Below are 57,671 nucleotides of genomic sequence, written 5' to 3'. Positions count from 1 at the left end.
ACATCTTGTTGCCGCCTTATTCGATGATCCTGGGATCCTTTGCCGAAATACCGAGCCGCTTCATTTTCGAGAGCAGGGTGGTGCGCTTCATGCCAAGACGCTGGGCCGCCCCCCGGGCACCGGCGACGATGCCGTTGCTCTCCTTGAGCGCCGCGATGATCGCCTCGCGCTCATCCTCCGGCCCCTGCCGGAACAGGGGGGCATCGGGCTCGTCATAAACCAGGGTCTCAATCTTGTGATAGCCCTTGAGGGGCAGCAGCTCGTCGGGGGAGAGATTGAGCACCTGACCGCGGGTCATCACCACGGCCCGCTCGATGATGTTCTCCAGCTCACGGATATTGCCGTACCAGGGGAGCGACACCAGCATCTTCATGGCATCTGCCGGAATAGCGGTGATGGTACGGCGCATCCGCTTGGCGATCTTCTTGATAAAGAAGTTGACCAGCAGCGGTATGTCTTCGCGCCGCTCGCGCAGGGGCGGCAGCTCGATGGGAAAGACGTTGAGCCGGTAGTAGAGATCGCTGCGAAAGCGCTTGTTCTTGACCATGGAGAGCAGATCGCAGTTGGTGGCCGCCACCAGTCGCACGTCCACGGCGATGGGGTTGCTGTTGCCCACCCGCTCCAGCTCGTGCTCCTGCAACACCCGCAACAGCTTGGGTTGCAGATCGATGGGCATGTCCCCCACCTCGTCGAGGAACAGGGTGCCCTTGTGGGCCCGCTCGAAGCGGCCGATGCGCTGGGTCAGGGCGCCGGTGAAGGCCCCCTTCTCGTGGCCGAACAGATCACTCTCGATAAGGCCGGTGGGAATGGCGGCGCAGTTCACCTTCACCATCTCCCGGCTGCTGCGGGCACTGAGTTGATGAATAGCCTGGGCGATCAGCTCCTTGCCGGTGCCCGTCTCCCCCAAAATCAACACGGTGCAGTCGCTCTCGGCCACCAGCCGCACCTTCTCCATTACGCTCGCCATCACGGGGCTCTGGTAGATGATGTGGGAGAACTCTCCCCGCACGGTGGGCTCGCCAATGCGAAGGGTCTTCTCTTTCGCGCCGTTGGTGTTGGAGATCTCCTGCTGCGCCTGCACGTTGTTCATGGCGATCGCCGTGCGCGCCGCCACCTGTTCGAGCAGGGAGATGTCGATATCGACGAAGAAATCCACCTCCGGGTGGGAGAGGATCAGCACCCCCAGCAGATTGCCCCGGTAACGCAGCGGCAAGATGCAGGAGCTGTTGGCCTCGGGGGGCAGGATCTGGGTGGCGAAGCGGCAGTGGGCGTTGCAGCCGTGGCCATGCTCGCGGTAGATGAAATAGGGTTCGCTGTGACCAAGGGCCCCCTGCAGGCAGTTCTTTTCGAAACAGGAGTGGTCGATGATGCCGGGCTGCTCGCTCTGGCTTTCGTTCACCAGATAGCTCTTGAAGCTGTCGGAGGTGGCGTTGTATTCGGCAAGACAGAGGCTGCTGATGGCAAAATGGTGCTGCAGGATGGCAAACAGGCTTCTTGGCAGCTCGGCGATGCGCACCAGTTTGATCACCGCATTGGTCACGTCCACCAAAATCTTGCAGCTGTCGCGCTCAAGGCGCAGGGAGTGGGCCTGCTCCAGGGTGCGCTCCTTGTCCTGCACGTTCTCCAGCGCGATGGCGATGATGGCCGCCAGCTGGGTCAGTTTGGCCAGCACCTCCATGTGAAAGGCGCGAGCCTCGCGGCTGATGAACTCCACCCCGCCCAGGTGGCTGCGAGCGGTGGTGATGGGCAGTTGGCAGTAGGATTGCAGGTCATCATAGACGGGGGTGCTCGCCAACAGGGCGCAGCGGTTTTCAAAGCGGGCGGCGGGCAGGATGATCGCCTGCTCCCTGGAAAAGTGAAGGTCGGCCTTGCGGCAGACGAGGTGCCTTGGGCCCCTCTCCCCCATATAGCAGAAGATGGCCTCCTCCCCCGTCCCCTGGTTGAGGATCAGGTTGACCCGGATCACGTCGTCGAAACAGACGTCTATCTTGTTGAGTTTCTTGATGAAGTCATCGAGCGTCACGGCCGACAGCAGGCTTTTTGAGAGCAGGAGGAAACCGTCATCCCAGATGGGGGAGATCTCGTCCAGCGGGATGGCACTCACATTCAGCATTACGGCCTCACATTGGATCAGTGTCAGTCACAGAGCCGGCCTGCCATGCCGTGGCATACTGATTCGCCATAGCGACCGGATATAACAACAAGGGGTCGCCCTCATGCTGCTGACAAATATTGAATGGCATGATGCTTTATCAAATGTTGCAATTCAAAACGGGCACGTAACGAACAATAACAAAAGATAACATCGTCAGCGTCGATATATTCAAAGCTGGCGTGCCATCATAATGAAGCGGCGGGTTCATTACAAATCAGGCTGAATATTTTCTCGCGCATTTGTGCACATTTAATCAAGCTCGCGATTAAATAACTAATAATTAATTCAAGAGTGCCGCCCGAATTATTTGACGCTGAGCAATCTGGCTCACTGGCACTGATCACCCTGGCCCTGCTGCCACTGCAGATGTCCACTTTTCAGCCCACCCAGGATAAAGAGCGCCGAACAGCCCTGAAAGGCCATCAGCAGCCAGCTGGCGTTGTCGGCCAGCTCCTGCGCCACCGTCCGATGAGTGAGGTAGACCAGCAAAGTGATCAGCCCCAACAACAGGGCGTTGATCAAGGTGGTCGAGACGAAGGCGATCAGCCAGGCGATGGTGGTACTCAGCGCGGAAAATACCCCGTGCATGGCCAGCCGCGCCGCCATGAAACAGCCGAAAAAACCAAAGCCCAACAGAAATATCATCTCGTCTTGCCAGATATAACAGCCAATACCCAGCAATATTGCGACGAAATAGCCACAAATATAAAAGATACCGAATAACCGGTTGATATCATGTTGCATGATCTCACCCATATCGAAATTGAACCAAGACAAGGGTGACCGACTCACAAGATGAGTCGGTCCCTTATTTTTTATCTCCCCAAAGAGAGTGGTTGCCAATTACCCTTTGGCGGCGCTGCGCAATTTTGCCTTGAGCGCGCTGTACTCGGTCTGGACGTAGACTTCTGCCTCGGCCTGATCCGCGATGCGCTCAATTTTTACCGCGCAGTATTTGTACTCAGGGGTGTAGGAGACGGGGTCCACGTGCTCGATGGTGAGCTCGTTGCAGGCCCCGATCCACCACTGGTAGGTCATGTAGACCACCCCGGCGTTGACCCGGTCGTTGTAGTTGGCCCGGGTGATCACCTTGCCGCGGCGCGACGAGATCCAGACCAGCGCCTGATCCTTGACCCCGAGTTTTTGGGCATCGCTCGGGTGGATCTGCACATAGCCGGGCTCGTCGGCCAGGGTCTGCAGCGCCGAGCAGTTGCCGGTCATGGAGCGGCAGGAGTAGTGGCCGACTTCGCGCACGGTGGAGAGCACCAACGGGTACTCGGCGCAGGGCTGCTCCCGCGGCGCGCGCCACTCGGCGGCAATCAGCTGACCCTTGCCGCTCGGGGTGCTGAACACATTGCCCTCGAACAGGGTGCTGGTACCCGGGTGATCCTCGGTTGGGCAGGGCCACTGCACACACTTGAGATCCGCCATCTTGTCGTAGCTGACCCCGGCGTAGAGCGGGCAGAGTCCGCGCAGCTCATCCCAGATCTGCTCGGTGTCGCGATACTCCATGGGATACCCCATGGCGGTGGCCATCAGCGAGAAGATCGCCCAGTCCGGCTTCACGTTGTCCGGCGGCGTCACCGCCTTGTAGAAGCGCTGGAAGCCGCGATCCGCCGAGCTGTAGACCCCCTCGTGCTCGCCCCAACTGGTGGCGGGCAGAATGACGTCCGCCATCTCGGCGGTCTGGGTCATGAAGATATCCTGCACGATCACCAGCTCCATCCCCGCCAGGGTACGGCGGAACTGACCGAGATCTGCCTCGGTCTGGGCCGGGTCTTCCCCAAAGATGTAGAAGGCCTTGCACTTGCCCTCCTCCACCTTGTGGCCCAGCTCCGTCAGGCGATAGCCGGGCTTCTGGGAGAGCGCATCAACCCCCCACGCCCTGGCGAACTTGGCGCTGATCTCGGGATCGCTCACCGACTGATAACCCGGGAACTGGTGCGGCAGCATCCCCATGTCACAGGTGCCCTGCACGTTGTTCTGACCGCGTACCGGCCCGCAGCCGGTGCCACGGCGACCGAAGTTGCCAGTCAGCAGCGCAATACCCGCGAGCCCCTTGACCACGTCCACCGCCTGACCGTACTGGGTCACTCCCATGCCCCACAGGATCATGGAAGCAGGCGATGCGGCATAGGTGCGAATGGCGGCGCGGATATCCGCTGCCTTGAGGCCGGTGATCCCCTCCACGTATTCCGGGGTGTACTTGGCCACCGTGGCCTTGAAGGTGTCGAACCCTTCGGTGTAGTTGGCGACGAACTCTTTGTTGTAGAGCCCTTCGTTAATCAACACGTTGGCGAAGGCGTTGACCAGCGCCATGTTGGAACCGTTTTTGAGCGGCAGCCACTGATCGGCGATGCGGGCGGTCTCCACCATGCGGGGATCACACACAATCACCTTGGCCCCGTTTGCCTTCGCCTTGAGGATATGGCGGGCGACGATGGGGTGAGAGTCAGCAGCATTGTAACCAAACACCAGCAGGCATTGGGTCTCTTGAATTTCGGGAATGGCGTTGCTCATGGCGCCGTTACCTACAGTTGTCTCCAGACCGGAGACTGAGGGTGCGTGTCACACCCTCGCGCAGTGATCGACGTTGTTCGTCCCAAGCACTGCGCGGGCAAATTTCTGCATCACATAGTTGGCTTCATTGCCGGGGCCACGGGCAGAGCCTGTGGTCATGATGGCGTCCGGGCCATATTTCGCCTTGATGGCAGAGAGGCGGCTGCTGGCGAACTCGATCGCTTCATCCCAGGAGACGGCTTCGAGCTTGCCACCGCGCTCGCGGCGGATCATCGGGCTCTTGAGACGGGGGGTCAGCAGGTTGGTGTCGTTCAAGAAATCCCAACCGTAATAGCCCTTGAGGCAGAGTTGCCCCTCGTTGGTTCGGCCGTTGGCGCCTTCGGCACCCACCACCTTGTCGTTTTCAACCAGCAGGTTGATTTTGCAACCGGTGCCGCAATAGGGGCACACGGTAATGACTTTTTTCATGACTCACACTCTTTTATTAACGAAAAATGTTCGATAAAGCCCGCTCAGACCTGCGCCGGGATATGGCCTGCCAGCAGGGCCTCGGCACTGGCCAGCTGCTTCTGCCGGTTCAGGGTGTCAAGATGCGCCGGCGTAACCAGCCGCAGCGCCTGGGTCGGGCACACCTCGACACAGGCCGGGCCCGCCTCGCGGTGCTGGCAGAGATCGCACTTGAGCGCCTGTGCCTTGGTCTGCGGCCGCTTGAAGAGCGAATCGGCTGCGGGGGCCACCTCTTTCACCACCACCGCCATGGCGCCGTAAGGACAGGCCACCACGCAGGACTTGCAGCCGATGCAGCGCGCTTGCAGCACCTTGACGCAGCCATCCTCGGTCACGATGGCGTTGTTCGGGCAGGCCTGGGCACAGGGCTTGTCTTCACACTGGCGGCAGAGCACCGGCGTGGTCACCTTGCTGCCCACGATGACTTTGAGGCGCGGCTGAAAGTAGTTGTCTTTCGAGACCAGATGTCCATCCTCGATGGCAAGATGCAGGCCGCCCTCCCGCGCAAGGGTCCCGCTGCAAGACCCTGACTGGTGTGAAACGGCGCACGCCACCTCACAGGTACGACACCCAATACAGAGACCGGGATCGGCAATCACGAAGCTGTTCATAGAGAGGGATCCTAAATGGTTCGTTACACCCGACCGCCCTCACCCACCAGGCAGGCAAAATGCGGCCAGCCCCCCACTAGGCATTTATCAGGCCAACACGGGCCAAGGGTGCGATAAAAAATCACAAGAAACTGAAAATAAAGGAATAATCAGAAAGATAAGCGTGCTGAATGCCACTACTGACGAGGGTGACGACGGGGTGGGAAGTGTGATCGACACGACAAAAGTGACGAGCTCGACACCGGCTGACTAACCCCTGCCCGCGTGATGAACGGAGGAATAAACAACACCAGCAGAAAGGATGCCGAGGCCGCTAGTTGTTTGGTTTTACTATCGCCCCAGTCCAGCTGCATCAAGCCAAGTCGAATAATAAACCAGCGCATATTGATAAATTTATTGAGCCAGCGCGGGTTTTCAGTTCCTGCTCCTTCAGTTTCTCACCTGTCAGGTTACTATGTGCCACTTGGAGACTGGTTCCGAAGGGACACCTCAGGGAATCACGAGTTCAGTCAACATAAGTTCAATACCGCAAACTAAATATAAAAATCTAGGTTGCAGTATTAGAAGATGCAGGGATATATAATGAAAACAATGCATGAATGTGAGCAATCTTTAATAAAGCTAATTGAAGAAAACTCAGATATTGAAAAAATAAGAAATGAGGCACAAACAAGACATCATATTATAAACAAGATAATTACAGATGTTTTTGCATGGCCAGATGAGCAAATTGAAGTTGAAGACTATGAACAAAATACGTTTACAGACTATGAACTAGGATCTCCAAGGCAAGTAATTATTGAAGCAAAACGAGAGGGCCGAACGTTTGAAGTCCCTGCTGGATTATCAACGAAAAATATTATTGACCTACCATCATTATTAAAGCCTCAAGGAGATTTAAGTAATGCAATTAAGCAGGTTCAACATTACTGTGCTTCTCGAGGAACACCGATTGCTGTTGCTACGAATGGGCACCAATATATTTCTTTCATAGCAAGCAATCAAAATGGTTGTTCTCCTCTTGATGGAAAAGCACTAGTTTTTGATAGTCTATCTAATATGCTTGATAATTTTACTCTAGCATGGAATATGCTGTCATATTTTGGAGTTAAAGAGCACCGCTTAATAAAATATTTAGCTTCTGATGTGAAAGGAATACCTAATAAGCTCTCATCATATCTCACCATGTATCCCAAGGTGAGATATGCAAGTGAAATTCAAACATCACTACGTCAAATATCAGAGTTGATAATCCAAGATGCTCTAGAAAGCACAGAAACCGAGGAGATTTTTTATAAAAAATGTTACTGCGAGAGTGGTGCACTTTCAAAATATGCGCTATTAAGCAAAGAAATGATCCAAGCTCGTTATGCTGCTTTATTTAGCGATAATGAAACCTCACCTAAAATCACTTCCGTAAAGCCAGACAAAAAAGAACATGGATTAGACCCTAGCATAATGGCAGAAGCTCTATCCAAAAGACCAATTGTACTGATCGGTGATGTGGGCGTTGGCAAAACATCTTTTGTAAAAAATCTTATTTACTCTAGTGCTTTTAAAGAATTCAATGAAGCTATATACATTTATATTGATTTAGGTGCAAAAGCCACGTTAGCTAAAAACCTTCAGCAATTTATTTTAAATGAAATTGAAGAGCAATTGCTTTGCAAATATAAAACCGACACTTCAGAATTAAAGTTTGTAAGAGGCGTCTACTCAAGAGACATACAGAGATTTGCTAGCGGCATTTGGGGTGGACTCCGAGATACAAATAGAGAAAAATATGAAGAAAAGCAATTAGAAATGCTATCAGCAAAAATAGATAATAAAGATGAGCATTTAAAAAACTCTATTGCACATTTATCCAAGCAAAGTAAAAAGCAAGTAATCATTTGTATAGATAATGCAGACCAAAGGGACTTTGACACACAACAACAAGCCTTTGTCATTTCTCAAGAGTTGGCTAAAGAGTGGTGTTCACTGGTCTTCATATCTGTGAGACCACAAACTTTCTTTAAATCAAAATCCTCAGGAGCGCTAACAGCTTATCCTCATAAAGTATTTACTATTTCCCCACCAAGAATTGATCAAGTTTTAGATAAAAGGCTTCAATTTGCCCTTGAAATGTCCGAAGGTAAAATTCCATTGGAAAAAGCTGAGTTCGTAAGAATTAATATCGACAATTTATCCATTTTCATAAAAATTTTACTCGAATCATTGAGAAGAAACAGGTCACTTGGTGAATTTATAGAAAACATCACGGGGGGAAATGTAAGACAAGCCCTTACTTTCATAACTGGGTTTATTGGAAGTCCTAATGTGGAAGCAGAAAAAATCATTAGAACATATGAGAAAGAGGGTAGATATATCATTCCTGTACATGAGTTTTCAAAACAAGCTCTATTAGGTGAATTTTCTCATTTTGATCCCAACACCTCTTTAGCAATGAACATTTTTGATATATCAATAGCCGATGAGTCTGAGCATTTCCTTGTCCCATTTATTCTTGCCATTTTATCAGATAAAAGTGAGCTACAAGACCGCGATGGCTTTTGTAACACAAGAGAAATAATTTCAGAAATGCAAGCTACTGGGTACATACCAACACAAACAGAACACGCTTTAAGAAGAGCGACGAACAAAAAACTAATTGAAACATCACAACGTTTCACATTTGATGAAGATGAAACAGGCTTGATTGGTGAAATGCCCGCAAAGTTTAGAATTACATCAACAGGGCAATATCATCTTAAACGTTGGATAAGTGACTTTGCATATTTAGATGCAATGCTGTTTGATACACCTATATTCAATCCTGAAATAGTAAATAACATGCGTGCAGCATGCGAATCATTCAACATTGAAGATCGGTATAATAGAACTGTAGCGTTTAGAGAATACTTATTGAGTGCTTGGAATAGGCTTGTCATAAAGCCTAGTTACTTCGATCTTGTTGAAGCTTTAAAAATGGGGGAGTCATCGTTTGATAGTGTAGAACGAGTAGTGGAAACAAACGTTTTTAAATCTCATGATTATCCATTAAAAGCATAATACCGTAGGGTGCAATAAGCGCAGCGCATTGCACCGCTTGAAGAACTTTTGAGAAAGGGTGCAATTCACTTCGTTCATTGCACCCTACCCTTATCTCCCGTTTCGCTATCAGTCCCACGCGCAGACCCTTCCTATTGAGACGCCCTGTGTCGATCACGGCTCTTTCCCTTCGTCACTAGTGACGAACGTCACAGTTCGACATCTACCAACCTTCTTGCTGCGCTCCTATCTAAAAAATAAATTCATTTAAAAACATAAACTTATAGTAATAGTTCATGCCAAATCCATATTGGCCCGCATTTTGCCATCCAGCGCCTACTCCATTCCTTCGCGACACGACAAGGTAGGCTATGAACCGCTTCGTTATCGCTGACCCCAAGCTTTGTATCGGCTGTGGCACCTGTATGGCTGCCTGTAGCGAGGTACACAAGGCGCAAGGTTTGCAACAAGCCCCCCGTTTAACCGTTATGCGACACGAGCAGGCGACCATGCCGATTCAGTGCCGTCACTGTGACGATGCCCCCTGCAGCAAGGTGTGCCCGGTCGAGGCAATTCGCCAGACCGGCGATTGCGTGCAACTCAACGAGTCGCTCTGCATCGGCTGCAACCTCTGCGCAGTGGCCTGCCCCTTTGGCGCCATCCAGAGCGGCGGCAGCCGTCCGGTGGCCGTGGCCACCAGTTACGACACCTATATCCCCTGCTCCATCCGCTCCAGCAACCCCTCCACCTCCGCGGGCCTGCGCTGCTTTGGCGAGGATCTGCTGAGCTGGGAGCCGGGCGTGCGCAGCATCGCGGTCAAGTGCGACCTGTGCGAATTTCGCGCCGATGGCCCGGCCTGTGTCGGTGCCTGCCCCTCCCAGGCGCTGAAGCTGGTCAATGACGGTGACACCGAACGCGCCGCCCGTATCCGTCGCCAGCAAGCGGCCGACACCAACCCGCAAGGGGCCTCTGCCTTCTCGGCGCCTGCCACGGCGATCCCTGCATCCGATTTATCCACCACAGAGGGAGTTCGCTGATGTTGTCCCCCCTTGTTATGGCCACACTCCTGCTCTTTTTGCTGGGCGCTGCCGCCAGTTTGCTGCTGCAAAAGCTTCCCGCACTGGCCAACCGTCTCAACAGCGGCTTTGCCCTGTTGGGCTCGCTCGCGGGCCTGGTCGCCGCCATCCAGATCTTTGCTCAAGGCACCCCCGTCGACGGCCAACTCTGGCTGCTGGGCTCGGTGCACCTCGACATGCTGGCCGCGCTGATGCTGCTGGTGATCAGCACAGTCGGCGTCGCCGTCGCCCTCTACTCCTTTGCCTATATCCGCGAATATCAGGGCAAGGGGGATGTGGCCATCGGCGCGCTGATGAACCTCTTCCTCTTTGCCATGGTGGGCATGGTGCTGGCCGACAACGCACTCGGTTTCTTGCTCTGCTACGAGCTGGTGACCCTCACCACCTACTGGCTGGTCAAGACCAACCCGGAAGCCGCCAAACAGAGCCGGCTTTACTTGGTGATGAATCATATCGGCATGGCGCTGGTATTGGTCGCCTTCTGGCTGCTCTGCCGCGAAAGCGGTTCGCTGGAGTTCGCTGCGCTGCGCGAACAGCACCTGGCGGGAACGCTCGCCTCGCTGGTGTTCCTGCTCAGCTTCTGCGGCTTTGGTCTGCGCGCCGGTTTCGTGCCGCTGCACGGCTGGCTGCCGGTGACCGAGCCCGTCGCCCCCTCCCATATCTCGGCGCTGATGTCCGGCGTGATGGTGAAGCTGGGTCTCTTTGGCATCTTGCGGGTCAGCATCGATTTTCTCGGCGCCAGCCAGCTCTGGTGGGGCTATGTGGTGCTGATCTTCGGTGCCTGCTCGGCAGTGCTCGGGGTGCTGTTCGCGCTGGCCGAGCACGATCTCAAGCGGCTGCTCGCCTACCACACGGTGGAGAACATCGGCATCATCCTGATGGGGATGGGGATCGGCATGATCGGCATCGCCAACCAGCAGCCGGCGCTGGTGGTGCTGGGGCTGCTTGGCGCCCTCTATCACCTGCTCAACCACGCCATCTTCAAGAGCCTGCTCTTTATGGGCACCGGCTCTGTGATGTTCCGCCTGCACACCCGCGACATGGACAAGATGGGGGGGCTGGCCAAGCTGATGCCCTGGACCGCGCTGGCGTTCCTCATCGGTGCCATGGCCATCTCGGCGCTGCCGCCGCTCAACGGCTTTGTCAGCGAGTGGTTTATCTATCAGTCGCTCCTTTCCATGACCAAACTCGGCACCTCTGTCGTCGCGCCGCTGGCGGTGGTGATGCTGGCGGTAACCGGCGCCATGGCGGTGATGTGTTTCGTCAAGGTGTATGGCATCTGCTTCTGCGGCGCCCCGCGCAGCGAGAAAGCGAGCCACGCCCGCGAAGTGCCGGGCGCCATGGTGGCAGGCACCCTGCTGCTGGCCGCGGTCTGTCTGGTGCTGGGTCTGGGCGCCCCCTGGATTGCCCCCCATATCGCCAGCTATGGCCAAGCCTTGGTTGCCAGCCAGATGAGTATCGCCACCGGCGCCACCCTGCTGCCGCTGGATAGCAGCCAGGCGATCCTCTCCCCGCCCGTTATCGCCATCACCCTGCTGGGTCTGTTCCTCATCCCGTTGCTGGTACTGGCCATCTTCAAGGGGCCCAAGCTCGGTCGTCGTCACGCCGGCACCCCGTGGGCCTGTGGTTACGCCTATGAGGAGCGCATGAGCCTCACCTCCGGTGGTGTCACCCACACCTTGCGCCAACTCTGCGCACCGCTCTATCGCAAACAGCCGCAGCTCGATCTGGCCAGCGCCCTGCACGGGGTGAGCGATGCCAGCGGGACGACCGGCTGGCTGCTGCTCTCTTTAATAAATGGTGTTGTGCTGGCGCTCTTTATCCTGATGGCTGTAGGAGTCTGATATGCCTGTTCTTGAAATGCCGAGCTGGGGCATGGTCGCCCTCGCCCTGACCCAGGCCATCGCCATGCTGGCGCTGGCGCCGCTCGCCACCGGTTTCAACCGGGTGCTGCGGGCCAAGATGCACTCCCGTCAGGGGCCGGGTCTGCTGCAGGATTACCGGGATATCGCCAAGCTCCTGCGCCGTCAGGAGGTGACCCCCGAGCCTGCAGGCATCATCTTCAACCTGATGCCTACACTGCTCATCGCCGCCTTGCTGCTGGTAGCGATGGCGCTGCCGACCCTGACTCACGAGTCCCCCTTCCCTATCGCCGGGGATCTCATCACCGACATCTATCTGTTCGCCATCTTCCGTTTCTTCTTCTCCCTCTCCGGGCTCGACAGCGGCAGCATGTTTGCAGGGATCGGTGCCCGCCGCGAGCTGACTCTCGGCATTCTGGTGGAGCCCATTCTGGTGCTCGCCTGCTTCATCATGGCGATGATGGTGGGCAGCTCGGATCTGGGCAATATCAGCAGTTATGTGGCGACCCAGCCGCTGGCCGCGCCCATCGCTACCCTGCTGGCTGGCGCCGCCTGCGCCTTCGCGGTGTTTGTCGAGATGGGCAAACTGCCCTTTGACTGCGCCGAAGCCGAGCAGGAGCTGCAAGAGGGGCCGCTCACCGAGTACTCCGGTGCGGGCCTCGCCCTGCTCAAGCTCTCCATCGGCCTCAAGCAGCTGGTGGTGGTGCAGCTCTTTCTGGTCATTTTCCTGCCCTTCGGCAAGGCGGCCAACTGGAGTCTGCCCGCGCTCATCGGCGCTGCGCTGATCCTCGCCTGCAAGCTGCTGGTGGCCTTTGGGCTTGCCGGCATCATCGAAAACGCCATGGCCCGTACCCAGTTCGTGCGCACCCACAAGCTCACCCGCTACGGGTTGGGGCTGGCCCTGCTGGCGCTGCTCGCCTATCTGGTCGGGGTCTGAATCATGCCCGCCAGCACAGCAACTTTTTCCGATTTCATCATTTTCGAATGCTCATTCCCGAACATTAAAGTGAGAACTGCATGACCATCGCCATTTCGGATCGCATCGGCTGCGACTACATCCAGCAGGTGCGAGCACAACTACCCCACGCCATCGTCGACGAGGAGTGGCAAACCGCCGATCAGGCCACCATCACCGTCAAGCCCACCAGTCTGGTCGAAACGGCCAGCCTGATCTTCCATCAGCTGGGGGGCTGGCTTCCGCTCTCCTTTGCCAATGACGAGCGCAGCCTCAACGGCCACTTCGCCGTCTACCACGTCTTCTCCATGGAGGGCGACACCAAGTGCTGGATCACAGTCCGGGTGCTGGTGGATGCCGATACCCAGGAGTACCCCTCCATCACCCCGACCATTCCGGCGGCGGTGTGGGGCGAGCGGGAGATCCGCGACATGTACGGCCTGCGCGCCATCGGCCTGCCGGACGAACGCCGTCTGGTACTGCCGGATGACTGGCCGGAGGATATCCACCCGCTGCGCAAGGACGCCATGGATTATCGCCAGCGCCCGATGCCCACCACCGACACCGAGACCTACCCCTTCGTCAATGAGCTCGGCAGTGATGCCAACCGCATCGTGCCGGTCGGCCCGCTGCACATCACCTCGGACGAACCGGGGCACTTTCGTCTGTTCGTCGATGGCGAAGACATCATCGATGCCGACTACCGCCTCTTCTATGTCCATCGCGGCATGGAGAAGCTAGCGGAAACCCGGATGGGCTACAACGAAGTGGCCTTCCTGACCGACCGAGTCTGCGGCATCTGCGGCTTTACCCACAGCGTCGCCTACACCACCTCGGTGGAGAACGCCATGGGTATTCCGGTACCGGAGCGGGCCAAGATGATCCGCGCCGTGCTGCTGGAGGTGGAGCGCCTGCACAGCCATATCCTCAACATCGGCCTGTCGAGCCACTTCACCGGTTTCGACACCGGCTTTATGCAGTTCTTCCGGGTGCGGGAGAAATCCATGACCCTGGCCGAGCTGCTGACCGGCGCGCGCAAGACCTATGGTCTCAACCTGATTGGCGGGGTACGCCGCGACATCTTCAAGGAAGATCGCATCAAGGGTGCCCAGCTGGTACGGGAGCTGCGTGATGAGCTCAAACCCCTGGTGGCCATGCTGCTGGATACCGCCAACATCTCCTCCCGCCTCATCGGTATCGGCAAGCTCGACCCGCAAATTGCCCGTGATTTCAGCTGCGTCGGCCCCATGGTGCGGGCGAGCGGCTTCAAGCGCGACGTGCGCCGGGTCCACGACTTTGCCGGCTACCGCGAGCTGCCGATGGAGATCCAGACCAAGGCGGGTTGCGACGTGCAATCCCGGGTGCTGGTACGCATCCACGAGCTCTACGACTCCCTCGACATGATTGAGTTTGGTCTTGAGCACCTGCCGGAGGGGCCACTGCTCACCGAAGGCTTCACCTACCAGCCGGGCAAGTTTGCGCTGGGCTTTACCGAAGCGCCCCGCGGCGAGAACGTTCACTGGAGCATGACCGGGGACAACCAGAAGCTGTTCCGCTGGCGCTGCCGCGCCGCCACCTACGCCAACTGGCCCGCCCTGCGCTACATGCTGCGCGGCAATACCGTGGCGGATGCACCGCTCATCATCGGCAGTCTGGATCCCTGCTACTCCTGTACCGACCGGGTCACCCTGGTCGACCCCAGGAAGGGCAAATCCACCGTGGTCTCCTACAAGGAGATCGAGCGCTACGGCATCGATCGCAAAAACTCTCCGCTGAAATAAGGGGTCATCATGATCAAGCTGTTCAAGACCATCCTCAAGGCTGGCACCCCGACCGCCAAGTACCCCTTTGCCCCCTATGAGGTGAACCGGGATTTTCGCGGCAAACCCAAATATCAGGCGGATCAGTGCATCGCCTGCGCCGCCTGTACCAAGGCCTGCCCGGCCAACGCACTGGTGATGGAAGTGGACATGGAGACCGGCGAACGGCGCTGGGAGATCTCCATGGCGCGCTGCATCTTCTGCGGCCGCTGCGAGGAGGTCTGCCCGACCCGCGCCATCGCCCTCTCCCCCGAGTTCGAGCTGGCGGTGACCAACAAGGCGGATCTCTATGAGGAGGCCCGCTTCGCGCTGGCCCCCTGCACCCTGTGCGGCACCTACTTTGCCCCGAGCAAACTGGTGGCGCTGGTGGAGGACACCCTCAAGCAGGCGGGCACACCGCTCGCTCGCGATGCCAAGCCGCTGGCGCCGCCAGAGCGACTGCACCACTGCCCCGACTGCAAACGAAAACAGAGCATGCTGAGCCAGCCTGACTCGGCCCTGATCACACCGATAGCCACACCGATGGCCGCACAACAGGAGTGGATGTGATGAGCAAGATCAAAGGCATAGAACCGGTTGTCGGCCATGCCCATACCCGCGCCGTGCCGCTGGCACAGGATCCCGAGATCACTAAACTCAAGAAGACCCTGCTCAAGGACATTCGCCGCTCGGCCTATGTCTACCGGGTCGATTGCGGCGGCTGCAACGCCTGCGAGATCGAGATCTTCGCCACCATCACCCCGCTGTTTGATGCCGAGCGTTTCGGCATCAAGGTGGTCGCCTCCCCCCGCCACGCCGACATCCTGCTCTTTACCGGCGCGGTGACCCGGGCGATGCGGGTGCCAGCCCTGCGCGCCTACGAGGCGGCGCCCGATCCCAAGATCTGCATCGCCTACGGCGCCTGCGGCTGTGACGGCGGCATCTTCCACGATCTCTATTGCGTCTGGGGCGGCACCGACAAAATAGTACCGGTGGATGTCTATATCCCCGGCTGCCCTCCGACACCGGCGGCTACCATCTACGGCTTTGCAGTGGCGCTCGGTCTGCTTGAGCAAAAACTCAAAGCCACCAGCCACGAGGTGCAACCGGGTGAACGGGTCGAGCTGCGCCACACCGGCATCCCCAACGAAATCCGGGTAATGATCGAGCGCGAAGCGCGCCGCATGGCCGGTTACCGGCAGGGGCGGATCATCGCCGACGAGTTTATGGCCCTGCTTGAAGGGGCGACCCAGCAGGATGTGGATCTGCGTATCCAGAGCTACCTCGATCAGCACGACGATCCGCGCCTGGCGGAGATCGTCAACAACCTGGCAAACGCCTGCCTCAACCGGGCGGCCGGCAAGGGAGAAGCGGTGCATGGCTGACCAGGTTTTCTTCTACCGCCTCTCGCGCAAGTTCGTCGACGAGCAGTTCGACGTGCCCCCCGCCCCGGCAAAGGAGATGGAGCAGGCCAAAGAGGTGATGTACTACAGCCTCGCCATCGGCCACCACCTCGGCATCGTCGATTGCCTGCGAGCAGACCAGGTCTGCTCGCTGACGGGTTATCGCGACTGGGTGACCAAGCTGCCAGAGGGGAGCGAGGCGCGCCGCAAGATGGAGGGGTTTCTCACCTTTGGCGAGATCACCATCTATCGCGAGCACTGTCATATGCTGGCCTGCGCCTTCGACCGACTGCGCAAAGCCGACAATCTACTCGATGAGCAGGAGCTGGGCTGGACCAATACCTTTATGGATCAGCTCACCGCCCTCTTTAACGACCCCCATATGTACCTGATGGTAAGGAGCCGCTGATGGGCTGCAATCTCGTGTTGACCGTGGGCAATGCCATGATGGGGGACGACGGTGCCGGCCCCTATCTCGCCGACAAGCTGCAAGCCGCCCCCCTGCCCGGCTGGACTCATATCGATGGCGGCATCGCGCCGGAAAATGTGGTCCATCAGGTGCGGGAGCTGCAACCGGCGCGGGTAGTGCTGGTGGATGCCGCCGAGATCGGCGAGAAGGCGGGTACCCTGCAGGTGATCCCCCCCGAGACCATCGCCGAGATGTTTATCTTCTCGACCCACAATATGCCGCTCAATTTCCTGATCGACGAGCTCAAGACCTTTGTCCCCGAGGTGATCTTTGTCGGGGTACAACCGGCCATCGTGGCGTTCTCCTTCCCGATGACCGGGATGGTGAGCGGGGCCATGGATTATTTGCATCAGCATCTTGATTGCGCCCGGGATAGCGGTTTGTTAATAAATCAACTGGCCCAGTGGAATATGACGCAGGATACCGCCTGAATATTTAATGGAGTGTTAAAAGACACCTGTCACAATATTTAATCAACGCCCGATGTTAAATGAATGACATCGGGCTAACTGCCCTGTTTTTGATATAAAACAATTCAATCTGAAATTTGCAAAATATTGTCTCACCACGACCAGAAAAGCATTGCCAGCACGTACAGATTGGCCCAGAATGACGGCCGACGCGGAAGTTGATGGGGTCTGGTGGCCCCCTCGGTCTTCAAAACCGATGTGAGCCGAGAAGGCTCTGGCAGGTTCGATTCCTGCCTCTTCCGCCACTTTCATATATTAAAATCATATATTAGGTAAATCGAATCAACACCGCTTGCCAATATCATTCCGGGCAGCTTCAATTTGACCACCCATTAATTTGTCAGAATATGTCGCATCATTAATATTCTGAATCATTTGGCTGCGTCAATATATCCATCTTGCCTGGTTCCCCTATCGGTGAAGCGTGTGTATCCCAGCCACGCACTCTTCGGGGGACTCCCATGCTAGACCATGCTTTGACTCATGCCGCCTTCGACGATCCGTTACCACGTCATCAGCAGTCGACCCATCGCCTGCCCCAGGTGGAGCAACTGCTGCAGCAAGCCTTCCTCGTCCCCCATATCGCCTGCTTGAGCCGGCCGCTGGTGACCCGGGTGGTGCGCGATACTTTGAGCGAAGTGCGCCAAAGCGAGGCATTTCGCCAGCACGGGGTGACCCCCGCCCACCTCGAGGCACTCATTGCCAAACGCTGCCAGCAGCAAGTGCGCCGGCGCCAGACCCGGGTGATCAACGCCACCGGCACCCTGATACACACCAATCTGGGACGCTCCCCCTTGAATGCCGGGCTATGGGACGAGGTGCGCGATCTCAACACCGGTTACAACAATCTGGAACTGGAGCTCGCTACCGGCAAGCGCGGCGGGCGCAAGGGGCTGCTCGCCACTTTGCTCACCTGCCTCACCCAGGCCGAGGATTCGCTGGTGGTCAACAACAACGCCGCCTCCCTCTTTTTGCTGTTGCAGGAGGTGGCTCGCGGGCGCGAGGTGATCGTCTCCCGTGGCGAGCAGATCCAGATTGGCGGCGGCTTTCGCATCCCCGATATTCTGGCGCTCTCGGGCGCCAAACTGGTGGAGGTGGGCACCACCAATATCACGACGGCCAGGGATTACCTCGACGCCATCACCGATGAGACGGCCATGGTGCTGATGGTGCACAGATCGAATTTCGCCATTCGCGGCTTTACCGAATCCCCCGATATCGGCGAGCTGGCTCGCGCCCTGCCGGATCATGTGGTGCTGGCGGTGGATCAGGGCTCGGGCTTGACCTGCGAGGAGTTTGCGCCGGATGAAACCCCGGTGCGTCAATACCTCAAGGCGGGGGCGGATCTGGTCTGCTACTCCGGCGACAAGCTGATGGGCGGGCCCCAGTGCGGCATCATCAGCGGCCGTGCAGACCTCATCAAGCGGCTGGAAAAACACCCTATGATGCGCACCTTCCGCCCGAGTCGCATCATCCACTCCCTGCTGGAACGCCTGCTCATCCACAAGCTCAACAAGTCTCCCCTTGGCGAAGGGATAGCCCAACGCACCCTTGCCGATCCTGCCGCTATGCAGGTTCGATCCGATCGGCTGATGGCCGCCCTGCCCGATTGTTTTGACGCCCTGCCCGCCCAGCTGGTGGTGGGAGGCGGCACCCTGCCGGACGAGTTCTACCCCGCCCCTGCGCTGGCCTGCCGGGATCCCCGTCCAGCCCAGCAGCTGCTCGATGCCCTGCGGGAACTCCCGGTGCCGGTGATTGCCACCGTGCGCCAGCAGAAGGTGCTGCTCAATATGGCCACCCTGCTCGAAGAGGACATGGCCCCCCTGATTGCCCAGCTGACCGATCTGCTCACCCCTGCACCACGGGAGTCCTGATCCCATGACCTCCTATCGCGCCGTTATCGGCCTCGCCGGCCACGTGGATCACGGCAAGACCCAGCTTATCAAGGCCCTCACCGGCATCACCACGGCCCGCGCCCACGAGCAGGCCATCGGCATGACTCAGGATCTCGGTTTTGCCCATTTTGACGACGGCCAGGGCAACACCATAGGCGTTATCGATGTGCCGGGTCATGAGCGCTATATCCGCAACATGGTGGCGGGGCTCTGGAGCCTGGATCTGGTGCTGCTGGTAATCGCCGCCGACGAGGGGTGGATGCCGATGACCGGCGAACACCTGCGCCTGCTCAGGGCCATGGGGGTGCCACGCCTTGTTGTCTGCATCAACAAGTGCGATCTGGTGAGCGCCGATGAACTGGCGCTGCTGGAAGAGCACCTGCTGGAGCGGGTGATGGACGAGAGCGGCATGGTGCCCGATATCGTCAGCGTCAGCGCCAAAACTGGCGCGAACATGGCCGCCCTGCACGCCGCCATTCTGCGCCAGCTTGCCGATCTGCCAGCATCGCACGCGGCTCACGATCAGGATGCCCCGCGACTGTATGTAGACCGGGTCTTTACCGCCAGCGGCACCGGTACCGTGCTTACCGGCACCCTGCAGCAGGGCAGCCTCAAGGTGGGGGAGAAGCTCCTGCTCCAGCCTGCCGGCCGCGAGGTGCAGGTGCGATCCCTGCAGGCCTATCACCAAAACCTTGATGAGATCGGCGCCGTCTGCCGGGTGGCGGTGGGATTGAAAAAGGTGCCCCACAAAGAGGTGGCCCGTGGTCACTGCCTGACCCGCGCCGATGGCCAGTGCGAGGCGGCAACTCACTTAATCGTGCGTCTAAGTGAGGTCGGCGACAGCATCCGGGAGCTGCGATCCCCTCTGCACAACAAAGAGGTGGAAGTGGCTCTCGGCAGCTGGCATGGCCGGGCCCGTTTCGTTCCAATCAAGGATTCCCGGCTGGCGCGGCTTATCTTCAACGACCCCATCCCCTGCTTCTTTGGCCAGCCGCTCGCCATCATCCGCCACGGCAGCAGCGAGTTGCTGCACGGCGGCCGCATCCTCTGGTGCGGTGATATTCACCCCGCCAGACGCAAGGCACTGCACGCCCTGCTGGGCAATCTGCCGGATGATCTCACCAACTACCACTCCGCCAACCTTGAGCTCGGGCTCAACGGCTATGTGGCAGCAAACCGTTTTGGCACCCTTGCTACCGAGCTTCCTGCCCATCTTGTGCAACTGGGCGACTGGGTACTGGAGCGCACCTGGCTGGCCCAGCGCCGTGACGAGCTTCTTGGCACTCTGGCAAGCGAGCCCTTGAGCGCCGCCGAGCTTGCCGCCCGCCTTGGCATTGCCCTGCCGGTTATCCAGGCCCTGTTGCAGCAACTCAAAACCGGGCAGCTTGTGCGCCTTCATCACGACAAGTGGCAGCCGGGCAGCGGCGAGTCGGAAGATGATCTGGAAGAAGAGGCACAGTTGGTGCTCAAACTGGTGCGAGATCAAGGCAAGGAGGGGTATGAGCCCGGTAAACTGGGCCCCGGCGGCGTGACGGTGGATCCACTGCTCTCCCTGCCAGCCAGTTTGCGCCAGCGCCTGCAACAAAAGGGGGCGCTGCAAAAACAGCTGCGCAATCTGGCCAGACTCAAGTATCTGGTGCAGCTGGAAGGACCCATCTACTACGACGCTGCGCTTTACAACCAAATGGTAGAAACCGTGCTGGCTGGCCAGCAGGTGGGAGATCTGATCGACATGGCGTCACTCAAACAAGTCACCGGATTGTCGCGCAAATACGCCATCCCGTTTTGCCTTCGCATGGAGATGGACGGCTGGGTGCGCCGGGAAGAGAACGATCGCCGGGTATTGCGCATGCCAGCGCGCGCACTCGAGGTGCCGGCATGACGGCGCAACCCGACATCCAGACCACCACCCGCCAGCGACTTGAGTTTCATCTCGACGGTATCGTGCAGGGGGTCGGTTTTCGCCCCTTCGTCTATGGCCTGGCCCTGCGCCACGGCCTCACCGGCTATGTCCTGAACGATGCCAATGGCGTCACCATAGGCGCCGAAGGGTCGCCCGAGCAGCTGGCCGCTTTTGCCCGCGAACTGCGGGAGTTGGCGCCGCCGCTTAGCCGGATCGATCACTTCAGCGCGCGGGCGCTGCCCCTTGACGATGACCCCGACCATAATTCCGACTACGACGGCCAGTTTCACATCAAGGCGAGCGAGCAGCAGAGCGCGGCCACGGTCGCCATCTCGCCGGATCAGGGGATGTGCGAGGCGTGCGCCCGGGATGTGACCAACCCCCTTGATCGCCACCACCACTACCCCTTTACCAACTGCACCCACTGCGGACCGCGCTACACCATCATTCGTCGCCTCCCCTACGACAGGCCCCATACCGCCATGGCGGGCTTTGCCATGTGCCCGCGCTGCGCGGCAGCCTACGAAGATCCGCTGGACCGGCGCTATCACGCCCAGCCGGTAAGCTGCCCCGAGTGCGGCCCGCACCTGACCTGGCGTACCGGCACGGGGGATGCCCTGGCCGAGCGCGAGGATGCCCTGCAAGCCGCTGCCCACGCCCTGCAAACGGGGTCGCTAATTGCAGTCAAGGGGATGGGCGGCTATCACCTGATATGCGATGCCCGCGATGAAGGCGCCGTGGCACGGCTTCGCCGGCTCAAGCTGCGCGAGCGCAAGCCGCTGGCGGTGATGATGGGCTCCCTTGCCGAGGCCCAATTGCATGTCACTGGCAGCGAAGAAGAGTGGAACCTGCTCGCCTCCCAGGCCAGGCCCATTACTCTGTTGCGCAAGCGCACCAAGGATGATCGGCCATCCCAACAACCAGCGGTGCCGCTGGCCGAGGGGATAGCACCCGGCATCCCCTATCTCGGTGTCATGCTCCCCTATACCCCGCTCCACCAGCTGCTGCTGGACGCCTGCGCCATCCCGCTGGTGGCCACCAGCGCCAATGGCCGTGGCAGCCCCATCCTTGTCGAGTGCGTGGCGGTGGTGCGCGAGCTGGGGCATCAGATCGACGGCATCCTGGATCACAACCGCCCCATCCTGCACCCCTGCGACGACAGCCTGGTGCAGTGGGCGGGTGGTCGGCGCCAGACTCTGCGGCTGGCGCGGGGCTATGCCCCCTGCACCCCCAGCCTGCAGGAGGCGGTAAAGGTGCCGATGCTGGCGGTCGGGGCCCAGCAGAAAAACCAGCTGGCGCTGGCCTTCGCTCGCCAGCGTATCTACAGCCCCTATATCGGCGATCTGCACAGCCTGCCGATGCAGGATCACTTCGAACAGACCCTCGCCACCTTTCAGGGGCTGTACGATCTCGTACCCGAGCTGCTGGTCTCGGATCGCCACCCCGGTTATCTCAGCCACCAGTGGGCCAGGGAGTATTGCCGCGAACACAACGCCACTCACCTTGAGGTGCAGCACCATCATGCCCACCTGCTAGGGGTGATGGCCGAGCACAACCTGACCGGCCCCGTGTTGGGTTTTGCCTTCGATGGCACCGGCCTTGGTGATGAGGGGGCGCTCTGGGGTGGCGAGTTGCTGATCGCAGACGTGCAGGGATTTGAACGGGTGGCACACCTCAAGCCATTTCGGCTGATCGGCGGTGAGGCTGCCATCCGCGAGCCGGTGCGCCAGCTGCTGGGGCTGCTGTTTGAGTCGTATGGCGTCGAGGAGATCAGACAGCTCGATATTCCGCTGATCAACAAACTGCCCATAGAGCGGATCAGCAACCTGCACCAGCTCTGGCATCTCGGTCGCAACGCGCCCCATACCAGTTCCATCGGTCGGCTGTTCGATGCCGTCGCGGCGCTGCTCGGCCTTGTCGATACCCCGGATTACGAGGGGGAAGCAGGCCTCCTGCTGGAGGCGGCGGCGCTAAGGCTTTCGCCGCACGAGCAGCCCTGGCCACTCCATTTTAAGCTTAGGGAGCAGCCCGACGGTCCACTTCTGATCGACTGGGCGCCCCTGGTCGATGCGCTGATCAAGGCCCGGGAGAGCGCCCCGGTTGCCAGCCTGGCCGCCGGCTTTATCCGGGCCATCAGCGAGCTTGTCGTCGCTCTTGCTAAGCGCTTTGCGGGCTACCCGGTGGCACTTGGCGGCGGCGTGTTTCAAAACCGGGTGCTGATGGATGCCCTCATTCCCCGTCTCGAAGAGGCCGGACGCGAGGTGTTGACCAGCGAGATCCTGCCGCTCAACGACGGCGGCATCGCTGCCGGACAACTCTGGTTTGCCATCCACCACAGGGCGGCGCAAACCGGTGTTGCCAGCCCTGCCGAAGGCGCCGCCCGCCTTGATGAGTGAGAGCCGAGAACGAAAACCCGATGCGCCTTTTCCTTGTTCACCCCCCTCTTCACGACAAGCGCGAGCCCGACGCGTGCACGGCCCGCATCGCCGTGCCGCGGGCCCGTCGCCTTGCCTTCACCCGTTGCATTTCGGAGTCCTGATATGTGCCTTTCCATTCCCTCCCAGGTGGTGCAGCTGCACCCCGAAGACAACTGTGTCACCGTCGACACCCTGGGGGTACAACGCCGGGTCAGCTGCATGCTGCTCGATGAGCCCCTCGGGATCGGGGACTATGTGCTGCTCCACATCGGTTTTGTGATGAGCAAGATTGATGAAGAAGAGGCGCAGGCGAGCCTCGAGAGTTTCCGCCAGATGGTAGCCCTGATGCCCGAGCAAGAGACGCTGCCATGCTGACCTTGAATGACCTGTTTCAGGGCTTTCGTCAGCCCGAGGTGATCCGCGCCCTCGCCGCGCAAATTACTGAACTCGCAAAAGATCTGCCCGAGCCGCTGCGGGTGATGGAGGTGTGCGGCGGCCATACCCACACCATCATGAAGTACGGCCTGCACCAGCTCTTGCCGGCTAACATCGAGTTCGTTCACGGCCCCGGCTGCCCGGTCTGCATCATGCCCAAGGAGCGCATCGATCAGGCCATGGCGCTGGCCCGCGAGCCCAACGTCATCCTAGTGACCCTGGGGGACATGATCCGGGTACCGGGCTCCAGGGGTTCCTTGGCCCAGCAGCGGGCCAAGGGGAGCGATATCCGCCCCGTCTATGACCCCCTCGATGCCCTGCGCATCGCCCGTGAGAACCCGGACAAGACCGTGGTCTTCTTCGCCATCGGTTTCGAGACCTCCACCCCCATGACCGCCGCCTTGCTGGCTGCAGCCGAAGCTGAGGGGATTGAGAACCTCTTGTTTCATATCAACCATGTGCTGGTGCCGCCCGCCATTCATGCGGTGATGGCCGACGGCAAGGCCCGCGTGAACGCCTTTATCGGCCCCTCTCATGTCAGCGTCATCACAGGCGCCGATATCTATCTGCCCATCGTAGAGCGCTACCGGGTGCCGGTGGTGGTGAGCGGTTTTGAGCCGGTGGATGTGATGGAGGCGCTCTTGATGATGGTGCGCCAGAAGGTGGAGGGACGCTGCGCCCTGGAGGTGCAGTACAGCCGCGCCGTCACCGCCAGCGGCAATCAGGCGGCCCAGCGACTGGTCGAGCGCTATTTCGAGACCCGCGAGCACTTTCGCTGGCGCGGTCTTGGGGATATCAACGCCTCCGCCCTGCGTCTGCGCGATGACTTCGCCAGGCGTGATGCGGAGCGTCATTTCCAGCTTGATCAGACACCCATCGATGATCACAAGGCGTGCCAGTGCGCCGATATCCTGCGCGGGCTGGCCAAGCCAAGCCAGTGCAAGGTCTTCGGTCGTGGCTGTACCCCGACCCAACCCATGGGCAGTTGCATGGTGAGCTCGGAGGGGGCCTGCAATGCCTATTACCGATATATGGGGATCCAATCACGATGAGAGAGAGTCAGTTAAGCCACAGCGGTCGTGTGAGCGGTCGAGATGAACCCGTCTGTTTCGGCAATCTTGTGGAGAGCCAGCCCCGATGAGAGAAATTCAACTTAGCCACGGCGGTGGCGGGGTGGAAATGAATCAGCTGATCAACCAGCTCTTCTTCCACCACTTTGGCAACGAGATCCTGCTGCGCGGCGAAGATGCTGCCCTGCTGCCGGTGGAGGGCCCCGTTGCCTTCACCACCGACAGCTTCACCGTCTCGCCGATCTTCTTTGAAGGGGGCGATATCGGCAAGCTGGCCATCGCCGGCACGGTCAACGATCTGGCCATGATGGGGGCCAAGCCGGAATACCTCAGTTGCAGCTTTATCATCGAGGAGGGCCTCCCTTACGCCGACCTCGCCCGCATCGTGGAATCCATGGCCCGGGAGCTTGCCAAGAGCGGTGCCCGCATCGTCTGCGGCGACACCAAGGTGGTGCCCAAGGGGGCGGCGGACAAGATCTTCATCAACACCAGCGGGGTCGGCAGCTTCCCGCTGCCAGAACAGAGCCGGGGCATCTCGGTGCGCAATATCAAGGCCGGTGACGCCATCCTGGTGTCGCGGGATATCGGCAGCCACGGCGCCTGCATCCTGATGGCCCGCGACGCCCTGCAGCTGGGCTCGGATTTGCAAAGCGATTGCACCACCCTCTGGCCGCAAGTAGAGGCGCTGCTGAACGCGGGTCTCACCCCCCACGCCCTGCGCGATGCCACCCGGGGCGGCCTCGCTGCCGTGCTCAACGAATGGAGCAGCGCCTCCCAGGTGGCCATCGAGCTGGAAGAGTCCGCCATTCCGGTGTGCGATCCGGTGCGCGGCCTGTGCGAGCTCTACGGCTTCGAACCCTATGATCTCGCCAACGAGGGGACCATGGTGCTGGCCCTGCCCGCCGAGCAGGCGCAAGACGCCTTGGCCATCTTGCAGCAATTCAACCCCTCCGCCAGCCAGATTGGTGTGGTTCAGGCAAGCGAGCAGCACAAGGTGATCCTGAGCAACCCCTGGGGCAGCCGCCGTTATCTGGAGCTGCCGCAAGGGGAACTGCTCCCGCGGATCTGTTAAGGAATCCCTATGCACGAAATGTCTCTGGCCATGGCCGCCATCGATCTGGCGGCCGAGCAGGCTACCCAGCGGGGCTTTCACAAGGTCACCGCCCTCTGGCTCGAGATCGGCAGCTTCTCCTGTGTCGATCAGAGCACCATTGCCTTCTGCTTCGAGGCCGCCGCCAAGGGGACCGTCGTCGAGGGTGCCCGCCTGCATTTTCAGCACAAGACGGCCGAAGGCTGGTGCTACGACTGCAGCAAGACGGTGCAGCTCACCGAGCGGGGCCAGCCCTGCCCCGACTGTGGCGGATACAAATTACGCGTCGCGCAGGGCGATAGCCTGCGCATCACCGATATCGAGGTAAGTTGAAATGTGTAGCGTATGCGGATGCGGCCAGGCGCGGATCGCCGGTCACGAACATGAACACGACCATGAGCACCATCACGACCATGCTCACTCCCACCACCATGAGCACGATCATCGCCATAGCCATGGCGACCATCACGAGCATGATCACGGACAAGATGCACCGCGCACCCTGATCGTTCACCACCACTACCACCATCAGGGGGATGTCCATCACCACTACCACGGTGTGCACTTCCCCATGGAGCCGGTGCCTCATGATCATGGCCACGAGCACACCCATGATCACCCTCACAACCATCACCATGATCATGCCCATCTGCACCATCATGCCCACCCCCATCAACATGATCACGCACACAGCCACTCTCACGAGCATGAGCATGAGCATGAGCATGAGCAGGGTGATCTGCACTACGGCAAGGGGGAAGCGGGACTGTCGGTGCCCGGTATGGGGCAGCGCCAGCTGATCGCCATCGAGATGGATGTGCTGGCCAAGAACAACCTGCTGGCAGCCCACAACCGCGAACACTTCGAAGCCGCCAACCAGCTGGTGCTGAACCTGGTATCGAGCCCGGGCTCGGGCAAGACCACCTTGCTGTGCGAGACCCTGCGCCAGCTGGCGGACAAGCGCCCCTGCGCCGTCATCGAGGGGGATCAGCAGACAAGCGCGGATGCCGATCGCATCCGTGCCACCGGTGTGCCCGCCATCCAGATCAACACCGGCAAGGGTTGCCATCTGGATGCCAAGATGGTGCACGACGCCTGCCACCAGCTGCCGACCCTGGATGGCAGCCTCCTCTTTATCGAGAACGTGGGCAACCTGGTCTGCCCCGCCAGCTTCGATCTCGGCGAGAAGTACAAGGTAGCGATCCTCTCCGTCACCGAGGGGGAAGAGAAGCCCCTCAAGTACCCGGACATGTTCGCCGCCGCCCAGCTGATGGTGATCAACAAGATTGACCTGCTGCCCTACGTGAGCTTCGATGTGGCCCGCTGCATCGAGAACGCCAAGCGAGTCAACCCCTATATTCAGGTGATCCAGGTGAGCGCCACCACGGGGGAAGGGATGGAAGCCTGGTTAAGCTGGCTGGCCAGCGCCTGAGTGCATACCGGTTAAAAACCGCTGATAAAAAAAGAGGGAGGCTGATGCCTCCCTCTCTTTTATCTGCGCACCTTGCCAACGGTTCTCTCTGTCCAGAATGACCAGAGTCTCACACTCGCCCCCTCACCCTACCCCTCTCCCCAGGGAGAGGGAACCGGTTCGTGGATCCCGGCAACATGCTCGAAATAGGCACAGATCCCGGGAGAGTCTCCAGGCACAATGGCCAGCCATGTTTCCCAAACCCCGAGCTCGGCGTCGAGGCACATTCCCCCCCTTTCTCCCCTGGCGGGAGAAGGGTCGGGGATGAGGGGGGAACACGGCCACTCAGGCTGCCTGATGGGCTCTTTGCTCTGCCAGCGGCTGCTCCTCGCCAACCCGGATGATGCGATGGCAGATCTGGCGCAGCAACGCCTGTTGGTGACTGAAGATCAGCATGCCGAGCCCCCGGTTCTCGCACTCGCGTATCAGCTCACGCCAGATCTGGCGTTGCAGTCTGGGATCAAGCTGGGCGGTCACTTCGTCTGCGATCAGCAGCCGGGTTCGGGGATCGAGAGCCCGCAGCAGGGCGATGCGGGCCAGCTCACCGCCTGAGAGCTGGCCGGGTTTTCGGCCGAGCCATTCGGGGTTGACCAGAAAACGGGCCAGCATGGCCTCGTCGGGGCGCCACACATCCCACAGCGCCTGCCCCGTGCTGCGGTGGGGATTGAAGGTGAGCTCGGGGTGTTGGGGCACCAGCTGTACCGGGTGGTAGCCCTTCCATTGCCGGGGAAGCACCTTGCCATCGAGCAGCAGGGTCCCCTCACTCGCCGGCTGCCAACCCGCCAGCACCCGCCCGAGGGTGGTCTTGCCATGGCCGCTCGGGGCAGAGATCCCCACTCGCTCGCCGGCCTGGATGGTGAGGCTCATCGCCTGCCAGAGCGCGCGATCCCCCTGACGCACGGTCAGGTCTCGTACTTCAAACATCAGGATGCCTCCGGCGCAGAAAAGAGCGCGTTGAACTCAGGCAATGCCTGCCAGTGATCCCGCAGCATCTCGCTCCCCTGCCCCTGGCGCAGGTGGTGGCTGCTCAAGGTATCGCTCACCCGCCCCCGATGGAGCGCCACGATGCGATCGGCAAAACGCGAGGCCAGCGCCAGATCGTGGGTAACCCAGAGGATGCCGCTGCCCTGGCTGGCGATCTCCCGCAACTGGGCCAGCAGCTGACAAGCCAGCTCCTCGTCGAGCCAGGCGGTGATCTCGTCCGCCAGGATAAAGCGAGCACCGCTCAAGGCCGCAGTGCAGGCCAGGATGCGCTTGGCCATGCCACCGGAGAGCTGGCGCGGATAGCGCGCCAGGGTCGCGGGAGGCAGCTGGTAGCGCGCAAGCTGCGCGCCAAGTTGCTCACGGGAACCGCGCTGGCCGCACAACCTGGCCGCACGGCCCAGCTGGCGCTCCACCGTCAATAGCGGATTGAGGGCGCTCACCCCCTGCGGTACATAGCAGAGGGTGTGACCGCGCAGGCGGGCCCGACTCTCGTCGCACAGGGGATCGCCGTCGAGGGCAATGGTGCCGCGCATGCGCAGGTTGTCCGGCAGCAGGGTGAGCGCACTTTGCAGCAGCAGGCTCTTGCCCTCACCGCTCCCCCCCACCAGCGCGACGATTTCGCCGGAGGCCAGTTGCAGGCTGATATCGGTCAGCAGCGGCCGCCACTGGCGCCGCCCCCACCAGGAGTAGTGGGCCGCCTCTATGGTCACCTTGTCGAAGGTCAGCATCGTTTACTCCCAAAAACAGTTGGATGGTTGCCCTGCCGCCACGTGATCAGAGTGAGGTCGCACAACGGGATCAACATCCCTCTCCCCCGAACCAGAGCCGCTGCAGGGCGCGGGTGGCTTGATCAAACAGCAGCACCAGCAACAGCAACATCAGACCGGGGAAGAGGGCCAGCCACCAGCCGCCCCCGGCGAGATAACGCAGGGCATCGGCCAGCAGCAGACCCAGCGAGGCCTCGTGAGCCGAGAGGCCAAACCCGAGAAAACTCAGGGCGGCGCTGTGCAGCACGGCATGGGGGAACATCAACAGGGTGCCGATAAACCACTGGGGCAAGAGCCCAGGCAGCAGGTGGGCCCGCCAGCGGCGCCAGGGCCCCATCCCCTGACAGCGGGCCAGGATCATATAGTCGCTGCTGGCGATGCGCCGTGCCTCAGCGCAAAGAATGAGCGCCAGTTTGGGCCAGTGGGTCAGCGCCACCGCCAGGATCACCCCGCGCATGCCGCCCCCCACGGTGAAGCAGATAAGGATCAACAGCAGCATATGGGGCAATGCCAGCATGGCGTCAATGACCAGCCGCACCGCCACATCACAGCGCGGGTGAACCAGCGAGACACTCGCCGCCACCATGGCCAGCAAGCCGCTGCACAGGGCCGTGCCAAGACCAAGCTCCAGGCTGGTGAGGGTGCCCTGAAAGGCGCGCTGCCAGAGATCCCGTCCCATCTGATCAGTCCCAAACCAGTGAGCCAGCGACGGCGGCTGATGGCGCGCCAGCAGATCCATGGGCACCTCGTAGGCCGAAAGCCCCCAGCCGTAGCCGGCCAGCAGCGCCAGGGCGACCAGCGCAAACCCCAGACGCAGCAAGGAGGGAAGCGGATTAAACAGCATGCTCCCCCTCCCAGCCGACATTCATGCGTGTCACCAGCAGGCGGGCGGCGCTGTTGCCCAAAAAAACCAGCAGGGTGCAAAAGAGCACTATCCCCATCAGCAGGGGGATATCCCCCCGCAGCCCCGCATCCACTGTGGCCTGACCGAGCCCCGGGTAGGCGAAAACCTTCTCTGCCAGCAGCGAACCGCCAATCAGCTCACCCAGCGAGGCAAACTGCAGGCAGAGGGCCGGGGTCAGGGCGTGGCGCAGCACGTGAAAGCGCAGCATGGGCCAGCCGCCATCCCCTTGTGCGCGGGCATAGCGAATAAAGTCGCTCTCCAGCACCTCGGCCACCCGCCCCCGGGTGTGCAGAGCGATATTGCCCATCCCCAGCAGCGCCAGGGTGGTCACCGGCAGCATCAGATGACGGGCTCGCATGGCCCAGTCCACCTCATCAGCCGACAGACCCGGGGTCCAGGCGCAGCAGACCGGAAGCCAAGGCCAGTGCACCGCAAACAGGGCGAGCAACAAGAGGCCGACCCAGAAGGTGGGCAGGGAAGCGAGCAGGTAAGCAAAACGGCAGATGAGGCGATCCGGCCAGCGGTTGAGGTAACGACCGGCACACAAGCCCAGCAATATGCCCAGCGAGCCCGACAGCAACCAGGCCCCCCCCAGCAGCAGGAAGGAGGCGGCAAAGCGGCTGCCGATCACCTCGCCCACAGGCGCGTTGTAGAGCATGGAGTAGCCCAGATCCCCCTTCAGCACTTGGGTAAACCAGTGCCAGTAGCGCTGCCACAGGGGCTGATCCAGCCCCCAGCGGGCGGCGATGCGGGCGTACTGCTCGGGGGGCACGTGCAACAGATCGTTGCCGATATAGGCCTTGACGGGATCGATGGGGGAATAGCTCAGGAGCACGAAGGTCCCGAGCGATACCAGACACAGGAGCCCTGCCAGACGCAGCAGGGCTTTCAGAGTTGCAGTCATCATAGTGGACGAACTTAGCGGCACGTCCACCGCCAATCCTGCAGGTTATTGAGCAAGGACCAGCTGCCGTGGATCTCCGGTGCCCCCTTGCCAAGGTCGATGCAGCGATTGGCGAGATAGGTGTGCTGCACATTGAGCAGCCAGGCCCAGGCGGCGTCCCCCTGCACTCCGGCGCCGGTTTTGCCATCCCACTCCACCTGCTGCCAGAACGGCACCGCCGCCTGCCAATCGGGGGCATCCAGCGCCTGCTTGAGGTGAGCATCCACCACCGGATTTTGGTAATAACCCGGGTTGTAGAACTCCACCCCGGCAGAGGCGCTCTGGTAGTGGTGATAGAGCTCCATGGGATCCAGGCTCCCCCACCCCATCAGCACAGGGTTGGCGTGCATCTCGCGTTCCACCTGCTCCCAGCTGCCGGACTTGAGGCTCACCTCAAGGCCGACGGGTTTGAGCATGGCCCGCACCGCCTCGGCCAGATCCCGGCGGGTGCTGTCGCCGCTGGTATACCAGAGAGTGAAGGCGGCGCGCTGGGAGCCCTTGCGGCGAATGCCGTCTTCCCCTACCTGCCAGCCCGCCTCATCCAGCAGGGCGTTGGCACGGGCAATATCCCCATCCTTGAAGGCGGTCGCCTTGCCCTGCCAGGGCAGCCCTTCCACCGCGCTGTAGGCAGGGATGGCGTGCCCTTCCAGCAGCTGATCAGCGAGCAGCTGGCGATCGATGGCATAGTTGATGGCGCGGCGCACCGCCACATCCGAGGTCACGTCGTTGCCGACGGGGTTGCCATTGGCATCCTTGCTACCCGCAGGAGGAATGGGGAAGACGATACCGCGGTTTTCCACGCTCGGGCGCACCCAGAGCTTGAGGGTGTCGGGCACTGTGGGGACCAGCGAAGGAGCGATGCGCACCAGATCGAGCTGACTGCTCCGGGCGGCGGCATAAGCGCTCTCTTCATCGATAAAGACAAACACCAGCCGTTTGAAGTCGTTGTTGCCACCGGCGTAATAGGGGTTCGCCTCCACCACCAGCTGCTGGCCGGGCAGGAAGCTCACCAGCCGGTAGGGGCCGGCGCCGACGGGATGGCGGGCGTAAGCCTTGGGATCGTAATCCTTCTTCGACACGATACCCAAAGAGCCCAACACGTTGACGAAGGTACTCTGGGGGGAGCTCAAAGCAATCTCCACCTGGGTGGGCGACACCACTTTGGCCGAGACGAAGTTGCCCATGTCGATCTTGCCGCCGCCTTTGGCCGCGCTGTTGTAGGTGAAGGCGACGTCCTCGGCGGTGAGCGGCGCGCCGTTGGAGAATTTCAAGTTGGGTTTCAAGGTGACGAGCCACCCCTTGCCATTCTTGCTCGGGGTCACCGACTCGGTCAGTACGCCCTGCCAGCTCAAGTCTGCATTCTGCTTGAGCAGTGGGCTGTGCAGCAGCAGGTAGCTGCCGTGACTCCAGCCAAGCAGGGGGTCAAACCCTTCGGTGGGTTCGCTACCGATGGCGAGTTTGAGCTCGGCGGGGACGGGTTGTGAGGCAGCCAGGACGGCCTGAGAGCCAACCCCCAGCAACAGGGCCAACAGGGCGGCTGCGCCGCGACGCAAACCGCTGACCTGATCATAACCTTGCATTGTCATGTGATCCCTTCTCTGTTTTGTCACTCATCGCGGGCAACAATTCGCCGGCGAAAGATGCGAGTGAGGGGCCAAAACGGCCCCTATTCTAAACCTGATGACGGATGAAACCTAACGCTCGGCGCCAGCGGCACCCGGCAGGCGCCGGCCACCAAACAGCCGTCGGCGCCCCAGATCCACGGCGCCACCGCCCTGTTGCACCGGCAGCGAGAGCAGCATCTTGAGGGTGCTGCTCACCAGTGCCCGCCCCTCGTCGGCCCCAAGGTGGGGATCGAGGGGGGACATGAGCGAGCAGGCCAGCAGCTGCCCCGTCTCGGGCAACTCCCCCACCATAAAGGTCATGTTGCCGCAGGGCAGTTGCAGCGCCAGGCGCGAGGCGACGGGGCGCAGCGGCCAGAGCTGATCCGCCCCGGGCAGCACCACCACGCTCAGCATCCAGGGGGTGAGCACGCAGCCGAGCCACTGCCCCTCAAACGCCACGCACTCGGCCACAACCGGTATGCCCTGGCGATAAAAGGGCAGTGTCTGCATCTCGTCCCGGGCGATGCGCTGGTACTGGGCCACCAGCAAGGGAGCCGGGTTTTCGGCAAAACCGGCAAACCCGGCCACGTCGGCGGGCGCCTCGCTTAAATGGGACTGCGCCATAGGCCCTCCTTGTGCATCTCTGCCCGCTCCTCTTCAGAGAGCGCAATGGCCGGGGTACCGAGCTCGGCCAGCAGGGTCAAAATCCGCCCCTTGGCCTCCTCCATCGCGGCCGCCACCACGGGGGTGAGGCCGATATGGGGTTCGAGGGACTCGGGTTCGACCCCGATCAGGGTGAGCCGCTTGGGCGACTCCCCCGTCATATGCAGTGCAGAGAGCACGTCCGCCAGCCCCAGTTGGTGGGGGGAGATCTTGCGGCCAAACAGGGTCGGGATCTCCTCATCCTTCAGGGTCACCACGGTGCCGGGGGGATTGCCGCTTCGCACCGCGTCCGCCAGTATGATGTGATCGCGGCTCGCCATCGCCTCCAGCAGCTCCATGCCGGCGGTGCCGCCGTCGAGCAGCTCGATACCGGGGGCGAAGCGGTATTCGCGCCCCAGCGCCTCGACGATGCGCACCCCCACTGCCTCGTCGCTCAAGAGCAGGTTGCCCACTCCCAGGATCAGGGTATTCATCACAGCACCTTCACCTGGGTCACGTCGCCATTTTGGGTATCCACCACGTGGACCGCGCAGGACATGCAGGGGTCAAAGGAGTGGATGGTACGCACCACCTCGAGGGGCTTGGCGGGATCGGCCACCGGGGTGCCCACCAGGGACTGCTCGTAGGGGCCGGGTTCATCGTTGAAGTTGCGCGGACCCGAGTTCCAGGTCGAAGGCACCACCGCCTGATAGTTGGCGATCTTGCCCTCCTTGATGACCACCCAGTGGGAAAGCATGCCGCGCGGGGCCTCTTCAAAGCCCACGCCACGAAACTCCTTGTCCGCCGGGATCTCCGCCTTGATGTAGGCGGTGGTATCCCCCTTGCCGATGTTCTCCACCAGCGCCTGCCACTGGTGCGCCAGGGTGTCTTTCAGTACGCAGCAGCGCACCGCCCGGCCTATGATGCGGCCCATGGTGGAGTGCAGTTGCTCGGGCTTGATGGCCGCCCCGGTGAGGGTCTTGTAGACACCGTTTAGCTGATCAAAATGCGCCACTGTGTCCGGGTGCTTGGCCGCCAGTTTCACCAGGAGGTCGGCAAGCGGCCCTACTTCCACCACCTTGCCGTAGAAGGTGGGGGATTTGACCCAGGAGTACTTGCCGTCATCCTGCCAGCCGGTGTAGTTCGGCTCGGTCTTGCCCTCCCAGGGCTTGAGGGGTTCGTCATCCTGGTACCAGGCGTGCTTGTTGCTCTCGGCGATGCCATCCATCAGCCAGGCATCCTGGTGACTCTCGATGGGGCGATAGTTCGCCAGATCGCCGTTCTCGATGTAACCGCCCGGCATCAGGAAGCTGCCGCCGTTGCCGTCGGTGGGGAGCTCCGGCACGCTCAGGTAGTGCTTGGCCCCCTGCCCCAGGGTCAGCCACTCGGGATAGTGGGCGGCGATGATGGCGGCGTCCACCTTGTAGACCTGCTCGATAAACTCGCCGAGGCGATCGATGAAGCTCTTCACATACATGAGGCGCTCGAGGTTGAGCACGCTCGGTGCATCCAGGTTGATGGGGTTGGCGACACCGCCCACCGCCAGGTTCTGGATGTGGGGGGATTTGCCCCCCAGGATGGCGACGATGCGGTTGGCATCGCGCTGGCACTCCAGGGCTTGCAGGTAGTGGGCCACGGCGATGAGGTTCACCTCCGGGCTCAGCTTCATCTCCTTGTGGCCCCAGTAGCCGTTGGCAAAGATGCCGAGCTGGCCGCTCGCCACTAGGGCGCGGATCTTGTCCTGCACCTTGGTCAGCTCATCGGCGCTGTTGAGGGACCAGGTCGATACCCCCTTGAGCATGTCCGCCGCCTTCTGCGGGTTGGCCTGCAGGGCCGCGGTGATGTCCACCCAGTCCAGCGCCGAGAGCTGGTAGAAGTGGACGATGTGATCGTGGATATTGTGGGCCGCGATGATGAGGTTGCGGATGTACTGGGCATTGACCGGCACCTTGGCGCCGATGGCATTCTCCACCGCCCGCACCGAGGCGATGGCGTGGATGGAGGTGCACACCCCGCAGATGCGCTGCACTATCATCCAGGCGTCGCGCGGGTCGTTGCCCTTGACGATCTCTTCCATCCCGCGCCACATGGTGCCGGATGACCAGGCTTTGGTCACTTTTCCGCCTTCGATTTCACAGTCGATACGCAGGTGCCCCTCGATGCGGGTGATGGGGTCTATGGTGATACGTTGGCTCATACGTTGGCTTTCCCTCGGGCCTGATAATCTTGGTGAACACGTTCAAGTGATGGCAGTACCGGCAACAGCCGGATCAGCAGCAAATAGGCACACACTTCGATGGCAACGAAGCCAAGGGAGATCAGCACCTCCTCGGTGCTGGGGAAGTAGTGATAGCCATTGCCGGGGTTGAAGGCGAGCAGGGAGTAATCCAGTCGCCAGAGGGCCGAGCCCAGCAACATGCTGAGGGCCCCCAGGAACAACATGCGCGAGTCGCGGCGGCTCTTGTCCCAGTGGAACACCAGCAGCGGGAAGATCATCAGCGCAATCTCGCTCCAGAACATGATGGAGTAGCGACTCCACTCTGAGAGGTACTCCGACTTGTCGTGGATGACGATCTCCGCAAAGCGCAGGGCCACAAACAGGATCAGGAAGATGTCGATCACCTGGGTCAGTTTGTAGAAGAGCGGCTTCTCGTTGGGGCCGCGCCCCGCCAGTCCCGCCTGCACCAGGGATCCCTCAAACACGACGATGGAGAAGCCCATGATGAAGGCGGTCAACAAGGAGAAGACCGGCAGCAGCTCGTAGCTTTGCCAGAGCGGATGGATCTTCTCCCCCGCCACTATCATCAATGACCCCATGGAGGACTGGTGCATGGTGGGCAGCAGGGCCCCGAGCGCCAGGATGAAGAACATGATCTTGTTGAGCCGCGCCATGGAGGTCTTCCAGCCGAACTTCTCCAGCAGCACGGGCGCGAACTCCAGGGCCATCACACCGATGTAGATGGTCATGCAGACCGCCGTCTCGAACAGCACCGAGGAGGTGTTGAAGTGACCCGGCAGGTAGAAGTACGGCAGGTTCCAGTAACGACCCACGTCGATGGTGATGGAGAGCCCCCCCAGGGAATAACCAAAGAGGCTCGCCAGCAGCGCCGGACGCACCAGGGGGTGATACTCGCCCCGATTGAAGACGTAGACGGCCCAGGCCAGTGCCCAGCCACCGCAGGCGAAACCGGTACCGATCAGCAGATCAAAGGAGATCCACAGACCCCAGGGGTAGCCCCCGTTGAGATCGGTGACCGAGCCCAGCCCGAAAAACAGTCGCTTCAAGATCAGCATGCCGCACAGCACGGCGAAGGGCGCGAGCACCAGCACCGGCCAGCTGACCAGCTTGCCGCCGAGCGGATGCGCCTTGTGATTACTCATGATCCTTGCCTCCCTTGTCACTACCCTGATCGTGGCCTGCATCATGGTGGTGATCGTGGCCGTTCTTCTTGGTATTGCGGCGGATCAGCACCGAGAGGCCGGTCAGCACCACCATGGGCAGCACCATCCCCTTGTAGAGGGTGTGCTGGATATGCTCGGAGCGGGCGCCGGAAGAGAGCTCCGGCAGATCGGGCATGTCGAGCTTGGTGTAGGGCACGCCGGCCAGCACCAGCACCTGGGTGCCGCCGCCCTCTTTCTCGCCATAGACGTAGGGCTGGTAGTTGGGCACTTGGTGCAGGTAAGGGTCATTGGCCTGCAGGGTCTGGCGTGGATAGGCGTATTCGCTGCCGGGGGGCGCCAGCAGACGGCGCTTGGCCTCGGCCAGCAGCTCTTCACGGGTACCGAAGATAACGGCGCCGGTGGGGCACACCTCGACACAACCGGGCAGTTTGCCCTGATCGATCCGCTCAAGCCCCTTCTGGTTGCACAGCTCGCACTTGTGAATGGCGCCCAGGGGGTTGTCGTACTCGTATTTGGGTACGTCGTAGGGGCAGCCCACCATGCAGTAGCGGCAACCGGTACAGACGTCCGGGTCGTAGTGGACGATGCCGGTCTTGGGATCCTTTTTCAGGGCCTGCACCGGGCAGACGGAGACACAGTTGGGATCGACGCAGTGCATGCACTGCTTCTTGATGTAGGCGTAGCCATCCACCAGCTGATCCTTGTGCTCCCCGGTGCCGCTTCGCCACACCTGGATGATGTTGTTGGTGTAGGGGGTCAGCTTGTCGTTGTTGGACCAGATCTGATCACCGGCCGGATTGGCCGGGTTGCCGTTCAAGCGCTGACACTCCGCCACGCAGGCCTGACAACCGACGCAGAGGGTGGAGTCGTACAGCATGCCCAGCGCCCCGGGTATGGGCGGGTTGTTCTGGGCGCCCGCGAGGGCGTTGCCGGAAACGGTGGTGCCCGCCGCCAGTGCACCGACTGAGGCGAATTTGAGGAAATTGCGTCTGTTCACGGTTACTCCTCCCGTGATGGGTGCTGCCCGGCTTCGTGGCGCTTCTGCTGGCGTCCGAGTTCACGCACCGTCATCAGACTCACCCCGACCAGCACCCCGAGGGCGCCACCGATGAGGCCGCTGGCCGTCGGGGTGATGTGCCCCCCTTCCTGGATGGCCACATCGGGCTTCTCTGCCCGTGGGGTGGGATTTTCCACCTTGGCAAGCTGGAAGATCCCCTTGCTAAAACCCACCCCCTGCTCGTTGCAGCCGTAGCAAGGGTGGCCGATACCCACCGGCCAGATGCCGCCGCCGATGTCGCAAAACTCCAGAGTCGAGCAGTTGCCGTAGGTTTCGGGGCCCTTGCAGCCCAGGTGATAGAGACACCAGCCCTGACGGTGGCCCTCGTCGCCAAACTCCTTGGCAAAGCGGCCGGCATCGAAGTGAGGGCGACGCTCGCAGTTCTCGTGGATAAGCCGCTCGTAGGCAAACAACGGGCGCTTCTTGGCATCCAGCGCCGGCAGCTTGCCGTAGGTGATGTAGTAGGCCACCGTGGTGAGGAAGTTGTGGGGGTTGGGCGGGCAACCCGGAATATTGATGATGGGAGTGCCGATATTGCCGAGGGCCTCTTCCAGGCTCACGGCACCGGTGGGGTTGCCACCGCTGGCGGGTACCCCGCCCCAGGCGGAGCAGGAGCCGATGGCGATGACGGCGGCCGCATCGGCTGCGGCGCGGCGAATGTGATCGACGATGGGTTCACCGGCCACCATGCAGTAGATTCCGCCATCTTTGAGCGGAATGGAGCCATCCACCACCAGCACGTACTTGCCCTTGTAACGCTCGATGGCGTTGTGCTTGTTCTGTTCCGCCTGATGACCGAAGGCCGCCGAGAGCACCTCGTGATACTCGAGCGAAATGGTGTTGAGGATCAGGTTCTCTATGGTGGGGTGAGTGGCACGGAGCAGCGATTCGGTACAACCAGTACACTCCTGCGCGCCGATCCAGATCACCGGTGGCCGCTCGGGGCTGGTGAGTGCCGTGGCCATCTGGGCCACCGCATGTTGACTTAATCCCAGGGTTGCGGCCATCCCGGCGCACAATTTCATAAAATCACGGCGACTAATTCCATGAGCCGATAAAAAATTATCCTCGACCATTCTTCTTATTCCCGTTTGTGAGCACTTGTTTAAATGCTTAGTAACGGAAATGCTAAGGATTCACTCCCCCTGCTATATTGATCTCCATCAATTCCCTTGGGGTTACCCATATATTCCGGGCGAGTTACATCACAAATAACCTCATTTACCCCTAAAGGGATACTTAATGCCTCGTGGTTTTTATAATTTTAATTGGATATTAATTAATTAATCAAAGAGGCAAAACCTGTTCTTTTTTATTTTATTTAACACATCGAAAAGTGGTTCAAACAGGCTTATTTAACAGACTGTTTTCTTGCCATAACTAGCTAATGATATATACCTTTAGCCATTATGCTGCATATATGCCACCGCCCGCAGCCAAGGCTTGTACCTCCTCACTCCATGGCTGACGGACAGCGCCTAAGGCCTTGCCAAACCTGGTATTCAGCGCATCCTGGCACGACTTTTCGCCCTCTAACAAACTGCTCCAGATGAGGGCGACAACCATGAATAGTAGATATTAAGTGGCAACCACAAGGGATCTCATCGGCCATAAAATGCATCAGCATTCAAATTTTCAGTGTGAATAAAGGCTGGCCTGTGGGGGAGCAGACTATCATTTAAACTGATTTATAACCTGGCTGTTAACCATTGAAAAACACTGATGTTAACACCTGAAACAGAAACATTTACCTTCACGTCACCTTGCCGAATTGACCAGGGCGTAAATAGATAGAACGCCCCTCATGCCATTGATAATAATTCTTGTTTCATGGAAGCGCGCATTATTATCGGGTTGCACTTGCGCCCCCTTTAAATATGTTGCGCAACAAGCCCAGACCGTTTATTCGCTCAACGAAGCAGCCTCTCCCAACCGTCCACCACGCAGGCATAAGCCTTTCCCGCGCGATAACCGGTGCTTGCCAGCTGGCGAGCGTTGGCACCAAGCGCGCTGACCCGCGCCGGATCCGCCTGCAGGGCACCAAGAACCCGGGCCAGATCCTCCGCATCTCCCGGCAGGTATTTGCAGCAATGGATGCCATCGCCAAGCTGCCTGTCCCACCAGGCCCCGTCGGCGGGGATCACCACGCACAGGCCGGCAGCCATCGCCTCCAGAATGGAGAGACCGAACGGTTCCTGATGGCTGGTCGAGACGAAGATGCCGCAGCGGGCGCGGATCTCGTCCAGATTGGCGGGATTGGCATGCCAGCGGGTATCGGGCAGATCCGGTCTCGGCTGGCTGCAGGGCTGCAAGGTTCCCTTTGGCTGCAGGTAGCAGACTTCCAGTTCTGGGCGCGGCCCACTCATGACCTGATGGGCCGCCAGCATGGTCTCGAGCCCCTTCCAGCGCAGCAGGGAAGCCGCCCACAGGATGCGGGTACCGCCCCGGGTGGCCGTCGGCCACTGCTCATCACCGAGGCCATTGGTGAAAGGTTGCCAGTGGGCGGGAAACGCCGACTCGCCGAGCCGGTTCAACAGGGCGCCAAGGGAGGGGCGGCAGCTCTCGAGATAACAGACCTGGCTGGCTTGCCGCAACGCGCGCGCCGAGAGGCCGGAGCAGCCCACCGGCCCGTGGATAAGCTGCACCACGGGAATACCGAGCACCCGGGCCGCCCAGTAGCTGCACAGATCCACCCCGGGGCCGGAGGCAGCCAGCAGGCAGCGCACCTGCCCCAATCGCCAGCAGAGCGCCAGGATCATCAGGGTCTGCCAACCCTGCTTGAGCAGATAACCGGCCCCGGATTCGCGACCCCGCAGCCAGGAAGGGAGCCAGAGCCTGTGGTGCCGGCAACGGGGCCAGGAGTCGGGATCCTGAGTCAGCACATGGCAGGCCAGCTGATAAAATCGCCCGGCCAGCTCGTCCAGCATCACCTCGGTGGCCACCTTGGAGCCGCCGCGAAAGGAGATGGGATCCACCAGCACTATCTTGCCCGCTTCACCTTCTCGGCCGAGCTTTCCCTTGCCGACAGCCGCATCCTGCTTCTGGGTCATGATTGCACTCCTTCGTCCGATTGGATGGCCGCGGCCCGGCCCCCGGCCAGCGCACCTTCCCCCGCAAGGCCCACCCTGGCCAGCAGCCGCTGGCCGAGCCAGCGCACCATGCGTCCGTAGGGGGGGAGCTCGGGGCTATCCCAGCGCCCCGCCAGCGCCGCCGACCAGAGCTCGCTCACCTTCTCCACATAACGCCGGACAGTGAACAGCTGGCTGGCCCGCTTCTGCCCTGCCCGCCCCAATCGGCTGCGCAGGGCCGGATCGCCCAATCGCTGCCAATGAGCGGCCATCTGGTGCCAGTCGCCGGGATCGGCCAACAGGCCCGTCACCGTGTGTTCCACCACCTCGGGGATCCCCCCCACCCGATAGGCGCTGACCGGCAGCCCCAGCATGCCCGCTTCGGCCAAGGTCAACCCGAACACCTCCTCACGGGCGCCGGAGACCAGCAGATCCACCCCGCCGCGCAGGATGGCGGCGCTGTCGGGACGCTCCCCGAGAAAGTGCACCCGCCCGGCCACTCCCAGGTCTGCTGCCAATGCAGTGAGCGCTGCCAGCTCGGGGCCGCTGCCAATCACCAGCAACTGCGCCTCCTCCCCCTGTCGGGTCAGTTCGGCCAGGGAGCGGATCAGCATGTCCACCCCCTTGCGCTTAATTAGCGACCCTATGGTGGCCAGGATCAGATCCCCCGGCGGCAAATCCAGCATGCCGAGCACGGGCCAGTGGCGCCCCTCACTCAGGCGCGCGCCGTCCACCCCGTTGGCGATATGAACCAGCCGGCTGTGCTCACAACCATCCTCCCGCCAGGGGGCCAGCACCGGCTGGCTCACCCCGATCAGCACGTTGGCCTGGTGTACCCGCAGGGTGAACCTGTCTCTGGGCTGATAACGGGCGTGCAGATGGCACACCAGCGGCACCTTCATCTTGCGGCACACCCCGGCCAGCCACTGGCAGGGGGCGGCGCTGTTGGCGTGCACCAGGGTGATGCCATGCTCGCTTATCAGCGCCTGCGCCCGCTGGCACAGGGCCCGGTGGGCGGCCAGATCGAAGCGGGGAGCCTGCCAGCCCAGCAGCAGGGTAAAGGGCTCTACCACCGCCTTCACCCCGAGCAGGGCGGCCTCCTCTGCCAGCTGCTGGCTGTTGCACCAGAGCAGGGGGGCAAAACGGCTGCGATCCAGGTGGGCCAGCAGATCCAGCAGGCAGCGCTCGCTGCCACGGATCCAGTTCTCGCCGTAATGCACCAGCAAAATGGGGGTTGCGCTCATGACTCAGCTCCCTTGTTTGGTTTATCCCGCTCCGTCTCGGCCATGGCCATTTCCGTTTCTCTGGCCTGCCGGACATATTTGATGGCTGCCACCGCCAGCGACAGCTCCAGATAGATGGGCCAGGTAAAGCCCTGGGTCAGGAAGGATCCCGAGACGACGAACCCCACCATGCTCGCCATCACCCCCTGCATGGCAGTCACTACTGCAGGAGGCATGCCATCCAGTGAGCAGCGCCAGGTCCGGTAGAGGGTGACCACCACCATGCCGATGAAGATGAACAGCCCCACAAAGCCGGTCTCCGCCAGCACCCCGAACCAGGTGGAGTGCACCGCGTGGTTGAGGCCGTCCCAGTGGGGGCTGAAGAAGAAGTAGTTGTAGTAGAAGTTGGAGAGCCCCACCCCGATGAGCGGATGGGCCAGCGCCATGCCCCAGGCGGCCTGCCAGGCGTAGAGGCGGCCCATGGCCGAGGCATCCACCCCGCTCTCCGCCGCCCCGCCAGAGGCCCTGTCGCTTATCCCGGCAGCGGCGAACAGCACCAGCAGCGCCAGGGTGCCGCACAGGATCAGCACGGTTTTGGACTGCACCCGCTGCCAGGCAAAGATGCCGCTCACCGCGCAGATCCCGAGCAGGCCGCCGCGGCTCTGAGTGGCGATGATGGCAGCGGCCACCAGCACGAACCCCACCGCCCCCAGGATGCGCCCGGCCAGGCCGTTCTGGTTGAGCAGCAGGCTCAAGGAGAAGCCGGCGGGAAACAGCAGCACCAGCGCCAGATCGTTGGGATCCCCCAGCACAGAGCCAAGCTCGCGCCCTATGGTGACCCGGGTCCCCTCCACCAGCCCGATGCCGCTGCTCTTGTTGTAGAGCGCCACCAGGGCCACCATGCAGCCGGCCACCACGAAGGCCCGCACCGCCAGGGCGAAGTCCTCCGGCCTGCGCACCAGCCAGGCGGTGGCCAGCGTCATCAGGTAGATCTTGCTGTAGCTGCCGGTCCAGGTGGCGATCGCCTCCCCCCGGTTGCTGGCAAACAGCACCCCGATGGAGACGACGATGAAGAAGGCGGTCAACCAGCTGAGGGGCTGGCTCCAGTAGGGCCTGATGCGACCGGTGAGCAGGGTGTGCCAGATCAGGGCACCGATGGCCGCCAGCGAGAAGAGCAGCGGGATCTTGAGGGGATAGAGTTGGGGAAACACCTCGTGCAGGCGGAAAAACGAGAAGGTGACGAACCCCAGCACCATCAGAAACGGCCAGCGCAGGGCAAACCAGATGGCGGGAATGGCCAGCCCCAGCACCGGCAGCAGCAGCGGGTGCGGCAGCCGCCACCAGAGTCCGGCCACCAGCAGGGTGGCGGTCAGCCCCCAGAGGGCGTGGCTCAGGCGGCCCATTGCCCTGCCCACCACTGGCCGAGCCACATCATGGCAAGGGAGCCGGCACCGCTCGCCCACAGCGCCGAGAGGCGATATGGCAAGGGCAGCAACCGCTGGCTCACCAGATAGAAAGCGAGCGCCCGCACCAGGTAGACCAGCAGCAGGGTCCAGATCACCCCGGCCACCCCGAAGTGCGGAATGGCGAGCAAAAAGCCAAGAACGCCGAGCAAACTGCATCCCAGATTGATCACCATCTGGGCCTTGCTCTCCTCCCCGCTGAAACAGCCGACGTTGAGCAGGTCAGAGACGTTGCGCACCGCCATCCCCAGCACCAGCAGCGGGATATAGGCGATGGCCCCGTGATAGCTCTCCGGGGTGAGCCAGCGAATAAGCAGGGGGGCGGTGAGCCCCACCACCCCGGCGGTGGCAAACCCCAGCACGGAGCCCAGCACGCTGTAGTGGGCGTTGAGGCGCAGGCCGTCCGGCTCCCTGAGCAGCATGAAGCGGCGCGGATACCACCAGAGGGCGAAGGGTTGCAGCAAGAGTCCCACCGCCAGCGCCAGCTTGCCCGCCACCGCATAGTAGGCCAGCAGGGCCTCGCCTACGTGCTCGGCCAGCAGCCAGCGATCCAGCCCGCTCAAGGCAAAGCCCGCAAGCCCGCTCACCACCAGCGGCAGGCCGTAGCGCAGCAGAGGGCGGTAGTGTTGCCAGTCAAAGCGGATGCCGCCATCGCGCCACTGCCAGAGGCTCAGCAGCAGCGCCAGCGCGACACAGGTGAGGGTGCCGGAGGCGAGCACCCCGCTCACTCCCCAGCCGAGCCAGAGCCACCAGGCGGTCAGCAGGGACTGGATCACCGCCTTGCCGGCGGTGGCCACGAAGAAGAGACGGGCCTGATTGCGCATCCGCAGCCAGGCCAGCGGCACCCCGATCACCCCCTCGAACGGCAAAGCGCTGAGCACCCAGCGCACATCGGCAAGGCGGGTTTCGGTTGGCAGCAGTCGCTGCACCAGGGGCGCCAGCCACCAGAGCAGCACCAGGCTGGCCAGGGCGATGATCCAGACCAGGCCAAACACCCGCGCCACCACCTGCTTGCGCTCGCCCTCATCTGCCGCCATCCCGGCGAAGCGATAGAGGGCGTCCACCAGCCCGAACCCCAGGATGAGGGAGCCCAGGTTGATGATGGTCAAGAGCACCTCCAGCTGGCCATACTCCCGAGGCGCCAGCAGGTGGGTCAGCACTGGCAGCATCAGCAGGGAGATCCCCTTCATCAGCAAGAGGCCGGCGGCGTAATAGAGCATGGCTATCTGGTTTACTCCGAGTCTCATAGGGCCTCCCAGCCACCAGGCAACGGATCTTGGGTCATCTGGAGTCAGCCAATGCAAGGGGCACGCCAGCCGGTGCAATTCCCCGCGTAGCCCTGCATGTCGCGATCTCGCCCCTCACAGCAACGCACATCAGGCCCAAAATGAATCTGATTTTTGCGTTTTGCAGCCCGGCCGGCGCAATTTGCACAGCGCCTTGCCATCCAACCCCCTGGCAGGCGGCCGGCGTGAGCCGGCAGCGTGCTGAGCGTCAGTTGGCCCGATCCCTGCTAGTGCCTGACTGGTCGGCCATGACGGCAGCAGAGCCAAGGGAGAGCACACCATGAACAGCATCAGCCTGTACCGGATGAAAACCTGGGCCAAGCAGGGAGAGACGCCGCTGGCCCGCCTGCTGTGGCGCCTCGCCAAGGGGGCCCGCAGCTGGAGCTTTCCGCTCATCCCGCCCCTGCACGGCCTGCTCTATCGCCTCTACCGGCTGGCAAGCCAGACACTCGCCACCCTGGCCCGCACCCTCTGGTGGACGCCGCTGTTCCAGTCCCGCCTGCGCGCCCCCGCCCCCCGCCTCTACCTTTACGGCGGCATCCCCTTTATCAGCGGCCCCGTGTCGATCGAGGTGGGGGCGGATTGTCGCCTCAGCGCCGCCATGACCATCAGCGGCCGCCCCTCGAGCAAGGGGCCCGCACTCAGGATTGGCAACAATGTCGGCATCGGCTGGCAGACCACCATAGCGGTGGGCAGCCAGGTGGTGCTCGGCGACAACGTGCGCATTGCCGGGCGCGCCTTTCTCGCGGGCTACCCTGGCCACCCGCTGGATGCCCAGGAGCGGGCCCGGGGACTGCCGGATCGGGACGAGCAGGTCGGCGACATCGTGCTCGAGCACGATGTCTGGCTCGGCACCGGCGCCATGGTGATGGCAGGGGTGACCATAGGCGCGGGCACCGTGGTCGCCGCCGGCAGTATCGTGACCCACAGCCTGCCCGCCGGGGTGCTGGCCGCGGGGGTGCCGGCCCGGGTGCTGCGCCCCCTCGATGCACAAGATTGCCGCGACGCGCTGGCAGAGAGTGCCGCCAGCCGCCCGAGTGAGGAGAAGCAGCCATGAAGCCGTCGAGCGCACAGCCCCAACTGGTGGTACTGGGGGAGGACTGGGGTCAACACCCCTCCAGCACCCAGCACCTCATCAAGCGCCTGCTGCCGGACTATCGGGTGCTCTGGGTCAACTCCATCGGCCTGCGCCGCCCCCGCCTCAACGTGCGCGACCTTGGCCGGCTCGGCCGCAAGCTGGGGGCCGTGCTGCGCCGCCCAGCCAAGGGCCAGGCCCAGTCAGCCGCCATCCAGAGCGGGCCGACCCCCCAGGTGATGCCGCCGCTGGCGCTGCCCCTGCCCGGCAGCCCGCTGGCGGGGCGGATCAACGGCCACTGGCTGGCGGCCCAGATCCGCCGCCAGTTGCCCGAGCTCGACAGGCCGCTGCTCTGGATCTCCCTGCCAAGCGCGGTGGATCTGGTGGGCAAGCTTGGCGAGCGGGCGGTGATCTACTACTGTGGCGACGACTTCTCGGCCCTGGCGGGGGTGGATCACGCCGCCATCGCCCGCTGCGAGGCCAGGCTGGTAGAAAAAGCGGACCTTATCCTGGCCGCCAGTCCAGCGCTGGCCAGCCGCTTTCCCCCCCACAAGACCCGGCTGCTGAGCCACGGGGTGGATCTCGGGCTCTTTATGCCACCCCAACCCAGGCCGGCGGACCTGCCGAGCGGGCGCCCCATCGCCGGGTTTTACGGCAGCCTGAGCGACTGGATAGACGTCCCTCTGCTGGCGGAGACCGCCCGCGCCCTGCCCCACTGGGATCTGGTGCTGATAGGGCCCAGGCAGACTGACCTGAGCCCGCTCGCCGGATTGCCGAATGTGCACCTGCTCGACCCCAGACCGCACCACACCCTGGCCGCCTACGCCCAGCACTGGCAGGTGAGCCTGCTGCCCTTCGTCGACAATGCCCAGATCAGGGCCTGCAATCCGCTTAAACTGCGCGAGTATCTGGCGACCGGCCGGCCCGTGGTCAGCACAGATTTTCCGGCGCTGGACGGCTATCGGGCACTGGTGCATCTGCCCCGCCCGGGCGACAGCCTGGCCCAGGCCATCCAGCGCGCCGCCCTCGACGCCCCCGCCCAGGACTGGTTTCAGCGCTACGAGTGGGAGGCGCTGACCCGGCACGAGGGAAAAGCGCAGCGCCAGCAGGCGGTGGCGCAGCAGAGCTGGGATCACAGGGCCGACGAGCTGAAAAACTGGCTGGCGGGGCTGCTCTGATGATCTGGCTGGCGGCGCGTTTGCACAGAACATGCTGGCTACGGGTACTCGGCCTGCTCACCCTCAGCCTGCCGGCCCTCTGTTTGACAATGGGAAGTTTGGCAATAGGAAGCACTGTGCTGGCGGCAAGCCGCCTTGATGGCCTCACCCCCTTGCCGCTCAGTGGCGAGCAGACGCCCCAGCGGCTCACCTTCGAGCGCCTGCCCTGGCCGGTCGGGGCGGATGACGAACTGGTGATCGAGGGTCACAATCCCGCGGCAGGCCCCCAGACCCTGATCCTGCGGGTCGACGACGCCGCCTCGGTCAACTACCGCAGCCGGGTCAATCTGGAGCGGATCATCCCCCCGGGTCCCTTCACCCTGCGCTTCTCCTTAAGCGACTGGCGCACCGCCCAGCCCAGGGCCCTGGCCCTCGACCAGCTCACCAGGCTCTATCTCTTCATGGCTGACGGGGCGGCGCCGCTCACCCTGACACGCTGGTACTGGTCCCCCGGGCTGACCCTGCCCGCCGGCACCATAGCCCTCGATCTGGGGGCGAGCGACTCGCCCCGCTTCACCGGTTTCGAGCCCCTGGCACCGGGGGATCCGCGTCTGCTTGGCCACCCCAGCCCCATCTTGCGCCCCTCCGGCGATGCGCTGATCCGCGACGGGCTGCGCAACCTCGACGGCGTCAGGCTGGAGGTTCCCAAGGGGCGCTACCAGCTCACCCTCTGGCTCGACGATCCGGGCGAGTGGGAGTACCTGCCCCACCCCCTCGAGCGCAGCGTGCTGATCGATGGCGAGCCGGTCTGGGCCGAGCGGTTGCAGCCGGGCGAGTGGCTGGCCCAGCGCTATCTCGTCGGCCAGCAGCAGGAGGCGTTGCCCAATCCCGATCCCTGGCTGCTGTTTGGTGCCCGCCAGGGGGGGCCGGTCAGCCTGGTGCTCGAGCACCCGGGCGGCCCGCTCACCCTCACCCTGGGGGGCAATTCGCCGGATGCGAAATTTCTCGCCGGCCTGCTGCTGGCCCCCTATCCGGCGGCGGACAAACAGGCTGACGCCAAGGCTAACCCTCATCCCCTAGCCGAGGCCACCCGGCTGGTGCTGGCCAAGCAGCGCCAGCTCTTTACGGAGAAGTGGGCCCTGGCCCCCTATTCGCTGCCAGAATCCCCCGCTCGCCTCACCCTGACCCCCATCGCGCCGGGACAACCGACCTTGAGTGCCAGGGCCAGCCCGGCCCCCCCCGCCACTCCCGTACTGGCCGCCCGGGGCAGCCAGCTGCTGCTGGAGTTCGTCATCGAGACGCCCGAGGATGACGCCGCCCCCCTGCTGGTGATCCAGCCGCCGGCGGCCAACGGCGTTACCCTGCCGCTGACCCCCTACCACAGCCAGTGGCATCTGGTGCGCCCCCAGGCGAGCGGCACCCTGCTGCTCCCCTCGGATCAGGAGCTGGTGGAGGGGGTGGCGGGGCTCACCCTCAAGCGCCGGGTGCCAAGGCGCCTGGTGCTGCATCTTCCCATCCCGCGAGATGCGCCGGCTGGGCGCTATCAAGGCAATATCCAGCTGCTCAGCCACCAGCAGCTGGTGCAGTTGCCATTGGACGTTGAGGTGCTGCCCCTGATCCTGCCCGCCGCCGGCAAGCCGGTCGGCATCTACCTCGACACGCCCCCCTACCTTGGCTGGTTCGGCCAGGGCCCGGAGCTGGCAGGCGCCCAGCTGGCCGCCAGTCGCTGCGATCTGGCGCGGCTCGCCGGGCTTGGGATAAGCGGCGTTGCCCCCGCCCTGCCCCAGGATGAAGCCGGGATGCGCACCACCCAGGAGGAGGCCATCGGCCTTGGTTTTCACATGCCGCTGCTGGCCTACGCTTCGCTTAAGCGCTGGGGCAGCGACACCAACAGCCGGCTCGATGCCTGGCAGCAGCGCCAGGCCGTCTTTCGCGCCCAGGGGCTGCCGCCCCTGGCCTGGAGCCTGTTTGACGAGCCCGATCTCGGCGCCCTGCCCGCCATTCAAGCCATGGCCCGCGAGATGAAGCGGCGGGATCCGGCCGTGGTGCGGGCCGGTCACTTCAACCACCCCGCCCAGGCGCCCTTGCTTGGCGAGGTGGAGATAGCCCTGATCAACGCAGGCTTTGGCGCCGACAAGGCCGATGTGGAACGGGTGAGGGCCGCCGGGGCCACCCCCTGGTTTTACAACCTCGGCACCCCGCGCGCCGCCGGCTTCTACCTCTGGCAGAGCGGGGCCGAGGGTTATCTGCAGTGGCACGGGCGCATGCCCACCGCCCTGCCCTACGACCCCACCGACGGGCGCGAGAGCGATTTTCTGCTGCTGGGTCCGCAGGCCTGCGAGGCCCATCGCCTCTCCTACGATCTGCTGCTGCTGCAACAGGGCATCGAGGATCTGCGCTGGCTCGCCTGGCTCGAGCAGGCGGCGCGCCAACAGGTGGAGGCAGCCCTGCTGCTGCAGCGACTGCGCGATTCGGTGCCCACCCGCTGGCAGCAGGCCGAAGCACTCCCCGCCAGCCGCTGGGCCAGCTTTCGCGGCGAGATTGAACAACTGGCCAAGCGCTTGAAAACATTGCAAACTGGAGCCAATTCATCTCCCTGACTGGCCAGCTTATGCCGCATCAGAACGTCACCAACATAAAGGCTTTTGGGCGCCAGAGTACCGGGCGTCGTCCCCGTTACATCAAGCTTGCCGCAGGCTTGCTGCTCTCCTTGCTGCCCTCTTTGCTACCCTCTTTGCTACTCACTGGCTGTGCCCGCCAGACGCCCACCGAGGATCCCTTCCCCATGCTGGCGCAGCTGCGCCAGCAGCAACTGGCCGAGCAGGCCCAGCTGTCGCTGACTTATCAGGAGGAAGCGGTGATGTTGGCGGCGGATCAGGAGCAGCAGTTGCACCAGTTTCTCGGCCAGCGGGATCCGGCGAAGATAGCCCTTATCAGCGGCCCCGGGCCGCAGACCGACATGCTGGAGAGTGCGCGCCTTGCCAGCAGCCGCCTTGGCAAGCTGGCCAGCCTGCTCAGTGCCCGCGCCATCGAGCTCGAACCACGCTACGACCCCATGCTGGCCCCGAACAGCCTGCTGATCCGGGTGTTGCCGGCCGACGCGGCGAGCCCCCTCAGCGAGGCTCGCCAGGCGCAATAAGGGCAAGACAGGCCGCAGGCAGCGCGACCCGATAGAGGGGGGCCGGCGCATCGCCCCACAGCTTGTGCCAGCCCTGATTGAATCGATAGGCCAGCAGTGGCGGCTCCGGGTGCCACTGCCCCCGAAACATCACCCCCTGCAGTTGGCCAACGCCTGCGAGCCGCACCGACATGGCCTCCCGATCCGGGGCCACCGCCATCGCCTGCAAGACCCCGTCACAATCTGGGTGGCGCAGCCGGTAGCCCACATAGGTGCCCCCCAGCAAGGGGCTGGCCCCCTGCCGCTGCCAGCCGAGCTGGCGGAGTTCCTGCAGCATCTGGCGCGCGCCATCCACCGGCTGGCGGTGCTGATAGCGCCACCCCATGGCGCCGGTGGAGGCCAGTGCCAGCAGCACCAGCCAGAGATAGCCCCTAATCGGTGGTGACATGGCGCCCCCTGTTAAACAGCAGTGTCATCAGCAACAACAGCACCAGCCACTGGTAGAGCTGGGCGAGCGTGCCGGTATGCAGCCAGCCGTACCAGCGCAGATCCAGGCTCATCAGCACCAGCCGCAGCTGGTTGCTGCCGATGTAGAGCAGCAAGACCAGCCCCAGCAGGGGCAGCTGACGGCGCAGCGCCCGCCCCGGGGCGAGCCAGCAGGAGGAGACCAGCCAGGCCAGCGCCACCAGATAGAGCTGGGAGAACGAAGAGCAACCCTTGAGCACGATCAGGGCATGACCCCCCACCCGCTCGATGCGATTGCCGCTTTGCACCGTCTCCCACCCCAGCAGTTGCAGCCACTGGCCCACTCCCCAGGCATCGAGCGCCAGCACGGGGCCGGAGCAGAGGGCAAAGAGCTGCTGCCCCCACAGCACGGCCAGGGTGAAGGCCACCACTATGTGCAGCGCGGCGCGCTCGTCCCAAGGCTGCTGGCGCCGCCACAGGCTCGCGGCCAGCAGCAGGCAGGCCAGCGCCTTGCAACTGGCGCTCGGGATCAACAGCAGCAGCGAGAAGAGCAGCAGAGCGGCGCGGCCAGGTTGCCACTTTGGCGCAACCCGCGATGCAATTTGCCACCAGATGGCAATCAGCAACACCACCAGCAGGTTGAAATGGCCCGTGTTGAGCCACACCATGGCCCACTGATTGAGCAGCCCCAACAGCAACCAGTTGGGCGCCCACTGCCAGGGACGGATCTCCATCGCCTCACCCCCCACTTGTTCGTTTTCATCCTGTGCGAAGACCGCAAATTTCATGCCTGCTGCTGATCCCTGCAAAGTGGCACGCTTTATTCATTCTCCCCATCGGCACTGAGGATCAGGGCCAGGCCCCAAGGAGAAGGAGTGAGTTATGAGACTAAAACCGTTGGCAGGGCTGGTGGGGATGCTGCTGGTCAGCGCCCCCGCCTACGCTTTGACCGAAGTGGATACCGAGCTGCAACTGCTGATGGATGTGTCGGGCAGCGTGACGGCCCAGGAGTTCAACCTGCAGTTGCAGGGCTATGTGGATGCGTTTTACAGCCAGGCGGTGCAAGACGCCATCCTGGACACCAGCGACGGCAAGCTGGGCACCATCGCCGTGCAGATGGTGATGTGGAGCGGCTCGACCCAGCAGGCGGTGATGACCGACTGGTTCTACCTCTATGACATGACCTCCATCAACGAGTTTGCCGCCACTCTGGACGCCCTGACACGCCCCTACTCGGGGATGACGGCGCCGGGCTCTGCCATGCAATTTGGCGCCCTGCAGTTCGATACCAACGACTTTACCGCCACGCGCCAGGTGATGGATGTCTCAGGTGACGGGATCCAGAATGCCGGGCTGGATACCTCGACGGTACGGGATCAGCTGCTCGCCTCCGGCATCGATACCATCAACGGCATCACCATAGGCCAGGACTACCCCGATGGGGTGCTGCAGGATTGGTATCTGAACAATATCGCCGGCGGCGAGGATGCCTTCGTCATCAACGCCACCACCTTCGCCGATTTTGGCAGCGCCCTGGAGCTGAAACTCGCGGCCGAGATTGAGGGGGGGATTATTCCGGAAGGTGCACTGGCGGCCCCCATCGAGGAGATCCCGCTGGCGGCCCAGCTGCTGCTCGGCATGCCCTTGCTGCTGGCCTGGCGCTATCAGCGTCGAACTCAAGGTCAAAATCAAGACCGCAACCAGCTGAATATCGGATGGCAACGGATGCCGGTCATCGGTTAGTTTGTCACCCCGTGTGGAGCGATTAGGGAGCGGATGCTCCCTGATTAATTGGATGACGTATCGATTGGATGTATGGAGATGGTATTCACCTGACAGTTGACCACTACAAGTGCGCTCTAAAGTAGCGTAAACAAGGCACCGATTTGAGGCCGGTGTCAGGTGATAACTAGACCTGTACAGTTAAGTTTAAACAAGCACTAAATGGCCACTATCGGATACTTTACCTACGAATTTAGAAATAGACATCGCAGCGCTAGCAACAGGTCCTACGTCTAGACTTTCACCTTTCATAGCTCGCGTTATTGCTCTTTGAGAGGCATCTAGCTTCACTAACATGCTATTCCATGATTTCTTAAGATTGGGATCCGAGTTGTATACATTTTTATACTTGTGCTGATTCATAATTGCATTGGCAATGTAGATATCAAGACTAACACCATTAACATCCTTGATGAGTAATCGACCGCTCCCGCATAGTCCTGCAAACACTTTTTCTAAACACACGATATCATTAAGAAGTTGCTTTGAGGCACACCCGATATTTTTGTGTCTATTAGCTGACTTAACTTTTTCCAGCTCCAAGTCTGCTTTAACCCTTTCCAGTTCTAGTTCTTTATCGGAAATTATGTCGAGCATCTCTTTTTCTAATTTACCTATTAGCTCAATTTTTTTCTTTTCATGTTCATTTACAATATTTCGATACCGTTCTTTCATTTGCATTCTGACAGCACCATAAGAAACAATCATACAGATGATTACAACAAGTCCAGATAACACCGTTAACTCATTCTTATATGCTAGTTTTAATGAACCTGATGCTACATCTAGTGATAAGCCTCCTGAAGCAAGCATTCCTGCAACACCAATAACACACCCTACAAAGTACGTGACCGGACTTTTTTTAAAGAGCCAGTCAACAACAGCATAGAATAGGTAGTTTATTTTATTTTTCATGTATCCTCGAATATTTAATGAAACTTAACAGTAGTGAGAAGGAAGACGCGATTAAGATGCTAGTAGTACCGTCCATCTAACCCCGCTCTACCACTCATCACCACCAATAAATCATTTGAAAATCACTGCATTATCGGCCAGCTTTTTATAAGTGCATTATCAATGCTCTATACCAGCTCCAGTTGTATCACTGTATAAAAACACAGTCAACAAGCAGAGTAAGAAAGCGCCACCAGACTTTATCGTCGCAATCACATAAAAATTCGATGCAAACCATAGTCGTTGGTCAAGGGGCTCTCTGAGTGACATAAAAAAAGGCCTCATTACGAGGCCTTATCAGAAATATTCAGGTTCAACGTGGTGGCCTGCCTTGATGGCCACGGGTAAATATCAACCCGGCACCTCCACCAGCGGCGGCTGGGCATGGGCCGCCTGGCCGCTGTGGGCATGCACGGGTTCGCAATAGGGAATGCGGCTTAGCACGGGCGCCTTGATAAGGGCTGCCAGCTGATCGGTGCGGCGCAGGCTGGTGTCCGCCAGTTCAATCAGCAGGGCCAGGCTGCAGCCGAGCCCGAAGCCCCCCACCATGCTGGCGATCAGAAACAGCCAGAGCGGGTAGTTGCTGGGTTTGCTCGGAGCGAAGGGCCTGTCGATCACCTTGATCCGCTCGCCGGGTTCGAAACTACCGAGCGCCCCGGTCACCTTGGCCTTCTCGTAGCGCAGCAGCAGATCCTGATAGAGGGAGCGCTTGACCTCAAGATCGCGCTCCAGCTCCGCCAGCTGGCTCTCCGTTTCACCCTGGGAGGCCACCACCCTGTTCAGATCGTCGAGCTGGGCCTGCAGCGCGGCGGCATTCTGCTCGGCCTCGGCCAGCTGCGCCCTGGCCTGATCCCACTCGGGCCCGACCGCAACGCCGGGTTTGTTCTTCTGCTGTTCCAGCTCCTGCTGCAACTGCTCAATCTGGTAGCGCAGGCTCTGCACCTCGCTGTGCTGATCGCTGTAGCGCACCCGCAGCAGGGCCAGCTCGGTTTGCATCTGTTGCAACTTCTCCTCCAGGCTGCGGGCCGTCGCCCCCTCCTGGCCGTGGGAGAGCTGCTCGACCCGGGTCTTGGCCTGCTGCAACTGAAGCAGGCTCTCGGCGTGGCGATCTTTCAGGCCGTAGAGCCGGGCGGCGTTGGCATTTTGCTGATCCGGCAGGGCGCTGGCGTGCTCGCGTTTGAAATCCGCCAGCAACTGTTCGGCCCCCTGCAGCTCGCTGCGCCGGCTGTCGAGCTGACTTTGCAGGAAGCGCTCGGAGGACTCGGCCGACTGACGCCCCTTGTTCAAGAGGTTAAAGAAGAAGCGGCGCGAGACGGCCTCCAGCAGGCCGGCGCTGCTCTCTGCCGAGTCGGCTTTGACCTTCAGCTCGATCACCTCGTCCCCGATGAGACGGATGGAGACGGACGCCGAGAGCCAGTCCATGATGGCGTCGCGCTTGGCCGGCGGGGTGTTGTCATCCACCAGCTTGCGGTCCCGCGCCACCCCGTCCATCACGTAGCGGCTGCGCAGCATGGCCTCCAGCACCGCGAAGCGATCCTTGAGGCTCTCCTGGGTGATCAGATCCTTGAGGGTCGGCGTCTGGTTGGAATCCTGCGGCACCATGAAGGTGGTGCGGCTCTCGTATACCTTGGGGCTGAGCACGCCAATCCCCACCCCCACCAGCGGCATGACCAGGGCCGGCATCAGGATGAGATAACGGCGCCGCCAGGCGGCGAAGAGGATGATGTAGAGGTTGTAGTAGAACTGGACCGGCATGGCGTCACTCCCCTCAAGGCAGGTATGGCTTTCCACGAATGGATGGGGAAATGCAAGGGTAATGCCAGCAAGCGGGCCAACATGGCAGACGTTGTGGTACAGGATTCGCATAGTCCCGCCAAGGGGCCCGGGAAGGCCCGACAACTGTGAGGAGAGCGCCATGCCCATCACCACCGCCAGAACCGCCATCGTGCAAATCGTCCAGCACCTGCAGCCAGGGGGGCTGGAGACCATGGTGCTCAACCTCAGCCAGGCCAACGAACGCCACCAGCCCATGCACATCGTCTCGCTGGAGGGGAGCAAGGAGGCGCTGCTCGCCGCCTGGCCCGCCCTGGGGCCGTTCGCTGCGCGGATCCACTGCCTGGACAAACCCGCCGGCTGGTCGCTGACCACCCTCTATCGTCTGATCCGCCTGCTGCGCCAGTTGCGCCCGGCGGCGGTACACACCCATCATCTGGGCCCCTTGCTCTATGGCGGGCTCGCCGCCCGGCTGGCCCGGGTGGCGAGCCTTATCCACACCGAGCATGACGCCTGGTATCTCGATGACCCCCGCCAGCGCAAGCTGGCGGGGCTGGGGCTGCGCACCTTCAAACCGACTCTGGTGGCGGATGCCGCGCCGGTGGCGAGCCAGCTGCAGATGAGGCTCGGCGCCCTCTCGGCCAAAGTCATTCCCAATGGCATCGACGAGGGGCGCTTTGTCCCCGGCCCAGCCGAGCTGGCGCGTCAGGCGCTGGGACTGCCTCTGGGGGTGAGGATCATCGGCTGCGCCGCGCGCCTTGAGACAGTCAAGGGGCACAGCCTGCTGCTGGAGGCCATGGCGCGCCTCTCCCCCGGGGTGCATCTTGCACTGGCCGGGGTGGGCAGTTTGCAAAATGCGTTGCAGCAGCAGTGCCAGCAGCTGGGGATTGCCCATCGGGTCCACTTTCTCGGCCTGGTGGAACAGATGCCCCGCTTCTATCAGGGGCTGGATCTCTTCTGCCTGCCGTCACTGGCGGAAGGAATGCCCCTGTGCGTGCTGGAGGCCCAGGCCTGCGGTGTGCCCGTGGTGATGAGCGCCGTGGGAGCCGCCGCTGAAGTAGTCTGTCCGGCCAGCGGCCAGCTGCTTGAGGAGCGGGATCCCGCCCTCCTGGCGCAACTTTTGGCACAGGGGTTGCTCAAGTCCCATGGCCTGCGCGCCGTCACCCGTGCCTTTGTCTGCGAGCAGGGCAGCCTGAGCCAGATGGCTCAAGCCTATCAGGCGCTGTACGCCCGCTGAGGCGATGCCACCGACACGCGAAGAGACAGCAAAAAGGAGCCTCCCATGGAATGGATCATGATCGTGTTCTGGTTGTGCGCAGCCCTGGTGGTGTACCACCATGTGGGTTACCCCCTGCTGCTCAAATGGGTCGGCAAACGGGCCTGCTCGCGCCAGCACCAACCGACCCCGCACCAACGGGGTTTTCGGGAAGAGGTCGGCGATGAGCAGCTCCCCGCCATCACCCTGGTGATGCCCATCTACAACGAGGCAACCACCCTGGCGGCCAAGCTGCAGAATCTGGCCAGCCTCGACTACCCGGCAGACAAGCTGGCGGTGCACCTGCATTTTGATGGCTGCACCGACGACAGCTATGCCATTGCCCTCTGCCAGCTCGGCGATCCCGCCTTGCTGCAGCTGCAGATCCGGCTGTTCGAGCACCCGCGCAATCGCGGCAAGGTGGCCGTGCTCAACGAGGCGATGACCCATATCGACACGTCCCTGGTGGCTTTCAGCGATGTGTCGGCCCTGCTGCCCATCGACAGCCTGCTGCTGGCCGCCGCCCACTTTCAGGATCCCGCCGTCGGTGTGGTGGGCGAAGCCTATCGCTTCTGGCAGCCAGGTTCCCAGGGTGAGGCCAGCTACTGGCGCTATCAGAGCCAGATCAAGCTGTGCGAATCCGCCCTTGGCAGCATGCTGGGGGCCCACGGCGCCTTCTACGTGATGCGCAGTGACTGCCTGGCGCCGCTGGCACCCGACACCATCAACGACGACTTCATCCTGCCGATGCAGGCCATCGCCAGAGGCTACAAGGCGGTCTATGACAACCGCTGCGCCGCGCTGGAACTGGAAGTCTCCGATGCCCTGCTGGAAGCGAAGCGGCGCCAGCGCATCGGCGCGGGCAACACCCAGCAGCTGCTGCGCCTGCTGCCCCTGCTCCATCCCAAATTTGGCTGGGTGGCGTTCAACTTTGCCAGTGGCAAGGGCTTGCGGGTACTCATGCCCCTGTGCCTGACCCTGCTCTGGCTGTGCGCCATTCCGCTGGCCATCCACTCGCCCCTGTTCGTGGCGCTGCTGGCCGGCCAACTGCTGGGCTATGCCCTGGTGATGCTGATCCAGTTCACCCCGGTGCACAACTGGCCCGGTCTGTTTCGCAAGATCCACTATCTGGTCCTCGGACACTGGTACAACGGCATCGGCACCCTGCGCTACGGCCTGCGGATGCTGGCGCGCCCCACCGCACAGGAGAGAGCAGCATGAAACACCCCATCCCCAAAGCGACCCTGGTGATCAAGCGCACCATGGATCTGGTCGGCGCCAGCCTCGGCCTGCTGCTGACCCTGCCCCTGTGGCCGTTTATCATGCTGGCCATACGGCTCGACAGCCCGGGCCCGGTGTTCTTTCGCCAGCTGCGCATTGGCCGCAGCCACGCCAGCCACACCGAGCTCTTCTTCATGATCAAGTTTCGCACCATGCGATCCGATGCCGAGGCGGGCACAGGGCCTGTCTGGTGCGGCAAGGCCGACAGCCGGATCACCCGTTGCGGCAACTTTTTGCGCAAGACCCGGCTCGACGAGCTGCCCCAGTTCCTCAATGTGCTCAAGGGGGAGATGTCGCTCATCGGGCCGCGGCCGGAGCGCCCCGGCATCG

The 57,671-nt window shown here is 61.7% G+C and carries 49 protein-coding genes and 1 tRNA gene (2 of these 50 cut by a window edge); 26 read left to right on the top strand and 24 right to left on the bottom strand.

The window, feature by feature from the left end; translation table 11 throughout:
- The 5 genes from fdhD to ACB028_RS08870 form a co-directional block, all read right to left on the bottom strand.
- Window positions 1–4: the start of a formate dehydrogenase accessory sulfurtransferase FdhD gene (gene fdhD, locus ACB028_RS08890; protein WP_026457136.1), read on the bottom strand. Its footprint begins 812 nt before the window's first position; 4 of the gene's 816 nt are visible here — the first part of the coding sequence; the start codon lies at window positions 2–4; the stop codon falls past the left edge of the window.
- Window positions 5–16: 12 nt separating this feature from the next.
- On the bottom strand, window positions 17–2,113 hold the full coding sequence (locus tag ACB028_RS08885) for a sigma 54-interacting transcriptional regulator (RefSeq protein WP_371144078.1): 2,097 nt from the start codon (window positions 2,111–2,113) through the stop codon (window positions 17–19).
- Between the two features lie 369 nt (window positions 2,114–2,482).
- Complete coding sequence (locus ACB028_RS08880) at window positions 2,483–2,800, bottom strand: hypothetical protein (protein ID WP_371144077.1); 318 nt, start codon at window positions 2,798–2,800, stop codon at window positions 2,483–2,485.
- Window positions 2,801–2,998: 198 nt separating this feature from the next.
- Complete coding sequence (gene fdhF / locus ACB028_RS08875) at window positions 2,999–5,143, bottom strand: formate dehydrogenase subunit alpha (protein WP_371144076.1); 2,145 nt, start codon at window positions 5,141–5,143, stop codon at window positions 2,999–3,001.
- Between the two features lie 44 nt (window positions 5,144–5,187).
- A complete protein-coding gene (locus tag ACB028_RS08870; RefSeq protein ID WP_371144075.1) occupies window positions 5,188–5,793 on the bottom strand; it encodes a 4Fe-4S binding protein in 606 nt (201 codons plus the stop codon).
- A gap of 582 nt (window positions 5,794–6,375) precedes the next feature.
- On the opposite strand from ACB028_RS08870, the gene ACB028_RS08865 reads away from it, so the two are divergent.
- The 18 genes from ACB028_RS08865 to hypB all read left to right on the top strand — a co-directional run bounded on the left by ACB028_RS08865 (window position 6,376) and on the right by hypB (window position 27,099).
- Window positions 6,376–8,844 carry a hypothetical protein gene (locus ACB028_RS08865; protein WP_371144074.1) on the top strand — a complete coding sequence of 823 codons (2,469 nt, stop codon included), beginning with the start codon at window positions 6,376–6,378 and terminating at the stop codon, window positions 8,842–8,844.
- Window positions 8,845–9,194: 350 nt separating this feature from the next.
- A complete protein-coding gene (locus ACB028_RS08860; RefSeq protein WP_371144073.1) occupies window positions 9,195–9,860 on the top strand; it encodes a 4Fe-4S dicluster domain-containing protein in 666 nt (221 codons plus the stop codon).
- On the top strand, window positions 9,860–11,743 hold the full coding sequence (gene hyfB / locus ACB028_RS08855; protein ID WP_371144072.1) for a hydrogenase 4 subunit B: 1,884 nt from the start codon (window positions 9,860–9,862) through the stop codon (window positions 11,741–11,743). The genes ACB028_RS08860 and hyfB overlap by 1 nt, the downstream gene beginning before the upstream one ends.
- 1 nt (window position 11,744) lies before the next feature.
- Window positions 11,745–12,698: a respiratory chain complex I subunit 1 family protein gene (locus tag ACB028_RS08850; protein WP_371144071.1), complete on the top strand. Its 954-nt coding sequence runs from the start codon at window positions 11,745–11,747 to the stop codon at window positions 12,696–12,698.
- Between the two features lie 80 nt (window positions 12,699–12,778).
- Window positions 12,779–14,497: an NADH-quinone oxidoreductase subunit C gene (locus ACB028_RS08845; protein WP_102988593.1), complete on the top strand. Its 1,719-nt coding sequence runs from the start codon at window positions 12,779–12,781 to the stop codon at window positions 14,495–14,497.
- A 9-nt stretch (window positions 14,498–14,506) separates the two neighbouring features.
- Complete coding sequence (locus tag ACB028_RS08840) at window positions 14,507–15,085, top strand: formate hydrogenlyase complex iron-sulfur subunit (RefSeq protein ID WP_371144070.1); 579 nt, start codon at window positions 14,507–14,509, stop codon at window positions 15,083–15,085.
- Window positions 15,085–15,900, top strand: a complete 816-nt coding sequence (locus tag ACB028_RS08835; RefSeq protein WP_005301886.1) for an NADH-quinone oxidoreductase subunit B family protein — start codon at window positions 15,085–15,087, stop codon at window positions 15,898–15,900. Before ACB028_RS08840 ends, ACB028_RS08835 begins: the two co-directional genes overlap by 1 nt.
- On the top strand, window positions 15,893–16,327 hold the full coding sequence (locus ACB028_RS08830; protein ID WP_371144069.1) for a formate hydrogenlyase maturation HycH family protein: 435 nt from the start codon (window positions 15,893–15,895) through the stop codon (window positions 16,325–16,327). The genes ACB028_RS08835 and ACB028_RS08830 overlap by 8 nt, the downstream gene beginning before the upstream one ends.
- The gene (gene hycI / locus ACB028_RS08825) at window positions 16,327–16,818 is read left to right on the top strand and encodes a hydrogenase maturation peptidase HycI (protein WP_371144068.1); all 492 of its coding nucleotides are present in this window, start codon (window positions 16,327–16,329) and stop codon (window positions 16,816–16,818) included. The genes ACB028_RS08830 and hycI overlap by 1 nt, the downstream gene beginning before the upstream one ends.
- 192 nt (window positions 16,819–17,010) lie before the next feature.
- Window positions 17,011–17,102 (top strand) — tRNA-Sec (locus ACB028_RS08820).
- 216 nt (window positions 17,103–17,318) lie between these two features.
- Window positions 17,319–18,731, top strand: a complete 1,413-nt coding sequence (gene selA, locus ACB028_RS08815; RefSeq protein WP_371144067.1) for an L-seryl-tRNA(Sec) selenium transferase — start codon at window positions 17,319–17,321, stop codon at window positions 18,729–18,731.
- Window positions 18,732–18,735: 4 nt separating this feature from the next.
- Window positions 18,736–20,634 carry a selenocysteine-specific translation elongation factor gene (selB, locus tag ACB028_RS08810; protein WP_371144066.1) on the top strand — a complete coding sequence of 633 codons (1,899 nt, stop codon included), beginning with the start codon at window positions 18,736–18,738 and terminating at the stop codon, window positions 20,632–20,634.
- Entirely contained in the window at window positions 20,631–23,051 is a 2,421-nt protein-coding gene (gene hypF / locus ACB028_RS08805) for a carbamoyltransferase HypF (RefSeq protein WP_371144065.1), read from the top strand. Before selB ends, hypF begins: the two co-directional genes overlap by 4 nt.
- Window positions 23,052–23,195: 144 nt before the next feature.
- Complete coding sequence (locus tag ACB028_RS08800) at window positions 23,196–23,447, top strand: HypC/HybG/HupF family hydrogenase formation chaperone (RefSeq protein WP_026458475.1); 252 nt, start codon at window positions 23,196–23,198, stop codon at window positions 23,445–23,447.
- Window positions 23,441–24,559, top strand: coding sequence for a hydrogenase formation protein HypD (hypD, locus tag ACB028_RS08795; protein ID WP_371144064.1), 1,119 nt, complete (start codon window positions 23,441–23,443; stop codon window positions 24,557–24,559). The genes ACB028_RS08800 and hypD overlap by 7 nt, the downstream gene beginning before the upstream one ends.
- Before the next feature lie 85 nt (window positions 24,560–24,644).
- Window positions 24,645–25,649, top strand: a complete 1,005-nt coding sequence (hypE, locus tag ACB028_RS08790) for a hydrogenase expression/formation protein HypE (protein WP_371144063.1) — start codon at window positions 24,645–24,647, stop codon at window positions 25,647–25,649.
- Between the two features lie 9 nt (window positions 25,650–25,658).
- Window positions 25,659–26,000 (top strand): hydrogenase maturation nickel metallochaperone HypA, encoded by a 342-nt coding sequence (hypA, locus tag ACB028_RS08785; protein WP_026458218.1) that lies wholly within the window; start codon window positions 25,659–25,661, stop codon window positions 25,998–26,000.
- A 1-nt stretch (window position 26,001) separates the two neighbouring features.
- Complete coding sequence (gene hypB, locus ACB028_RS08780) at window positions 26,002–27,099, top strand: hydrogenase nickel incorporation protein HypB (RefSeq protein WP_371144062.1); 1,098 nt, start codon at window positions 26,002–26,004, stop codon at window positions 27,097–27,099.
- A gap of 324 nt (window positions 27,100–27,423) precedes the next feature.
- On the opposite strand, the gene ACB028_RS08775 is transcribed toward hypB, so the two are convergent.
- The 15 genes from ACB028_RS08775 to ACB028_RS08705 all read right to left on the bottom strand — a co-directional run bounded on the left by ACB028_RS08775 (window position 27,424) and on the right by ACB028_RS08705 (window position 44,442).
- Complete coding sequence (locus tag ACB028_RS08775; RefSeq protein WP_371144061.1) at window positions 27,424–28,062, bottom strand: ATP-binding cassette domain-containing protein; 639 nt, start codon at window positions 28,060–28,062, stop codon at window positions 27,424–27,426.
- Complete coding sequence (locus tag ACB028_RS08770; protein WP_371144060.1) at window positions 28,062–28,850, bottom strand: ATP-binding cassette domain-containing protein; 789 nt, start codon at window positions 28,848–28,850, stop codon at window positions 28,062–28,064. The genes ACB028_RS08775 and ACB028_RS08770 overlap by 1 nt, the downstream gene beginning before the upstream one ends.
- Window positions 28,851–28,920: 70 nt before the next feature.
- Window positions 28,921–29,733 carry an ABC transporter permease gene (locus tag ACB028_RS08765; RefSeq protein WP_371144059.1) on the bottom strand — a complete coding sequence of 271 codons (813 nt, stop codon included), beginning with the start codon at window positions 29,731–29,733 and terminating at the stop codon, window positions 28,921–28,923.
- Complete coding sequence (locus ACB028_RS08760; protein ID WP_371144058.1) at window positions 29,723–30,727, bottom strand: ABC transporter permease; 1,005 nt, start codon at window positions 30,725–30,727, stop codon at window positions 29,723–29,725. The genes ACB028_RS08765 and ACB028_RS08760 overlap by 11 nt, the downstream gene beginning before the upstream one ends.
- Window positions 30,712–32,316 (bottom strand): ABC transporter substrate-binding protein, encoded by a 1,605-nt coding sequence (locus tag ACB028_RS08755; RefSeq protein ID WP_371144057.1) that lies wholly within the window; start codon window positions 32,314–32,316, stop codon window positions 30,712–30,714. The genes ACB028_RS08760 and ACB028_RS08755 overlap by 16 nt, the downstream gene beginning before the upstream one ends.
- A 114-nt stretch (window positions 32,317–32,430) precedes the next feature.
- The gene (hybE, locus tag ACB028_RS08750; RefSeq protein WP_371144056.1) at window positions 32,431–32,964 is read right to left on the bottom strand and encodes a hydrogenase-2 assembly chaperone; all 534 of its coding nucleotides are present in this window, start codon (window positions 32,962–32,964) and stop codon (window positions 32,431–32,433) included.
- A complete protein-coding gene (locus tag ACB028_RS08745; RefSeq protein ID WP_042026452.1) occupies window positions 32,946–33,476 on the bottom strand; it encodes a HyaD/HybD family hydrogenase maturation endopeptidase in 531 nt (176 codons plus the stop codon). The genes hybE and ACB028_RS08745 overlap by 19 nt, the downstream gene beginning before the upstream one ends.
- Window positions 33,476–35,179 carry a hydrogenase 2 large subunit gene (gene hybC / locus ACB028_RS08740; protein ID WP_342009788.1) on the bottom strand — a complete coding sequence of 568 codons (1,704 nt, stop codon included), beginning with the start codon at window positions 35,177–35,179 and terminating at the stop codon, window positions 33,476–33,478. The genes ACB028_RS08745 and hybC overlap by 1 nt, the downstream gene beginning before the upstream one ends.
- A complete protein-coding gene (gene hybB, locus ACB028_RS08735) occupies window positions 35,176–36,363 on the bottom strand; it encodes a Ni/Fe-hydrogenase cytochrome b subunit (RefSeq protein ID WP_026457707.1) in 1,188 nt (395 codons plus the stop codon). Before hybB ends, hybC begins: the two co-directional genes overlap by 4 nt.
- Window positions 36,356–37,381, bottom strand: a complete 1,026-nt coding sequence (hybA, locus tag ACB028_RS08730; RefSeq protein WP_042026456.1) for a hydrogenase 2 operon protein HybA — start codon at window positions 37,379–37,381, stop codon at window positions 36,356–36,358. The genes hybB and hybA overlap by 8 nt, the downstream gene beginning before the upstream one ends.
- Before the next feature lie 2 nt (window positions 37,382–37,383).
- Window positions 37,384–38,517, bottom strand: a complete 1,134-nt coding sequence (hybO, locus tag ACB028_RS08725) for a hydrogenase 2 small subunit (RefSeq protein WP_042026457.1) — start codon at window positions 38,515–38,517, stop codon at window positions 37,384–37,386.
- Window positions 38,518–39,351: 834 nt separating this feature from the next.
- Window positions 39,352–40,491, bottom strand: a complete 1,140-nt coding sequence (locus tag ACB028_RS08720) for a glycosyltransferase family 4 protein (protein ID WP_371144055.1) — start codon at window positions 40,489–40,491, stop codon at window positions 39,352–39,354.
- Complete coding sequence (locus ACB028_RS08715) at window positions 40,488–41,753, bottom strand: glycosyltransferase family 4 protein (RefSeq protein WP_371144054.1); 1,266 nt, start codon at window positions 41,751–41,753, stop codon at window positions 40,488–40,490. The genes ACB028_RS08720 and ACB028_RS08715 overlap by 4 nt, the downstream gene beginning before the upstream one ends.
- Window positions 41,750–43,135 carry an O-antigen ligase family protein gene (locus ACB028_RS08710; protein ID WP_371144053.1) on the bottom strand — a complete coding sequence of 462 codons (1,386 nt, stop codon included), beginning with the start codon at window positions 43,133–43,135 and terminating at the stop codon, window positions 41,750–41,752. The genes ACB028_RS08715 and ACB028_RS08710 overlap by 4 nt, the downstream gene beginning before the upstream one ends.
- On the bottom strand, window positions 43,123–44,442 hold the full coding sequence (locus tag ACB028_RS08705; RefSeq protein WP_371144052.1) for a lipopolysaccharide biosynthesis protein: 1,320 nt from the start codon (window positions 44,440–44,442) through the stop codon (window positions 43,123–43,125). Before ACB028_RS08705 ends, ACB028_RS08710 begins: the two co-directional genes overlap by 13 nt.
- Before the next feature lie 319 nt (window positions 44,443–44,761).
- Between ACB028_RS08705 and ACB028_RS08700 the strand changes: the two genes are divergently transcribed.
- The 4 genes from ACB028_RS08700 to ACB028_RS08685 all read left to right on the top strand — a co-directional run bounded on the left by ACB028_RS08700 (window position 44,762) and on the right by ACB028_RS08685 (window position 49,852).
- A complete protein-coding gene (locus ACB028_RS08700) occupies window positions 44,762–45,538 on the top strand; it encodes a DapH/DapD/GlmU-related protein (RefSeq protein ID WP_371144051.1) in 777 nt (258 codons plus the stop codon).
- Entirely contained in the window at window positions 45,535–46,734 is a 1,200-nt protein-coding gene (locus tag ACB028_RS08695; RefSeq protein WP_371144050.1) for a glycosyltransferase, read from the top strand. The genes ACB028_RS08700 and ACB028_RS08695 overlap by 4 nt, the downstream gene beginning before the upstream one ends.
- A gap of 89 nt (window positions 46,735–46,823) precedes the next feature.
- Window positions 46,824–49,313, top strand: a complete 2,490-nt coding sequence (locus ACB028_RS08690) for a hypothetical protein (RefSeq protein WP_371144166.1) — start codon at window positions 46,824–46,826, stop codon at window positions 49,311–49,313.
- Window positions 49,314–49,324: 11 nt separating this feature from the next.
- A complete protein-coding gene (locus tag ACB028_RS08685) occupies window positions 49,325–49,852 on the top strand; it encodes a hypothetical protein (RefSeq protein ID WP_260750209.1) in 528 nt (175 codons plus the stop codon).
- Here the strand turns inward: ACB028_RS08685 and ACB028_RS08680 are convergent.
- Both ACB028_RS08680 and ACB028_RS08675 read right to left on the bottom strand, forming a co-directional pair.
- Entirely contained in the window at window positions 49,827–50,279 is a 453-nt protein-coding gene (locus ACB028_RS08680; protein WP_371144049.1) for a hypothetical protein, read from the bottom strand. The two genes, ACB028_RS08685 and ACB028_RS08680, sit on opposite strands and share 26 nt — an antisense overlap.
- Complete coding sequence (locus tag ACB028_RS08675; RefSeq protein WP_371144048.1) at window positions 50,263–51,084, bottom strand: hypothetical protein; 822 nt, start codon at window positions 51,082–51,084, stop codon at window positions 50,263–50,265. Before ACB028_RS08675 ends, ACB028_RS08680 begins: the two co-directional genes overlap by 17 nt.
- A gap of 94 nt (window positions 51,085–51,178) precedes the next feature.
- Here ACB028_RS08675 and ACB028_RS08670 point away from each other — a divergent pair, with 94 nt between their 5' ends.
- Window positions 51,179–52,039, top strand: coding sequence for a DUF1194 domain-containing protein (locus ACB028_RS08670; RefSeq protein ID WP_371144047.1), 861 nt, complete (start codon window positions 51,179–51,181; stop codon window positions 52,037–52,039).
- 186 nt (window positions 52,040–52,225) lie between these two features.
- On the opposite strand, the gene ACB028_RS08665 is transcribed toward ACB028_RS08670, so the two are convergent.
- A complete protein-coding gene (locus tag ACB028_RS08665; protein WP_371144046.1) occupies window positions 52,226–52,993 on the bottom strand; it encodes a hypothetical protein in 768 nt (255 codons plus the stop codon).
- A gap of 390 nt (window positions 52,994–53,383) precedes the next feature.
- Entirely contained in the window at window positions 53,384–54,787 is a 1,404-nt protein-coding gene (locus tag ACB028_RS08660) for a GumC family protein (RefSeq protein WP_371144045.1), read from the bottom strand.
- 160 nt (window positions 54,788–54,947) lie between these two features.
- Between ACB028_RS08660 and ACB028_RS08655 the strand changes: the two genes are divergently transcribed.
- The 3 genes in view from ACB028_RS08655 to ACB028_RS08645 are tightly spaced (at most 45 nt apart) and all read left to right on the top strand, a layout consistent with a single transcriptional unit that may run on beyond the window.
- Window positions 54,948–56,042 carry a glycosyltransferase gene (locus ACB028_RS08655; protein ID WP_371144044.1) on the top strand — a complete coding sequence of 365 codons (1,095 nt, stop codon included), beginning with the start codon at window positions 54,948–54,950 and terminating at the stop codon, window positions 56,040–56,042.
- A gap of 45 nt (window positions 56,043–56,087) precedes the next feature.
- Complete coding sequence (locus ACB028_RS08650) at window positions 56,088–57,281, top strand: glycosyltransferase family 2 protein (RefSeq protein WP_371144043.1); 1,194 nt, start codon at window positions 56,088–56,090, stop codon at window positions 57,279–57,281.
- Window positions 57,278–57,671: the 5' portion of a sugar transferase gene (locus ACB028_RS08645; protein WP_042069523.1), read on the top strand. The gene runs 242 nt beyond the window's last position; 394 of the gene's 636 nt are visible here — the first part of the coding sequence; the start codon lies at window positions 57,278–57,280; the stop codon falls past the right edge of the window. Before ACB028_RS08650 ends, ACB028_RS08645 begins: the two co-directional genes overlap by 4 nt.

The sequence above is a fragment of the Aeromonas sp. S9(2024) genome (genome assembly GCF_041403185.1).
Classification (GTDB): Bacteria; Pseudomonadota; Gammaproteobacteria; order Enterobacterales; family Aeromonadaceae; genus Aeromonas; species Aeromonas enteropelogenes.
Note: the sequence above shows the minus strand (reverse complement) of the source record. Positions and strands in the feature narration are given on the sequence as shown.

Coding starts and splice junctions, on each gene's coding strand:
- hybC (WP_342009788.1), bottom strand. CDS start 35,179: ATGAGCCAACGTATCACCATAGACCCCATCACCCGCATCGAGGGGCAC.
- ACB028_RS08840 (WP_371144070.1), top strand. CDS start 14,507: ATGATCAAGCTGTTCAAGACCATCCTCAAGGCTGGCACCCCGACCGCC.
- ACB028_RS08660 (WP_371144045.1), bottom strand. CDS start 54,787: ATGCCGGTCCAGTTCTACTACAACCTCTACATCATCCTCTTCGCCGCC.
- ACB028_RS08835 (WP_005301886.1), top strand. CDS start 15,085: ATGAGCAAGATCAAAGGCATAGAACCGGTTGTCGGCCATGCCCATACC.
- ACB028_RS08775 (WP_371144061.1), bottom strand. CDS start 28,062: ATGTTTGAAGTACGAGACCTGACCGTGCGTCAGGGGGATCGCGCGCTC.
- ACB028_RS08830 (WP_371144069.1), top strand. CDS start 15,893: ATGGCTGACCAGGTTTTCTTCTACCGCCTCTCGCGCAAGTTCGTCGAC.
- ACB028_RS08685 (WP_260750209.1), top strand. CDS start 49,325: ATGCCGCATCAGAACGTCACCAACATAAAGGCTTTTGGGCGCCAGAGT.
- ACB028_RS08765 (WP_371144059.1), bottom strand. CDS start 29,733: ATGCTGTTTAATCCGCTTCCCTCCTTGCTGCGTCTGGGGTTTGCGCTG.
- hyfB (WP_371144072.1), top strand. CDS start 9,860: ATGTTGTCCCCCCTTGTTATGGCCACACTCCTGCTCTTTTTGCTGGGC.
- hycI (WP_371144068.1), top strand. CDS start 16,327: ATGGGCTGCAATCTCGTGTTGACCGTGGGCAATGCCATGATGGGGGAC.
- ACB028_RS08690 (WP_371144166.1), top strand. CDS start 46,824: ATGGGAAGTTTGGCAATAGGAAGCACTGTGCTGGCGGCAAGCCGCCTT.
- ACB028_RS08860 (WP_371144073.1), top strand. CDS start 9,195: ATGAACCGCTTCGTTATCGCTGACCCCAAGCTTTGTATCGGCTGTGGC.
- ACB028_RS08710 (WP_371144053.1), bottom strand. CDS start 43,135: ATGGGCCGCCTGAGCCACGCCCTCTGGGGGCTGACCGCCACCCTGCTG.
- selB (WP_371144066.1), top strand. CDS start 18,736: ATGACCTCCTATCGCGCCGTTATCGGCCTCGCCGGCCACGTGGATCAC.
- ACB028_RS08770 (WP_371144060.1), bottom strand. CDS start 28,850: ATGCTGACCTTCGACAAGGTGACCATAGAGGCGGCCCACTACTCCTGG.
- ACB028_RS08885 (WP_371144078.1), bottom strand. CDS start 2,113: ATGCTGAATGTGAGTGCCATCCCGCTGGACGAGATCTCCCCCATCTGG.
- ACB028_RS08675 (WP_371144048.1), bottom strand. CDS start 51,084: ATGAAATTTGCGGTCTTCGCACAGGATGAAAACGAACAAGTGGGGGGT.
- ACB028_RS08705 (WP_371144052.1), bottom strand. CDS start 44,442: ATGAGACTCGGAGTAAACCAGATAGCCATGCTCTATTACGCCGCCGGC.
- selA (WP_371144067.1), top strand. CDS start 17,319: ATGCTAGACCATGCTTTGACTCATGCCGCCTTCGACGATCCGTTACCA.
- ACB028_RS08755 (WP_371144057.1), bottom strand. CDS start 32,316: ATGCAAGGTTATGATCAGGTCAGCGGTTTGCGTCGCGGCGCAGCCGCC.
- ACB028_RS08800 (WP_026458475.1), top strand. CDS start 23,196: ATGTGCCTTTCCATTCCCTCCCAGGTGGTGCAGCTGCACCCCGAAGAC.
- hybO (WP_042026457.1), bottom strand. CDS start 38,517: ATGGTCGAGGATAATTTTTTATCGGCTCATGGAATTAGTCGCCGTGAT.
- hybE (WP_371144056.1), bottom strand. CDS start 32,964: ATGGCGCAGTCCCATTTAAGCGAGGCGCCCGCCGACGTGGCCGGGTTT.
- hypA (WP_026458218.1), top strand. CDS start 25,659: ATGCACGAAATGTCTCTGGCCATGGCCGCCATCGATCTGGCGGCCGAG.
- ACB028_RS08665 (WP_371144046.1), bottom strand. CDS start 52,993: ATGAAAAATAAAATAAACTACCTATTCTATGCTGTTGTTGACTGGCTC.
- hypF (WP_371144065.1), top strand. CDS start 20,631: ATGACGGCGCAACCCGACATCCAGACCACCACCCGCCAGCGACTTGAG.
- ACB028_RS08850 (WP_371144071.1), top strand. CDS start 11,745: ATGCCTGTTCTTGAAATGCCGAGCTGGGGCATGGTCGCCCTCGCCCTG.
- ACB028_RS08745 (WP_042026452.1), bottom strand. CDS start 33,476: ATGAATACCCTGATCCTGGGAGTGGGCAACCTGCTCTTGAGCGACGAG.
- hypB (WP_371144062.1), top strand. CDS start 26,002: ATGTGTAGCGTATGCGGATGCGGCCAGGCGCGGATCGCCGGTCACGAA.
- ACB028_RS08845 (WP_102988593.1), top strand. CDS start 12,779: ATGACCATCGCCATTTCGGATCGCATCGGCTGCGACTACATCCAGCAG.
- ACB028_RS08880 (WP_371144077.1), bottom strand. CDS start 2,800: ATGATATTTCTGTTGGGCTTTGGTTTTTTCGGCTGTTTCATGGCGGCG.
- hypE (WP_371144063.1), top strand. CDS start 24,645: ATGAGAGAAATTCAACTTAGCCACGGCGGTGGCGGGGTGGAAATGAAT.
- ACB028_RS08655 (WP_371144044.1), top strand. CDS start 54,948: ATGCCCATCACCACCGCCAGAACCGCCATCGTGCAAATCGTCCAGCAC.
- ACB028_RS08865 (WP_371144074.1), top strand. CDS start 6,376: ATGAAAACAATGCATGAATGTGAGCAATCTTTAATAAAGCTAATTGAA.
- ACB028_RS08870 (WP_371144075.1), bottom strand. CDS start 5,793: ATGAACAGCTTCGTGATTGCCGATCCCGGTCTCTGTATTGGGTGTCGT.
- ACB028_RS08680 (WP_371144049.1), bottom strand. CDS start 50,279: ATGTCACCACCGATTAGGGGCTATCTCTGGCTGGTGCTGCTGGCACTG.
- ACB028_RS08720 (WP_371144055.1), bottom strand. CDS start 40,491: ATGACCCAGAAGCAGGATGCGGCTGTCGGCAAGGGAAAGCTCGGCCGA.
- ACB028_RS08670 (WP_371144047.1), top strand. CDS start 51,179: ATGAGACTAAAACCGTTGGCAGGGCTGGTGGGGATGCTGCTGGTCAGC.
- hybB (WP_026457707.1), bottom strand. CDS start 36,363: ATGAGTAATCACAAGGCGCATCCGCTCGGCGGCAAGCTGGTCAGCTGG.
- ACB028_RS08715 (WP_371144054.1), bottom strand. CDS start 41,753: ATGAGCGCAACCCCCATTTTGCTGGTGCATTACGGCGAGAACTGGATC.
- hypD (WP_371144064.1), top strand. CDS start 23,441: ATGCTGACCTTGAATGACCTGTTTCAGGGCTTTCGTCAGCCCGAGGTG.
- ACB028_RS08700 (WP_371144051.1), top strand. CDS start 44,762: ATGAACAGCATCAGCCTGTACCGGATGAAAACCTGGGCCAAGCAGGGA.
- ACB028_RS08650 (WP_371144043.1), top strand. CDS start 56,088: ATGGAATGGATCATGATCGTGTTCTGGTTGTGCGCAGCCCTGGTGGTG.
- ACB028_RS08695 (WP_371144050.1), top strand. CDS start 45,535: ATGAAGCCGTCGAGCGCACAGCCCCAACTGGTGGTACTGGGGGAGGAC.